53 protein-coding genes (1 of these 53 running past the window's edge) are annotated in these 57,671 nt (G+C 33.0%); 35 read left to right on the top strand and 18 right to left on the bottom strand.

Features of this window, described 5'->3' with window-relative positions:
• The 5 genes from Z054_RS0115380 to Z054_RS0115365 all read left to right on the top strand — a co-directional run.
• Positions 1–427, top strand: partial view of a helix-turn-helix transcriptional regulator gene (locus tag Z054_RS0115380; RefSeq protein ID WP_024770942.1) — the 3' portion only. 425 nt of this gene lie to the left of the window's left edge; the window shows 427 of its 852 coding nt (coding positions 426–852); its start codon lies off the left edge, out of view; the stop codon is at positions 425–427.
• Positions 428–496: 69 nt separating this feature from the next.
• The gene (locus Z054_RS0115375) at positions 497–1,219 is read left to right on the top strand and encodes a metallophosphoesterase family protein (protein WP_024770941.1); all 723 of its coding nucleotides are present in this window, start codon (positions 497–499) and stop codon (positions 1,217–1,219) included.
• A complete protein-coding gene (locus Z054_RS32850) occupies positions 1,209–1,424 on the top strand; it encodes a DUF7220 family protein (protein ID WP_035092188.1) in 216 nt (71 codons plus the stop codon). Before Z054_RS0115375 ends, Z054_RS32850 begins: the two co-directional genes overlap by 11 nt.
• Positions 1,425–1,588: 164 nt before the next feature.
• Positions 1,589–2,380 carry an alpha/beta fold hydrolase gene (locus tag Z054_RS0115370; RefSeq protein ID WP_024770940.1) on the top strand — a complete coding sequence of 264 codons (792 nt, stop codon included), beginning with the start codon at positions 1,589–1,591 and terminating at the stop codon, positions 2,378–2,380.
• 56 nt (positions 2,381–2,436) lie between these two features.
• Complete coding sequence (locus Z054_RS0115365; protein WP_024770939.1) at positions 2,437–2,847, top strand: hypothetical protein; 411 nt, start codon at positions 2,437–2,439, stop codon at positions 2,845–2,847.
• A 53-nt stretch (positions 2,848–2,900) separates the two neighbouring features.
• On the opposite strand, the gene Z054_RS0115360 is transcribed toward Z054_RS0115365, so the two are convergent.
• A complete protein-coding gene (locus Z054_RS0115360; protein WP_035092214.1) occupies positions 2,901–3,605 on the bottom strand; it encodes a DUF4386 domain-containing protein in 705 nt (234 codons plus the stop codon).
• Positions 3,606–3,904: 299 nt separating this feature from the next.
• Between Z054_RS0115360 and Z054_RS0115355 the strand changes: the two genes are divergently transcribed.
• Complete coding sequence (locus tag Z054_RS0115355) at positions 3,905–4,666, top strand: hypothetical protein (RefSeq protein WP_035092185.1); 762 nt, start codon at positions 3,905–3,907, stop codon at positions 4,664–4,666.
• A gap of 52 nt (positions 4,667–4,718) precedes the next feature.
• Here the strand turns inward: Z054_RS0115355 and Z054_RS0115350 are convergent, their stop codons facing one another.
• The 8 genes from Z054_RS0115350 to Z054_RS0115315 all read right to left on the bottom strand — a co-directional run bounded on the left by Z054_RS0115350 (position 4,719) and on the right by Z054_RS0115315 (position 12,671).
• Entirely contained in the window at positions 4,719–5,348 is a 630-nt protein-coding gene (locus tag Z054_RS0115350) for a GyrI-like domain-containing protein (protein WP_024770936.1), read from the bottom strand.
• A 133-nt stretch (positions 5,349–5,481) separates the two neighbouring features.
• Positions 5,482–6,036: a GrpB family protein gene (locus Z054_RS0115345; RefSeq protein ID WP_024770935.1), complete on the bottom strand. Its 555-nt coding sequence runs from the start codon at positions 6,034–6,036 to the stop codon at positions 5,482–5,484.
• A 52-nt stretch (positions 6,037–6,088) separates the two neighbouring features.
• Complete coding sequence (locus tag Z054_RS0115340; RefSeq protein WP_024770934.1) at positions 6,089–7,429, bottom strand: M16 family metallopeptidase; 1,341 nt, start codon at positions 7,427–7,429, stop codon at positions 6,089–6,091.
• Between the two features lie 62 nt (positions 7,430–7,491).
• Positions 7,492–8,097 carry an FMN-dependent NADH-azoreductase gene (locus Z054_RS0115335; protein WP_024770933.1) on the bottom strand — a complete coding sequence of 202 codons (606 nt, stop codon included), beginning with the start codon at positions 8,095–8,097 and terminating at the stop codon, positions 7,492–7,494.
• Between the two features lie 21 nt (positions 8,098–8,118).
• Positions 8,119–8,460, bottom strand: coding sequence for a VOC family protein (locus Z054_RS0115330; protein ID WP_024770932.1), 342 nt, complete (start codon positions 8,458–8,460; stop codon positions 8,119–8,121).
• Between the two features lie 89 nt (positions 8,461–8,549).
• Positions 8,550–9,854, bottom strand: a complete 1,305-nt coding sequence (locus tag Z054_RS0115325) for a hypothetical protein (protein WP_024770931.1) — start codon at positions 9,852–9,854, stop codon at positions 8,550–8,552.
• 147 nt (positions 9,855–10,001) lie between these two features.
• Positions 10,002–10,859, bottom strand: coding sequence for a response regulator transcription factor (locus Z054_RS0115320; protein ID WP_024770930.1), 858 nt, complete (start codon positions 10,857–10,859; stop codon positions 10,002–10,004).
• Positions 10,860–11,033: 174 nt separating this feature from the next.
• Positions 11,034–12,671 carry an ABC-F family ATP-binding cassette domain-containing protein gene (locus Z054_RS0115315; RefSeq protein ID WP_024770929.1) on the bottom strand — a complete coding sequence of 546 codons (1,638 nt, stop codon included), beginning with the start codon at positions 12,669–12,671 and terminating at the stop codon, positions 11,034–11,036.
• Positions 12,672–12,803: 132 nt separating this feature from the next.
• On the opposite strand from Z054_RS0115315, the gene Z054_RS0115310 reads away from it, so the two are divergent.
• The 8 genes from Z054_RS0115310 (at position 12,804) to Z054_RS0115275 (ending at position 26,075) form a co-directional block, all read left to right on the top strand.
• Positions 12,804–13,379: a YdeI/OmpD-associated family protein gene (locus tag Z054_RS0115310; RefSeq protein WP_024770928.1), complete on the top strand. Its 576-nt coding sequence runs from the start codon at positions 12,804–12,806 to the stop codon at positions 13,377–13,379.
• A 176-nt stretch (positions 13,380–13,555) separates the two neighbouring features.
• A complete protein-coding gene (locus Z054_RS0115305) occupies positions 13,556–16,864 on the top strand; it encodes an amidohydrolase family protein (RefSeq protein ID WP_024770927.1) in 3,309 nt (1,102 codons plus the stop codon).
• A 57-nt stretch (positions 16,865–16,921) separates the two neighbouring features.
• On the top strand, positions 16,922–18,298 hold the full coding sequence (locus Z054_RS0115300) for an amidohydrolase family protein (RefSeq protein ID WP_024770926.1): 1,377 nt from the start codon (positions 16,922–16,924) through the stop codon (positions 18,296–18,298).
• Positions 18,299–18,323: 25 nt separating this feature from the next.
• Positions 18,324–19,820 carry a S10 family peptidase gene (locus Z054_RS0115295; protein WP_024770925.1) on the top strand — a complete coding sequence of 499 codons (1,497 nt, stop codon included), beginning with the start codon at positions 18,324–18,326 and terminating at the stop codon, positions 19,818–19,820.
• A 3-nt stretch (positions 19,821–19,823) separates the two neighbouring features.
• The gene (locus Z054_RS0115290; protein ID WP_024770924.1) at positions 19,824–20,834 is read left to right on the top strand and encodes a pirin family protein; all 1,011 of its coding nucleotides are present in this window, start codon (positions 19,824–19,826) and stop codon (positions 20,832–20,834) included.
• A gap of 96 nt (positions 20,835–20,930) precedes the next feature.
• Positions 20,931–23,003: an ATP-binding protein gene (locus Z054_RS0115285; protein WP_024770923.1), complete on the top strand. Its 2,073-nt coding sequence runs from the start codon at positions 20,931–20,933 to the stop codon at positions 23,001–23,003.
• A 161-nt stretch (positions 23,004–23,164) separates the two neighbouring features.
• Positions 23,165–25,243, top strand: a complete 2,079-nt coding sequence (locus tag Z054_RS0115280) for a response regulator (protein WP_024770922.1) — start codon at positions 23,165–23,167, stop codon at positions 25,241–25,243.
• A 7-nt stretch (positions 25,244–25,250) separates the two neighbouring features.
• A complete protein-coding gene (locus tag Z054_RS0115275; protein ID WP_024770921.1) occupies positions 25,251–26,075 on the top strand; it encodes a DUF1853 family protein in 825 nt (274 codons plus the stop codon).
• 32 nt (positions 26,076–26,107) lie between these two features.
• On the opposite strand, the gene Z054_RS0115270 is transcribed toward Z054_RS0115275, so the two are convergent.
• The 4 genes from Z054_RS0115270 to Z054_RS0115255 form a co-directional block, all read right to left on the bottom strand.
• Positions 26,108–27,415: a hypothetical protein gene (locus Z054_RS0115270; RefSeq protein WP_152538573.1), complete on the bottom strand. Its 1,308-nt coding sequence runs from the start codon at positions 27,413–27,415 to the stop codon at positions 26,108–26,110.
• Between the two features lie 165 nt (positions 27,416–27,580).
• Positions 27,581–27,976, bottom strand: coding sequence for an RDD family protein (locus tag Z054_RS0115265; protein WP_024770919.1), 396 nt, complete (start codon positions 27,974–27,976; stop codon positions 27,581–27,583).
• A 132-nt stretch (positions 27,977–28,108) separates the two neighbouring features.
• A complete protein-coding gene (locus Z054_RS0115260) occupies positions 28,109–29,572 on the bottom strand; it encodes a sigma 54-interacting transcriptional regulator (RefSeq protein ID WP_024770918.1) in 1,464 nt (487 codons plus the stop codon).
• Positions 29,573–29,617: 45 nt separating this feature from the next.
• Positions 29,618–30,748: a vWA domain-containing protein gene (locus Z054_RS0115255; protein ID WP_024770917.1), complete on the bottom strand. Its 1,131-nt coding sequence runs from the start codon at positions 30,746–30,748 to the stop codon at positions 29,618–29,620.
• Positions 30,749–30,959: 211 nt separating this feature from the next.
• Between Z054_RS0115255 and Z054_RS0115250 the strand changes: the two genes are divergently transcribed.
• The 3 genes from Z054_RS0115250 (at position 30,960) to Z054_RS0115240 (ending at position 34,724) form a co-directional block, all read left to right on the top strand.
• Positions 30,960–32,429, top strand: coding sequence for a M28 family peptidase (locus tag Z054_RS0115250; RefSeq protein WP_024770916.1), 1,470 nt, complete (start codon positions 30,960–30,962; stop codon positions 32,427–32,429).
• 266 nt (positions 32,430–32,695) lie between these two features.
• On the top strand, positions 32,696–33,058 hold the full coding sequence (locus Z054_RS0115245) for a hypothetical protein (RefSeq protein WP_024770915.1): 363 nt from the start codon (positions 32,696–32,698) through the stop codon (positions 33,056–33,058).
• Between the two features lie 190 nt (positions 33,059–33,248).
• Positions 33,249–34,724 carry an SLC13 family permease gene (locus Z054_RS0115240; RefSeq protein WP_024770914.1) on the top strand — a complete coding sequence of 492 codons (1,476 nt, stop codon included), beginning with the start codon at positions 33,249–33,251 and terminating at the stop codon, positions 34,722–34,724.
• A gap of 7 nt (positions 34,725–34,731) precedes the next feature.
• Here Z054_RS0115240 and Z054_RS0115235 read toward each other — a convergent pair whose 3' ends face one another.
• Complete coding sequence (locus Z054_RS0115235; RefSeq protein WP_024770913.1) at positions 34,732–34,968, bottom strand: hypothetical protein; 237 nt, start codon at positions 34,966–34,968, stop codon at positions 34,732–34,734.
• Between the two features lie 115 nt (positions 34,969–35,083).
• Here Z054_RS0115235 and Z054_RS0115230 point away from each other — a divergent pair, with 115 nt between their 5' ends.
• The 3 genes from Z054_RS0115230 to Z054_RS0115220 are packed head-to-tail and all read left to right on the top strand — an operon-like array spanning position 35,084 to position 41,068.
• Positions 35,084–35,857 carry an MBL fold metallo-hydrolase gene (locus Z054_RS0115230; RefSeq protein WP_024770912.1) on the top strand — a complete coding sequence of 258 codons (774 nt, stop codon included), beginning with the start codon at positions 35,084–35,086 and terminating at the stop codon, positions 35,855–35,857.
• A gap of 19 nt (positions 35,858–35,876) precedes the next feature.
• On the top strand, positions 35,877–39,098 hold the full coding sequence (locus Z054_RS0115225; RefSeq protein WP_024770911.1) for a WD40/YVTN/BNR-like repeat-containing protein: 3,222 nt from the start codon (positions 35,877–35,879) through the stop codon (positions 39,096–39,098).
• A gap of 20 nt (positions 39,099–39,118) precedes the next feature.
• Positions 39,119–41,068, top strand: a complete 1,950-nt coding sequence (locus Z054_RS0115220; RefSeq protein WP_024770910.1) for a S9 family peptidase — start codon at positions 39,119–39,121, stop codon at positions 41,066–41,068.
• A 91-nt stretch (positions 41,069–41,159) separates the two neighbouring features.
• Here the strand turns inward: Z054_RS0115220 and Z054_RS30305 are convergent, their stop codons facing one another.
• The 3 genes from Z054_RS30305 to Z054_RS0115205 form a co-directional block, all read right to left on the bottom strand.
• The gene (locus tag Z054_RS30305) at positions 41,160–43,256 is read right to left on the bottom strand and encodes a carbohydrate-binding protein (protein WP_152538572.1); all 2,097 of its coding nucleotides are present in this window, start codon (positions 43,254–43,256) and stop codon (positions 41,160–41,162) included.
• A gap of 200 nt (positions 43,257–43,456) precedes the next feature.
• Positions 43,457–44,293 (bottom strand): DUF5694 domain-containing protein, encoded by an 837-nt coding sequence (locus Z054_RS0115210; protein ID WP_024770908.1) that lies wholly within the window; start codon positions 44,291–44,293, stop codon positions 43,457–43,459.
• A 184-nt stretch (positions 44,294–44,477) separates the two neighbouring features.
• Entirely contained in the window at positions 44,478–45,767 is a 1,290-nt protein-coding gene (locus tag Z054_RS0115205) for a hypothetical protein (RefSeq protein ID WP_152538571.1), read from the bottom strand.
• A 202-nt stretch (positions 45,768–45,969) separates the two neighbouring features.
• Here Z054_RS0115205 and Z054_RS0115200 point away from each other — a divergent pair, with 202 nt between their 5' ends.
• The 13 genes from Z054_RS0115200 (at position 45,970) to Z054_RS0115145 (ending at position 54,390) form a co-directional block, all read left to right on the top strand.
• Positions 45,970–47,013 (top strand): sensor histidine kinase, encoded by a 1,044-nt coding sequence (locus Z054_RS0115200; RefSeq protein ID WP_035092180.1) that lies wholly within the window; start codon positions 45,970–45,972, stop codon positions 47,011–47,013.
• Complete coding sequence (locus tag Z054_RS0115195) at positions 47,010–47,723, top strand: LytR/AlgR family response regulator transcription factor (RefSeq protein ID WP_024770905.1); 714 nt, start codon at positions 47,010–47,012, stop codon at positions 47,721–47,723. Before Z054_RS0115200 ends, Z054_RS0115195 begins: the two co-directional genes overlap by 4 nt.
• Before the next feature lie 133 nt (positions 47,724–47,856).
• On the top strand, positions 47,857–48,435 hold the full coding sequence (locus Z054_RS0115190) for a cysteine hydrolase family protein (protein ID WP_024770904.1): 579 nt from the start codon (positions 47,857–47,859) through the stop codon (positions 48,433–48,435).
• A gap of 195 nt (positions 48,436–48,630) precedes the next feature.
• Entirely contained in the window at positions 48,631–49,191 is a 561-nt protein-coding gene (locus Z054_RS0115185) for a Crp/Fnr family transcriptional regulator (RefSeq protein ID WP_024770903.1), read from the top strand.
• Positions 49,192–49,268: 77 nt separating this feature from the next.
• Complete coding sequence (locus tag Z054_RS0115180; RefSeq protein ID WP_024770902.1) at positions 49,269–49,910, top strand: hypothetical protein; 642 nt, start codon at positions 49,269–49,271, stop codon at positions 49,908–49,910.
• Positions 49,907–50,455: an AAA family ATPase gene (locus tag Z054_RS0115175; RefSeq protein WP_024770901.1), complete on the top strand. Its 549-nt coding sequence runs from the start codon at positions 49,907–49,909 to the stop codon at positions 50,453–50,455. Before Z054_RS0115180 ends, Z054_RS0115175 begins: the two co-directional genes overlap by 4 nt.
• 74 nt (positions 50,456–50,529) lie before the next feature.
• Positions 50,530–51,255 (top strand): DUF2071 domain-containing protein, encoded by a 726-nt coding sequence (locus tag Z054_RS0115170; protein WP_024770900.1) that lies wholly within the window; start codon positions 50,530–50,532, stop codon positions 51,253–51,255.
• 36 nt (positions 51,256–51,291) lie between these two features.
• Complete coding sequence (locus tag Z054_RS0115165; RefSeq protein WP_024770899.1) at positions 51,292–51,726, top strand: cbb3-type cytochrome c oxidase subunit I; 435 nt, start codon at positions 51,292–51,294, stop codon at positions 51,724–51,726.
• Between the two features lie 72 nt (positions 51,727–51,798).
• Positions 51,799–52,200: a hypothetical protein gene (locus Z054_RS0115160; RefSeq protein WP_024770898.1), complete on the top strand. Its 402-nt coding sequence runs from the start codon at positions 51,799–51,801 to the stop codon at positions 52,198–52,200.
• A gap of 290 nt (positions 52,201–52,490) precedes the next feature.
• Positions 52,491–52,757, top strand: a complete 267-nt coding sequence (locus Z054_RS32475; RefSeq protein ID WP_051473773.1) for a GTP-binding protein — start codon at positions 52,491–52,493, stop codon at positions 52,755–52,757.
• The gene (locus Z054_RS32470; RefSeq protein ID WP_051473771.1) at positions 52,750–53,157 is read left to right on the top strand and encodes a hypothetical protein; all 408 of its coding nucleotides are present in this window, start codon (positions 52,750–52,752) and stop codon (positions 53,155–53,157) included. The genes Z054_RS32475 and Z054_RS32470 overlap by 8 nt, the downstream gene beginning before the upstream one ends.
• 56 nt (positions 53,158–53,213) lie before the next feature.
• Positions 53,214–53,762 (top strand): molybdopterin adenylyltransferase, encoded by a 549-nt coding sequence (gene mog, locus Z054_RS0115150; RefSeq protein ID WP_024770897.1) that lies wholly within the window; start codon positions 53,214–53,216, stop codon positions 53,760–53,762.
• A gap of 133 nt (positions 53,763–53,895) precedes the next feature.
• Entirely contained in the window at positions 53,896–54,390 is a 495-nt protein-coding gene (locus tag Z054_RS0115145; protein ID WP_024770896.1) for a hypothetical protein, read from the top strand.
• A 244-nt stretch (positions 54,391–54,634) separates the two neighbouring features.
• Here the strand turns inward: Z054_RS0115145 and Z054_RS28615 are convergent, their stop codons facing one another.
• The gene (locus Z054_RS28615) at positions 54,635–56,071 is read right to left on the bottom strand and encodes a serine hydrolase domain-containing protein (RefSeq protein ID WP_152538570.1); all 1,437 of its coding nucleotides are present in this window, start codon (positions 56,069–56,071) and stop codon (positions 54,635–54,637) included.
• A gap of 208 nt (positions 56,072–56,279) precedes the next feature.
• Between Z054_RS28615 and Z054_RS30290 the strand changes: the two genes are divergently transcribed.
• Both Z054_RS30290 and Z054_RS0115130 read left to right on the top strand, forming a co-directional pair.
• The gene (locus Z054_RS30290) at positions 56,280–57,356 is read left to right on the top strand and encodes a sensor histidine kinase (protein ID WP_024770894.1); all 1,077 of its coding nucleotides are present in this window, start codon (positions 56,280–56,282) and stop codon (positions 57,354–57,356) included.
• On the top strand, positions 57,353–57,658 hold the full coding sequence (locus Z054_RS0115130) for a LytR/AlgR family response regulator transcription factor (protein ID WP_024770893.1): 306 nt from the start codon (positions 57,353–57,355) through the stop codon (positions 57,656–57,658). The genes Z054_RS30290 and Z054_RS0115130 overlap by 4 nt, the downstream gene beginning before the upstream one ends.
• The last annotated feature ends 13 nt before the right edge of the window (positions 57,659–57,671 follow it).

Raw genomic sequence — 57,671 nt, 5'->3', positions numbered from 1 at the left:
AATGGATAATTTATTCATTCGTATCTCTGAAGCAATTGTTCAAGAGCAGACTAATATTGACACTAAGTTTTCGGCATTAAAAATAGTTAAACACAATACAAAAAAAGAACTGTTTAAATTAATTTCGATGACTAAAGAATATTTAAATGATAATAGTAGTGAAGATATCTCACTTGATATTATTAGTAGAGATATTGGTATCAGTAAATATTATTTACATCGGTTATTTACCGAAATTAACGGAAATACACCACTAGCATATTTAACTTCTATTCGTTTAGTAAAAGCAAAGAACAGATTACGGTATTCTAAAGATTCTGTTTTACAAATTGCCATCGAATGTGGTTTTGATAATACATCTTACTTTTCTAATGTATTTAAGAAACACACAGGTTTCTCTCCTTCACAGTATAGAAAACATTTATAAAATCAGCAAGATTTTATAAACTCATCATACCGCGCATATCTATTTTTGTTCTTATTAAAACACAAGCTTATGTATGAAAAAATAGCTCATATAACAGATTTACATCTGGATGAAGAATACCCATTAAAAAATGGTGTACTAGCAAGAAAACGATTCGACAATATTATAAAAGATATAGAAGATAAGAAGATCACTCGGGTTGTCTGTACTGGAGATATTGGAGAAAACAAAGGGATCTCATATTTCTTTGAACAACTTAAAACTAAAGCCTTGTCAATTACCCTAGGTAACCATGATATGTTTTCTGAAATTTCGAAACATTATAGTAAAGGTGCAGATTATGATTCAGAAAAATTATACAGCAGCACTATAAAAGAGTATTATAAATTCATATACTTAGATTCTTCAGAAGGAGTAATGGATAAGAAACAACTGCTTTGGCTTCAAAAAGAACTTATTTCAGCTAAACCAATTATCATTTTCGTGCATCATCCCATTATTGGTCTAAACCTGAAAGTTGATGAAATTGGAAAACTAAAAAACCGAGAGGATATAATCCCCCTTTTAGAAGATAGCCTCAATGAGATTACTATTTTTTGTGGCCATTATCATATAGAGAGTACTTTAAATCACAAAAACATTACTCAACATATTACTCCCGCAGTTTCTTATCAAATTGAGAAAAACCTAAATACCATAGAAATAAACACTTCTGTCTTTGGGTACAGAATTATTGAAATAGATCAAAACAATATATCTTCAAAAACTCAGCTATTAAGGGATGCAGACTAAAAAACAATCATTTATCGAAAGTTTAGCGAATGTAACTGTTGGTTTTTTTATCACTATGATTTCATTGCATATCATATTTCCAATATTGGGAATAGAAAACAATTCAGGTAAAAATATAATCCTAACCATTTACTTAACTGTTTTAAGTATTTTAAGGAATTATGTCTTGAGAAGATATTTTAATCGAAAACAAACGCGCAATTAGATCTAACCAATTCTTACATCCTCAAAGCACAGCAGAAACCATAACATATAGATACGCAAAGAAATTATATAGGTTTAAATCATAAATTTATAAATATGTTTTACAAATTCACACTATCAAATTACAAAGCCATATATTTATGGCATTAGAATACCCCAATCGCAATGAAAAAACACATCATTTTTATACTCTTTATTTTAATATCAACATCTATTTTTTCACAAGTACCAAAGAAATCAGAATCTGTAGCCGTAAACGGAAAATATATATATTACGAAGTTTATGGTAAAGGCAAACCTTTGTTTCTTTTACACGGCTATACCCTTTCTTCAAAATCATGGCTACCCTATGTTAAAGATTTTGAGAAAGAATATGAAGTATACCTAATTGATTTAACCGGGCATGGAAAATCGGATGCTTTTAAAGAAGATTTATCCATAAAATCGGTTGCCGAAGATCTTAATTCCTTAGTGCAGTATTTGAAACTGAGTAAAATTAAGGCAATTGGATTTAGTTTTGGAGGTGATATTCTTTATCAGCTTGCTTTAACAAACCCACCATTAATAGAGTCAATGATAACAATCGGAGCAGTAGGAACCTGGACGGTCAATGATTTTCCCGAGTATCAGAAAGCTTTTACATTCGAAAACAGAGCCAATTTCCCATGGTTATTAACCAGTCATGGTACAGATGATAAGATAAAAGCCTTAATGAATCAATTTAAGAACTACACGGTCAAGATAACTAATGAAGAATTACAAACCATAAAACCTGAGGTATTAATTATGATTGGCGATGATGATGAAGGTATGGATTTAGAAGAAGTAGCACGTGTTAAGAAAAACCTACCTAAATCTGATCTTTGGATATTGCCAAACGTCGCACATGGTGCTCATGAAGGTGAGACCAAGGGTGAGTTTATAACAAAATCAAAAATCTTTTTATCCAAAAAGTAAAGCTATTATTTAACTCGAATTATTAATGTTACCAAATTTAGATACTACATAAAACTATGGTTTTTCAACAGATTATCAATAAAATGGTAGTACAGCCTAAACGACTTTTTTTAATCGATGGTTTAGGAGCACTACTTTCTGCTTTTTTATTAGGAGTTGTTTTAGTGAGGCTCGAAAGCATTTTTGGAATCCCTGCAAAAGCACTTTACATCCTTGCATTTTTTCCTTGTATTTTTGCGCTTTATGACTTTTATTGCTATCTAAGAGTTAAGAAAAACCAGAAGTATTTCTTAACTGCTATTGCTTTGATGAATCTTATATATTGCTTTATCTCAATAGGAGTAGCGTTTCAACATCATCAAAAAATAACTGCTTTTGGTTGGACATATATTATATTAGAAATCACTATTATAATTATATTGATACGTATTGAATTAAAAACAGCATCTAAACTAGCTTCCAAGTAGTATTCTCAATTTGATTGTAAGAATCGAAAACTCTTTTAGTATCTATATGTTGATCATACAACAGCTTCTGTTTCTACCTTCTTATTTCGTAATCCCATAATCAATAACCATAGACATAGTGACATCTCTCCCAGATCGGCAGGTGTAGTAATGTTCTGTAATAGTACTGATTGGGTATCCGGGAAAAGGAAATATCTAATCACATCGATCTGATCACCAATACATCCAAGCATCAACAACACTCCAATAATCTTTGGAGCAAGACTCGATTTAAAAATCATATACCCAAGTGGTAACAGATACAATCCATAAAATACCTGTGAAATAAAATAACCATTAGTGTGCAGTTTTAGAAAGAATGTAACCAAACCATTTATCTGATCAATAGTAAATCCAACCATATAATCAGCTCCACTAGTTAACAACAATGGTGCTATCATTGCAAGCATTGTAACACATAATATCGCAACAGAGATCATAACCGACAACACCATAAGTTTAGATAGGTTTTTATTAACGTGTTTAAACACTCTTTCCAAGACTAATGGGTAGAAGAAAAAAGCAAGGATCATCACCAAATCACTAACAATTCCTAAACGGTATAGCCAACCATTATTAGCGATATTGGCTGCAGTTGCAACGGGGTCATCGGTCACAAAAATCTTCTGGCGAACAAAAAACTCTGCAAACACGCCAGCTCCAATGATGATAAGAAATACTACCCCTGCAATTCTTCCTATTTTTTGATTTGAATTCATTTCGATTCGTTTTTTGATGTATAATTGTCGACGATCCATTACAGATTTTGTTACAATAGCATCTCGCAATATACTGTGATATAGTGTTTCGATAGGCTCAGAGCAGACTTATCGAAGTACTTTTTTTATATGCTACACTTCAAAAAAAGTACTTGATATAATGATTACACTTATGACAAATGAGATATAAGTTTAAGATATTTTTATAGTTGTTATACATATCGCTTTGCTATAATCTTTATTATTTTTGATTAGCTATAAGAAACCATACCAACATTAACTACAAAACACAAATGATCATGATCCAAAAAACAATATTAGCCGTTTTAGTAACCCTTTTTAGTTATACTGCATTTGCTACTCCTACCAAAGTCATGGTAAGAGCAAAAGATGCCAAATTTATCGGTAACTCTATCGGAGGTGCTTATATAATTATACGTAATCAGCTTACAGGTGAGATTCTTTCTCAAGGTAAAACCAGTGGTGGTACAGGAAATACAGTCCTGATCATGAAAACACCGCGAAAAAGAAATGTAAGGATCACAGACGATAAGACCTCTGGATTTCTAGCAGAATTAGATATATCAGAACCTGTTTTTGTAACCATAGAGGTATTTGCTCCTGTAAATAAAAAGCAAGCTACAGTAAACGCATCAACAGCATTATGGATAATTCCTGGAAAAGATATTTTGGGAGACGGAATTGTAATCGAGATTCCAGGTTTTGTAGTTGACATTTTGACTCCAAGAACACATCAGTTTATCTCATTAAAAACTCTTGACAAAAAAAGTATTGCCGTGCAATCTAATATTGTAATGATGTGTGGTTGTACTATTAGTGATGGTGGCCTTTGGGATGCCAATCTAATAGAAGTAAAAGGAATCCTAAAAAAAGACGGTGCCAAAATTGATGAAATAAATCTTATGGTCAATTCACCCAACCTGTTTGAAGGTACAATCAATATAGATACTACAGGAAGTTATGAGCTTGTCGTATATGCTTATCACCCGACAACCGGAAATACAGGGGTTGATAAAGTAAACTATATTATAACTCCATAATGTATCCCTAGGCTTTTTAATTTTGAATGTGATACTTTGTGTTCTATATAAATTATTTTGAAACTACTTTAAATCGTAAAACTGTTTTTAGTTTTACGATAGGTACTTTTCTAAAATCAGACAGGTAAATTTCTCTATGTACTTTAGATGGCCTATAGAGATTTTCTTTATCGGCAAATTCTTCCATTATCTTAAAACTTTCGGGTTCGTTGTCATAACTTCCCAGATGCATCATTTGAATACACTTACCTTCTGTTATTTTCTCAAATTTTACTTTTTCTAATAACACATGAGGCTTCTTTTTCTTTGTCTGGTCAATCATGTGTCTCGCTAATTCATCATCGATAAAGTCAGGCTGCCTGATCATTAATTTAAAAACCAGGTCATCTTTATTAATAGTACCTTTATATGCTTTCTTTGCTTCTTCAGTAATATCCCAAACACCTTCTAGCGGGTAAACGGTATAATCAAAATATCCTTTGGGTACAGTTCCTTTTTTTAATCCCATTTTTATCCCATATGAAACCGCATACAGTACACCAATATGCTCTGAAAAGAATTCACTATTAGGATTACCCTCTCCTTCGATAGTAAGAAACTTGTATTCGGGAATTTCAATGATTTCGGGTGTGTTTTTGGGTAGATACACTCCTTTTTCTTTTTTTCTCCATTCATGCTTCATAACGTATCCTCTTTTAGTATATCATTTACACTTCGAATTAACCGTAATTGGTAATATCCTATTCTTATAAAACAAAAGTAAAGTGTAATGATGACAACCCTATGTCAACAGTATTTATATACATGATTGTATTTCATGCTTTCTTTTCTATGGCTTTTTCAAGGATTGATTCAATAAACTCCTTTGCCATAGTCTCTTTCAGTTTTGCATATACTTTTTGATCTTGGTTTGCTTTTTTGGCGATTTCGAGTTTAATTTTTTGATACGCTTCTCTTTCGTTTGTATTCTTTATCAAATAATCTCTAAACAGTATATGTCTTTGCAATTCTTTACTATGAATCGGACAAACATAAAGGTGATGTGTGATGAAATCTAATATTTGATGTTTCTTATTCGAATTTTCACGCTTAAAAGCTTCTCTTTCTTTTATCCCCTGGTCTCCATTGTGATAATACCCCAGTTTTTCTAATCCCTCTTTTATTGTTTCAAAAGCCACGTTTTTACCGTAGACAATATCGATATCAATAATAGGTTTTGCAGCTAAGTCCTTAACTGCTGTACTTCCGACATGTTCGATTGTTATTTCTGTATCCCAAAGCGTCTCTTTTATCACTTCTTTGATACTATTAAAATCTTGTGTCCAACCTGGTTGATAGTTTTGTATCAGCATTTCTTTTTTATTGTTCATAATGCACTGCTAAAATACCAGAACAAAATACTATCGAATTCATGAAAAATACTTATTCCTTTTTGTCTGAAACAAATAATACTCTAAACGGTTTTCGCTTTAGCCATTTTTTTGCTCCTTTTTTTACATCTTCTCTGGTTAGTTGCAATTGTTTTTCAAGCCTCTTAACATAAAACCCCGGGTTTCCTGTAAACAAAAAGCTTTCTCCTAACAGTTCTGTCCTACTCCATTGAAAACCTAATCGTTGTTGCATTTCTTTTATGTCATTAACTTCATTTTGTTTGGCATCTTTTAGTTCTGCTTCTGTAACTCCAGTTTCTATAAATTCGTTTACTTTATCCAAAACAAGGTTTTCTATTTGTGTACTATCTTTTACAGCAGCAAAAGTAGTGCGTATTGCGAACTGCCCTGCATACTCATACATATCTGTAGAAACCGAAGTTTTTATAAAGGATTCTGGAAAACGACTTTTGTCTTTAAGACGAATATCGAGTATGCTTGCTATAAGTTTTAAAGTACTATCATCTATGGATCCCCATTTGGGTACTGCCCAGGAGAATACCATTGTTTGTATAGTATTCTTAGGGTGAGGAGCTTTCATTGTTATATTTGCTTCTACATGCTTTGTGGGTTTAATAATCTTGTGATCTTTTTCTTTTGACGGAAGGTTTCTGAAATATGTCTCTATTTGTTTTTTAGCTTCTTCAACATCAAAATTACCGACTAGAAAGAGAACTGTATTATCTGCATATACAATTTTGTTATACCGTTCTTTAAACTCTTTTAGTTTAAAGTTCTTGTTATTTTCGATTAACCCATATCCACTACTACCGTAAGGATGGTTTTTTCCAAAAGTGCCTTTATAAATCGCCATCCCTCCTGGTGCGCTCCATTGTGGATTTTTGGCATTTCTGTCTATTTCAGATAGTACTCTTTTTCTCTGAAATTCTATTCGCTTTTCTGTAATACGATCAGTGCCAGCCATTAATCGTCCGGCTGCCATTTCTAAAGCAGGGCCTACTCCTTTTGGCTTTACTTTTACATAAAACCGGGTATAATCTTTTTTAACCTGTGCATTACTCCCTGTTCTATAGGTTTTCAATTGAGCACGTTTAAGACTATCCATTATACCAAACGGCATCATATGTTCAAAAAAATGGGCAAAACCATACTGACTAGGTTTATCCATGCTAATTCCCTTACGAAGCCAAAATTCTACAGAAACATCTTCGACATTAGAATCGGGTTGTAATATAACATCAAGCCCGTTTTTTAAGGTATACTGTTCATAGTTTAATAACAGTGTATCCGTTTGACCATATGAACTTAAGACAATGACAACATGAAAGAGTAATGAACAAAAAAATACTACTTTAGATCGTTTTTTTGACATAATTGAAAGTTTTATATATAGATTAAAAACTTTCAATTATGTTACACCAGTCAGATAATGGTTTAATACCACTGCCCTACTACTTTCGAAATTTCAGCTTTTGCATTTGAAATAATGGTATCTACTTTTTCTGGGTATTGAGCTACTCCAAAAGCAGAAATTTGCTCAGAAGGAATCCCTATAAATTCAAAATTTCTTTTAATAGTTGGAGAAAAGTATTCATGAGTCGTTTCTTCTGAGTAATCACCCCCAGCCACTGCTAATATTAATGCTTTTTTTTCTTCACAAAGCCCTTTAAAACTACCATCTTCGGTAATTTCAAATGTTTTATCAGTAACTACTATAGTATCTACCCAGGCTTTTACTGTAGCTGGCAAAGAGAAATTATACATAGGAGAAGCCAATACAATATGATCCGCATCTAATACGTGTTGTATTAATTGAAAATGATTAGAAAGTCTTTTCTTTTCTTCGTCTGTGTATTCTGGTTGCCCTCCATATAATATCAAATTTAGATTATCGCCAAGTAATAAATCTGGTGGAGAAGCCACTAAATCTAAAAATGTAATTTCTGTTTTACCATCGGCTAGTTTAATAAATTCATCCACCAATTGCTTTGTATAAGAACCCTTTCTTGGTGCGTAGCTTACTACTAATGTTTTTTTCATTGTATGTTTTTTATATCGTGTTTACTTATCAGTCCAAACTGCTAGTTTATTTCCGCTAGGGTCAATAAATTCAAATCGACTTCCCCCAGGAAAGGAAAATACTTCCTTAGATATTTTTCCACCATTTTTTTGTACATTTTCTAAAGCATGTGATAAGTCATCATGATATAAAACGACTAGAGTACCTCCTGTACTAATTTTTTCTACTTTGGCAAATCCTCCATCAATTCCCGCTTGGTGGAAGTCACAATACTGATCTCCATAATCTGTAAAAGTCCAACCAAAAGTGTTGCCGTAGAATTTTTTGACTTCATTTAAATCTAATGCCTGTAATTCTATAAAGTTGATTTTATTATTTTTCATTTCTACTTCTATTTATTTTGAAGTAAAAATAAAGTGAAGGAATGACAACCCTATGTCAGCATACATTCTGATTTGAAAATTTTATTACGTTACTTAAAAATATTTTTTTTAGATCTTAAAAGTCGTTCAGGATAAAAAACAAGTTGTATTAAATTGTATTCTAATTGGTTGAAATTAAATTTTTTCCCATCTACCTTGAAGGAAGAGAAGGGATACCAACGTAAATTTGTTCTTAAAATTAAAAACTCCTCAGATTTTCCCGGAACGATATCCCATCCGATAGTGATACCGGGTTCAATTTTATTAAATGTTAGTTTTTTGTTTCCTTCATCTGTAATTTCTGAATATTCGATATGATCATAGGCTACATTTAAACCGATAAAGGGGGCAAAACCAGTATAGTCGGTTAAAAATTTGGCTGTTTCTAATGCTACAGAAGTTTTTTTAATAGTTTGCCTGGTTCCATACGCTTGTTGTTCAAATTTTGGATTTCTGAATGATATTGCGGTAAACATATTAGCTGTATTGAATTGATATCCCAAGGCAATATCAAAATAACCGCCAGATGCCTGCTTTTTATTTAGATAAGGATATTCGCTATTGTTGTATTCAGATTCTGCAAGAGAAAAAGAAACAGAGGGCCCGATAGCAGCAAAAAAATCACCAAAACTTGAAGCATTTAAGCCCAGGCTCGAAACTTCTGGATAGCTATTCCATCTTTCATTTATAGTAGGGTCTCCATTACTTTTAGTAAGATCCATAGCATAGAGTAACCCTAGTTGTACACTAAAATTTGGAGTTTTAATTTTTTGGAATTTGGTTTTGGAGATGGGATAATTCCATGTATTATCCGGATAATAATTAACACCAAGTCTAGCTGCAAAATTTTTATACCCATACAATATTCCAGCATCAGCAGTCCATGTAAAGTTTTTCTCAAGTTTAGGCTGATCTTCATCTGGTTTCACAACCTGTTTAAAATCTAACGCAGACCAACCAATACCAACATAAGGTCTGAGTTTCTTTTCTTGATATGCCCAAGGCAAAAAACGTGCTCCCGTAACTGTATAATGTGTAAATTCTACATCTGTTTCGTCATTCGATTTAAGACTAAATTGTTTTAAAGGAAAGGATACATAGAGTTCTGCATGCCCCCAGAAATGAAAACCACCCCAATACAAGGTTGTATTTAAAGTTTCTGGATGTTTAAAGCTAATAAGTTCATTTCCCGAAAGTCGTTTCCCTGTAAATGATGGGAGTAAATTCCCTCCCAATTCAAAATAGGTTTTGGCAAAATCTAATCTTTTTTTATCTGTAGCAGGTAGTGTATCTCTTTGCGCCGATACATTAAGTGAATAGAACAGGACGAAAGCCACTAGAAAAATTTGTCTCATGTTTTAGTATTATGTTTATGAAAATAATACCGCAAAAATGGATAACAAACGAGACGGTGGCAATAGGGAATTTGTATTAAAAAGCGAGTTATTCTAAATATCATACAAAAGTATGATACTTGTTTTAGATATAAAAAATAAGGTTATCTAGCTAGACAGCAACGAAATAAGTTCTATCCTGTTATTTATCTTGCATTTTCTGTAAATATTGGAAACGTGTGTTTTTACAGTAGGAATTGATATAAATAGCTGCTCTGATATTTTTTTATATGTATTTCCCTTAATAAGAAGTAAGGCGATTTCCTTTTCTCTATTGGTCAAGGAATAATTAATTAGGTTTTGCTCTTTCACCGTATTTTTAGGTTTAAAAAGAGACAGTCGTTCTATATCACTCCATAATTTGCTTCCTGCGAGTACAATAAAAATCAATGGAAGTGTAAACCCAATTTTTGTGTTTATACCATTTAGGTCTACAACATAATTGGTTAGTAAAGAAAGTGGAATCAGAATAAGAACGGCAATAGCAATATATCGCTCCATTTTTTCACGATGTACAATGTTTACTTTAGGTTTGGTTATTCTTATCAGAATCATAGACATAACGACCGAAATTCCTAAAAACAGTGCTACTACATATTGTAAAAAATTCAATATTTTAATAAAGTGTCCTGAAATAATGAGTAAGGTTAACATCACCGAAAAAGCTATTAGCAACTTTTTGAAAATAGGTTTTATAGTATGACGCCTCTCTTCTAGAATATGCAAAGGGGTAGTAAGTGCAACCAATATCATCGCTAATAAAATAAAAATATTAGTACTGTCTGAATTAAAAGGTTTAAAAAAATAGGTAATCGTTAACGCTACAATTAGTAAAAGCAATGAAATCGTAAAGTATATAGTTTCAAGCGTTTCAATATTTTTTGTATAGCAAATTACTTCCAAAAATAATGCGATGATAATTAGGGAATATGCCAAAATCAACAATATGATTTCTAATACCTCCATTCACTATATATTTTAGACATAGATACTTTTATCATTCAAAAAAGCTAACCTTCTCTGATTACATTCAGATTATTGGTATACAAATCTAACAGATTTTTTGATAGATCGTATATTATTTATTGCTCCCTGGTGAGTGATGTATTAGTATTCTATATAATGGGGTTATGCCTTCCGTTATGATTTAAGATCAATTTCTTTTAGGTTTTCAATCTTGTTTCTCGAAAGAAAATCATCTATGGTTTCAAAATGCTCAATTACTCTTTTGTCTTTAAACTCAAATACTTTTTGCGACAAACCTTGTAAAAAATCACGATCATGAGAAACCAAAATCAAGGTACCATCAAAATTTAGTAAAGCTTCTTTTAGTACATCTTTTGATTTTAAGTCCAAATGATTGGTAGGCTCATCGAGAATTAAAAGATTAACAGGTTCTAAAAGCAATTTAACCATTGCCAGTCGTGTTCGTTCTCCACCTGAAAGGACACTTACTTTTTTATCGATATCATCGCCACCAAACATAAACTGTCCTAAAATATTTTTGATCTGTGTTCGTACTTCTCCTTCTGCTACCTCATCAACTGTCTGAAATACGGTAAGATTCTGATCCAATAATGCCGCTTGGTTTTGTGCAAAATATCCTACCTTAACATTATGCCCCAGGTCACAAGTTCCCTCATACTCAATCTCTCCTATAATCGCTTTGATCATAGTAGATTTACCTTCGCCATTACGTCCTACAAATGACACTTTTTCTCCTCTGGAAATCGATAAATTTGCATTTTCAAACACTACATGCTCATCATAGTTTTTTGATAAATCTTTTGCTATTACGGGATAATCTCCCGATCGAACTGATGCGGGGAATCTGAGTTTTAAAGATGAAGTATCGATCTCATCAATTTCGATAATCTGTAACTTCTCTAACATGCGTTCCCGCGAATTTACCTGATTGGTTTTTGAGTACGTACCTTTAAATCGTTCGATAAATGTTTTGGTATCTGCAATAAATTTTTGTTGCTCCTGGTATGCTTTTATTTGATTCGCCCTTCTTTCTTCCCGTAGTTGCAGATAATGTGAATAATTTGCCTTATAGTCATAGATTCTTCCCATTGTCACCTCTATAGTCCTATTGGTGATTGTATCGATAAACGTTTTATCATGAGAGATAACGATAACTGCCTTGGCTTTATTAATCAAAAAGTCCTCTAGCCAAATTACAGATTCTATATCTACATGATTGGTTGGCTCATCCAAAAGGATTAGGTCTGGTTTCTGTAATAAGATTTTGGCAAGCTCTATACGCATTCTCCACCCACCGCTAAACTCACTGGTTGGTCGTGTAAAATCTTCTCTCTTAAACCCGAGTCCTTTTAGCGCTTTCTCTACTTCGGCATCATAATTTACCTCTTCTACAGCATAAAACTTCTCTCCCAGATCGGTTACTTTTTCGATAATTGCCATATACTCGCTGGATTCATAATCAGTACGAGTTTCGAGTTCTTTATTTAATCGATCCATCTCTTCCTGCATCCCCAAAATATCGCCAAAAGCTTTTAATGCTTCTTCAAATACAGTACAGTCATCATCTGTTAATAGATGTTGTGGTAAATATGCAATCACTGCTTCTTTGGGACACCTAACATGCCCTCTGTTTGCTTTCTGTGCCCCAGCAATAATCTTCATCATAGTGGATTTACCTGCACCATTCTTACCCATTAAGGCAATTTTATCATTTTCATTAATAACAAAAGAAACATTACTAAATAATGTTTCGCCACTAAACTCTACAGCAATTCCATCTACAGAAATCATATCTTTCTAATTTAAGAATGCAAAACTAAAAAAAAGCAGGTCATCAAAAAGGAATCTGATTATATTTTGAATATATATTGTATTCCAAAAAATTACTACCTTGAAAACATAATTTTATCAAGGTGTTTTTTTATGTCTGACAAACCCGAATTATACTTTAAAAATGATCAGGAATGGCGTTCCTGGCTTCATGAGAATCACAACCAATCTCAAGGAGTATACCTTATACTTTACAAAGTAGAAAGCAAACAACCTAGTATGCGATGGGAAGAAGCTGTAAAAGTAGCATTATGTTACGGTTGGATAGATTCTACCGTAAAAAGGCTAGATGATCAGCGTCGTAGGCAATATTTCTGCCCTCGTAGGTCCAAAAGTGTTTGGAGTAAAGTCAATAAAACTCATATCACAGATCTTATTAAAAATGATCTTATGCATCATAGTGGTTTGATGAGTATCGAAGTAGCTAAAAAGAATGGTTCATGGATTGCTCTTGATGATGTAGAAAATGGGATCATTCCCAAAGATTTACAGCATGCATTTAATCAAAACCCTCTAGCTTTTGAAAACTACCAAAACTTTGCACAAGGTTACCGTAAGAGCTACCTCTACTGGATTTATCAAGCCAAACGACAGGAAACCCGTGATAAACGTATTGTAGAAATCATTAAATTCTGTGAAGCGAATATCAAGTCCCGGGATAATTGGTGAGAAAATTTTATAAATAGTGTAAAAGCACTTCATTAAATAAAAAGAAAAAAACTATTCATAAGTGATAATTTATTTAACATCAATATATTCCAAAATTAACATCTTTCTCCCTTAACACCACTTTAAGATATTTTGTGTGATAAATCCTTATTTTCGGATCATATAAATCACTCATCATGCACAAGCACATTATTACCACTCTGATTATCGGGGTATTCTTAATCTTCAATACTCAAGCTCAAAAAAACAAGAAAGATAAAAAGGAAGAAGAAAAATGGGATGTTTCTAATCCCAAAGGGGAATTTAATTATAAAGATCATACGTTTACAACGGATCAGGGAACCTGGATGAATCTGGATGTTAGCCCTGATGGCAATACTATTGTTTTTGACCTATTGGGAGATATCTATAGTATCCCTGTTTCTGGCGGAAAAGCTAAAGTATTACGGACAGGAATTCCATTTGAGGTACAACCTCGTTTTAGTCCTGATGGTAAAAAAATCTCTTTCACCAGTGATGCCGGTGGAGGTGATAATATTTGGGTAATGAATAGTGATGGTAGTCATCCTAAACAAATTACTAAAGAAAAGTTTAGATTATTAAACAATGCTTCCTGGATGCCTGATGGCAATTATCTGGTTGCAAGAAAACACTTTACCTCTCAGCGTTCTCTGGGTGCTGGTGAAATGTGGCAGTATCATATCACAGGAGGCTCTGGGTTACAGTTAACCAAAAGAAAAAATGACCAACAGGATGTTAATGAACCTAATATTTCTCCAGATGGTAAATATATGTACTATGCCGAAGATATGTATCCCGGTGGTTTTTTTCAGTATAATAAAGATCCAAACAAACAGATCTATGCCATTAAAAGATATGAATTCGAAACCGGAAAAACAGTTACTGTTACTGGTGGACCAGGAGGAGCAGCACGACCACAAGTATCCAGAGATGGTAAAAAACTTGCTTTTGTAAAAAGGGTTCGTACCAAAACGGTATTGTATATTCATAATCTGGAAACTGGTGAAGAATGGCCAATCCATGATAAATTAAATAAAGATCAGCAAGAAGCCTGGGCTATTTTTGGGATATATCCCAATTTTAGCTGGATGCCTAATAACAACGAAGTTATATTCTGGGCTGGTGGAAAAATCAATAAAATTAATGTAGAGAATCAACAAGTAACCAATATTCCGTTTACAGTAGATGCTACCATCAAAATTGCAGAAACCTTGCATTTTAATACTCCTGTTTCTCCCGAAAAGTTTACATCCAAAGTAATTCGCAATGTAGTTACTTCTCCAGATGGTAAAACAGTAGTATTTAGTGCTCTTGGACATTTATGGAGTAAAAGTCTACCCAAAGGGAAACCACAACGCCTTACTACTCAATCTGTCGATTTTGAGTTTGAGCCTAGTTTCTCTAGAGATGGCCAACATATCGTATATGTCACCTGGAATGATGAAAACCTGGGAGCAATACATAAAATTCCTGCTTCAGGCGGTACTTCTACCAAGCTAACCACAAAAAAAGGAATTTATAGAACTCCGGTATTTAATACTGCAAATAATCTGATTACTTTCAGAAAAGAAGATGGAAACAGTGATCAAGGTCTAAGTTTCACCAAAAATACTGGTATTTATACCATGTCATCTTCTGGTAGCAATACTAAACTACTAACAGAAGAAGGAGAGTACCCTATATTTTCTAAAGACGGAAAGCGTATCTTTTATCAAACCGGAGGTACATATTTTGGAAATCTGACTAAAGAGTTAAAATCTGTAGACCTTAATGGAAAAGATAAAAAAACACATATAAAATCTAAATATGCCAACCGATTAGTACCTAGTCCCGATAATAAATGGATTGCTTTTACCAATCTGCACAAAGCATTTATTGCTCCGCTGTTACTTAATGGTAAAGAAATAGACTTGGATAACAACTCTAAAGCTGTACCGGTATCTCAGATTTCTAAAGACGCGGGGATCAATCTTCATTGGTCCAGAGATAGTAAAAAAGTAATATGGACTCTTGGGGATGAGTACTTCTCTAATGAGGTTAAAGATCGCTTTACATTTTTGCCTAACTCTCCAGAAAAAGTAGGAGAAGTAACGGCAACAGGAATCAAAATTGGTTTAGAAGTAAAAACAGATGTGCCGCAAGGTAGAATTGCATTTACCAATGCCAGAATAATTACGATGGAAGGCGATCAGGTTATCGAAGAAGGAACTATCATTATTAAAGATAACCGTATTGAAAAAATTGGAACTACTTCTGAAGTACCTGTACCTGGCGATGCTAAAGTATATGATATAAAAGGTAAGACAATTATGCCTGGTATTGTAGATGCACACGCACATGTGGGAGGATTTAGATACGGTCTAACGACTCAAAAACATTGGCAATTATATGCCAATCTAGCTTTTGGAGTGACCACATCTCACGACCCTTCTGCTAATACTGAATCTATTTTTACCATGTCTGAAATGATTAAAAGTGGTGAGATGGTAGGGCCTCGCCTCTACTCTACGGGAATTATCCTATACGGAGCAGATGGAGACTTTAAAGCAGTAGTCAATAAGCTGGAAGATGCTCGATCTTCTATCAGAAGAACCAAAGCATTTGGTGCTAAATCCGTTAAGAGTTATAATCAACCTCGTAGAGATCAGCGTCAGCAAGTGATACAGGCAGCAAGAGAACTTCAAATCAACGTAGTTCCCGAAGGAGGATCAACTTTTTATCATAATATGAGTATGATCATGGATGGTCATACAGGAGTTGAACATAATATTCCCGTTGCTCCTGTGTATAAAGATGTAAATGAACTTTGGAAAACCAGTAATTCAGGATATACTCCTACACTAATTGTAAATTACGGTGGGATGAATGGAGAATACTATTTCTACCAAAAAGATAAGGTCTGGGAAAATGAAAAATTGCTTAAATATACCCCGAGAGCTATAATCGATGCTCGCGCAAGACATAGAACTATGGTTCCTGAAGAAGAATATGAAAATGGACATATTCTGGTTTCAAAAACATGTAAAGCACTAACCGATGCAGGAGTTAAAGTAAACCTGGGAGCGCATGGACAATTACAAGGTCTGGGAGCACATTGGGAGTTATGGTTGCTTCAACAAGGAGGAATGACCAATATGGAAGCATTAAGAGCAGCAACACTAAATGGTGCAGAATATATTGGTGCAGGAAATGATATTGGTTCATTAAAAGAAGGAAAACTAGCCGATCTTATCATTCTCGATAAAAATCCTTTAGAAAATATCAGAAACACAGAAACTGTAAAATATACTATGGTAAACGGACGATTATATGATACCGATACCATGAATGAGATTGGTAATACAACCAAAACACGAACTAAATTCTGGTGGGAGAATGCTAATTATAGCCAAGCTTTCCCATGGCATAAAGAAGCACAAAGTTTTATGAAACCAGGATGTGGATGTCATTTAGGACATAATTAGATCTATGGTTCTTGCAAGGACTAAAAAGATCAACAACTAAATTTTAAAACTCATGTGATGAGAACATATCTTTTCATACTACTTACAGCACTGGTAACATCTTGTGCTCAACCCCAAAAACAAGTTAGTAAAACTGCTATCTTGATTACAGATGCTAATATTGTAGATGTAAGTAACGGTACTATTATCGAAAAACAACAAATTGTAATCGATTCTGGAAAAATAAAAAGGCTTACTAATACTATAGAAAACCCAGAAGGATATACTACAAAGATCAATGCAGAAGGAAAATACATCATTCCTGGATTAGCAGAAATGCATGCTCATATACCACAACCTTCGACATCAAAAGAACGTATCGAGGAGGTTTTGTTTTTATATCTTTCTAATGGGATAACAACAATACGTGGTATGCTTGGTAATCCTTCTCACTTAAAATTAAGACAACGTGCGGAGACAGGTGACATCTTAAGCCCTAGAATTTTTACCTCTAGCCCATCTCTTAATGGAAATTCGGTAAAAACAAAAGAAGAAGTCATTGCCAAAGTAACAGCTTACCAAAAAGAAGGCTATGATTTCTTAAAAATCCATCCCGGTATTACAATAGAAGTATTTGATCAATTGGTAAAAACTGCCAACGAAGTAGGTATTCCTTTTTCTGGGCATGTTCCTGTTGATGTTGGTATACGACATGCTATAGAAAGTAAATACGCCTCTATTGATCATATCGATGGATTTTTAGAAGGACTGGTTCCCGAATCCGAAAACGTAAACCCGGGAGATAACGGCTTCTTTGGATACAATTTCACTCCGCTGGCAGATAAATCCAAAATTGATGAATTAGTACAGCTTGCAAAAGACAATAATATCTGGATCGTTCCTACTCAAAGCTTATTTGAAAGATGGTTTGCTCCTGTAACTGCTGATGAATTATTGAAAGGTCATGAAATGAAATATATGCCCGCTTCTACATTGCAAAACTGGAAACAAAGAAAAAGTCAATATACCGAAGAGAATCCTAGTTTTAATAAAGAACAATGGCAACAATTTAATACTATAAGAAGAACGCTACTTAAAAAACTACACGATAATGGACATCAAATATTATTAGGTTCGGATGCTCCGCAATTATTTAATGTTCCCGGATTCTCAATTCATCACGAAATCGACGGAATGATAACAGCAGGGTTAACACCGCTAGATGTGCTGCAATCGGGGACAATTAATCCTGCTCTCTTTTTTGGTAAGGAAGATACATTTGGACAAATAAAAGAAGGATTAGATGCCGATATTGTTATACTGGATACAAATCCACTAGAAAATAGTAAAGCCTTAAAACAAGTTTCTGGTGTACTGATTAGAGGGCAATGGTTGCCCAAAGAAACCATAGATCAAAAATTGCAGGAAATTGCTCAGAATGCTAGTAAAAATTAAAAATACTAATTACTATACCTTAAAAATGAAAAATATATTTTCTTTATTCATTACAATGTTTGTTATTTCGCTTTACGCGGAAGCACAAAACGTTAAAGTTCCTATCGATACCACTATAGTAACAAATCATACAACTACAATAAAAGGAAAGGCTGTTGCATACAAAGCAACAGTGGGATTTCAACCGATTTGGGATGAAACAGGAGCGCCTATAGCTTCTTTATGTTATACCTATTACAAAAGATCTGACATCAAAAATGATGAAAACCGACCTTTACTCATTTCATTTAATGGTGGTCCCGGATCGGCTTCAGTTTGGATGCATATTGCCTATACAGGTCCCCGTATTCTTAAGATCGATAATGAAGGGTTTCCTGTACAACCTTATGGAATCAAAGCCAATCCTAATTCGGTATTGGATGTAGCAGATATTGTTTTTGTAAATCCTGTAAACACAGGGTATTCTAGAATGATCCCAGGAAAAGATGAAAAAATGCCTGATAAAAAGTTATTCTTTGGGGTAAAAGCAGATGTAAAATACTTAGCCGATTGGATCAATACGTTTGTAACCCGAAATAATCGTTGGCGATCTCCAAAATACCTTATCGGAGAAAGCTATGGAACAACACGAGTTTCTGGGCTGGCTCTTGAGTTACAAAATCGCCAGTGGATGTATCTTAATGGAGTGATATTAGTCTCTCCTACAGAAATAGGTTTTAAATTTGATGGCCCTGTAGAAGTAGCAAACCGATTACCCTATTTTGCAGCAGCAGCATGGTATCATAAAATGTTACCTCCAGAGCTTCAGAACAAAGATTTACTCGAAGTACTTCTTGAAGTAGAAAACTATACGATCAATGAACTGCTTCCGGCAATTGTAAAAAGCGGATATCTGGATACTACCAAAAAAGAAGAAGTTATCAATAAGATGGCTTATTACTCTGGACTTTCTAAGAAAACAATACGACAGCATAATCTTGAAGTACCAAAATCATATTTCTGGAAAGATCTTTTACGAGATAAAGAAGGATATACGATTGGCCGATTGGATTCTCGATACAAAGGAATGGATATAAAGGATGCTGGAGATAATCCTGATTATAATAGTGAGCTAACTTCATGGCTTCATTCATTTACACCAGCTATCAACTATTACTATAGCCAGGAATTAAAATTTAAAACCGACTTAAAATACAATATGTTTGGCCCGGTAAGACCTTGGGATAGAACCAAAGGTAATAATACCGGTGAAAACTTAAGAAAAGCCATGGCAATGAACGCCAACTTGCACACTATGATTCAATCGGGTTATTATGATGGTGCTACTACTTATTTTAATGCTAAATATGTAATGTGGCAACTCAACGCGAATGGAAAACTTAAAGATCGTCTAAGTTTTAAAGGATATCGAAGTGGTCATATGATGTACCTTCGTAATGAAGATCTTATTAAGGCCAATGATGATATCAGAACATTTATTACCAAATCATCAGTCAATATAAATAAAGGATCAAAATATTAAATTATGGCTGCTATTATTAAAATCAAACCTTTAGGTTTTCCATGGGAAACCAGCGATCCATTTTTATTCTGTGCTTATCATGAGGATCAATATCCAAAAGGAAACGGAAAATTAGGCCCCGATGCATCACTAGAAGGCCGTAATATCGGTCAGGATTTTACTCTTAAAGATGGGTGGCGAATGTATCATGGAACCAAAATACCTGGTTTCCCTGCACATCCTCATCGTGGTTTTGAAACGGTTACAATTGCCCAAAAAGGATTGGTGGATCATTCTGATTCACTTGGAGCTGCAGGACGTTTTGGTAATGGTGATGTACAATGGATGACCGCTGGTAAAGGCGTACAACATTCTGAAATGTTTCCTTTGCTACATACCCAAAAAGAAAATCCGTTTTTGTTATTTCAGATTTGGCTTAACCTTCCGAGAGACAAAAAAATGGTAGAGCCACATTTTAAAATGCTCTGGAGTGAAGAGGTTCCTAAAATAAAGAAACAAGATGAGCATGGGTATGCAACTGAGGTTACTTTAATTGCAGGAAAATTAGATGATATAACAGCTCCCTCTCCAGCCCCTGATTCCTGGGCAGCAGATCCAAATAATGAAATCGCTATATGGACTATCAAAATAGATCCTAATGCAACGTTTATCTTCCCTACGGCTTCTAAAGGGATAAACAGATCGTTATATTTCTTTAAGGGAACCGAAGTTACGAGTGAAGGATATACTATTCCTGTACATCATGAAATCATTCTAAATGCAGATCAGGAATTCATCTTAAAAAATGGTAATACAGAAGCCCATGTATTATTATTGCAAGGTAAACCAATGAATGAACCTGTAGTGAAACATGGACCATTTGTTATGAATAGCCAGATAGAAATTAGAGAGGCTATACAAGAGTATCAACAAACAGAATTTGGAGGCTGGCCCTGGGACAGTTATGATCATGTTCATTCTCCTTCTAAAGGTAGGTTTGCTTTATATCCTGATGGTACAGAAATAAAAAAGTAATATATCCGATCTTAATAGTTGAATAAATAATGCTTATCTTTAATTCTAACATGTATTAACAATATCATTATCATCACCTTAGAAGATTTGATTTAAATGCGTAATCGAAAAACGTTTCTTTTACTCCTCCCGTTTTTTCTGTGTTCAATTCTATTTTTTTCTTGCTCAAAAGAAAAAATATTAACGAACGCTGAAGCGGATTGGTTAAAACAAAATGATTCTATTACAATAGCTTTATTTCCGTATTACCCACCATATCAATTCATAAATGACCATACTACTATTGAAGGTATTTTTATTGAATATTTTAACCTGATTGAGGATAAAATAGATCATAAATTTAAAAGAAGGTATTATTCTGATTGGTCCGAACTGGTTAAGGATGCCAAAAGTAAAAAGATTGATATGATTCTGGAAGCTCAACAAACCTGGGATCGTAGTCAATATCTAAACTTTTATACCGAATTCTTTGACACTCCTTTTGTTCTTGTAGCTTCAAAAGATACTCCCGATGGACTTACTTTAAAAGATTTTAGTACCAAAACCATAACTGTTCCCCTTGGGTACTCCTCAGAAGAATACTTAAGAAAAAAACATCCCGAAATTAAACTTAAAACCTACCTCAACGAAAGTATCGCTCTACAAAAGGTGCAGATAGGAGAGCACAATGCATATTTTGGCCCAAAAACCGTGGCAAATTTTTTAATAAAATCCAAAAACTTCGACAATCTTAAAATCATAGCCGAAACTAAATATTCTTACATTCCTAGTATTGCTGTTGATAAAGACAATACTGTTTTAAATAAAATCATTCAAAAAACTATTAGCAATATTTCTGATAGCGAAAAACAAAATATTGTAGAAAACTGGCTTTACATTAAAACAATACCATTTTATAAAAATCCCAATTTTTTGATTCCTTTAGTCCTTTTTATATTATTGGGCCTGCTCATTGTTTTAGGAATCAACTTTTATTTAGGATACATCGTAAAACACAAGACAAAAGCACTAAGAATAGCAAAGGATAATGCCGAAAAGGATAATCAATTAAAAACAGCATTTATCCATAATATATCACATGAAATCCGAACACCAATGAATGGTATCATTGGTTTTTCTAGACTTCTTAAAGAATCGAATACAACAGATAATCAAAAAGCAAAATACACCAAAATTATAGTTAAAAGCAGTAAACAATTAATTGATAGTATGGATAACATACTTGAAATTTCGAAACTACAAACTGGGCAAGTTATTCTTATCCAGGAAGAAACCGATCTTTACGAAGTTTTTGACATTGTTTTTTCGACTTTCGAAATAAAAGCAAAGAAAAAAGGAATCTCACTTATACTTAATAATAACCTGTTAGATGATCAACGCTATGTGCTTATTGATAGATCTAAACTTATCAAAATTATAAATAGTCTCGTTAAAAATGCGGTAAAATATACCAAAAGAGGAGCTGTACTTATTTCGGTTATGGTACAAACAGATCATTTGATTATTAATGTACGAGACTCGGGAATTGGAATTAACCCCAAGAATCAACAGCTTATATTTAAAAGGTTTTCTCAATCAGAAAATCAAATTTCAAGAAAATATGGAGGATTAGGGTTAGGACTTACCATAGCCAAAGAGTATACAAACTTAATGAAAGGTGAGTTATCTTTTTCCTCTATTCCTGACAAAGGATCTACATTTAGAATCGTATTACCTTATCATCCTATTCTGGTAACCAATCCTCTTAATGCAATATCGACTACATTATCTAAAGAAGCAAAAACCAACCAGCATTCTATCCTGATTGCAGAAGATGGTGACGTTAATTTTTTGGTTCTTAAAACAATTTTACTAAAAATAGAAAACTATCACTTTACCATTCACCGCGCTAAAGATGGAAAAGAAGCAGTAACATTTATTAAAGAAAACAATTCTATTAGTCTGGTATTTATGGATATGAAGATGCCCGAAATGGATGGATATGATGCTACAGTACTTATAAAGAAATTACATCCAGAACTACCTGTGATTGCACAAACAGCGTATGCTAACAAAGAAGATATACTAAATGTTTTTGCCGCTGGATGCGATGATTTTATTGCAAAACCAGTTGATCCAGAAATTTTGAAAAAAGTAATTCACAAGTATTTATCCGTATACTCTTTTTAAAATAAATACAATTCTTTGGGATATAAAAATTTATGAATTATGAATTTATATTAATTCACTTTGTTCTATAAATAAGACAGGTGTTTCTTGAAAGTGTTACTATTAAATAGTATCTTTATTAATAAGGAGCAAGAAAAGTAAGGGATAACTAGTAAAAAGCTATGGCAAAAAAATTACTATATATTTTCTGTTCTTTTAGTATATGGATAGGATCTTTTTCTTGTTCAAAATCTACAATTCTAAGTGACAAAGAGAAAGATTGGTTACAAAACAATGATAGTATATCTGTCGGGCTTTTTCCATATTATGCTCCATATCAATTCATTAATGAAAATGAAGAAATAGATGGTATCTTAATTGATTACCTCTCTCTTATCGAAAAGAAAATAGGTCATAAATTTCAACGAAAACTATATACCAATTGGGAACAACTTCTAAATGATGCAAAAAATAACAAAATTGAAATCATTTTAGAAATTCAACAAACTAATAAAAGGGATGCTTATCTTAATTTCTACTCACAACTCTTTGAATCTAGTCATACTATTGTAACTCAAAAAAACATCGATTACGGAACAGATCTAAAAGACTATAATGATAAAATAATTACGGTTCCAAAAGATTATGCTATATATGAAATTTTGAAAGAATATGAGAAAGACCTCAACATTTCTACAGAAATAGACGATTTAAGTTGTTTGAAAAAAGTTAGTTCTGGAAAATACCATGCTTATATAGGACCAAAAGCAGTAGCTAATTACCTCATAAAAACAGAAAAACTAGATAATCTCAAAATTGTTTCAGAAACTCAATATACATATTCTCCTAGTCTCGCGGTGCAAAAAAGTAATACTATGCTTAGCGAAATTATTTCTAAGACTACTGGTAATATTACTGATCGCGAAAAGGAAATCATTTTTGATAATTGGTTATATCATACCGTTATTCCTTTTTATAAAAAGGCAAGCTTCTGGATTACTCTTACCGGGATTATTCTACTGTCGCTAGTTGTCATTCTTCTTCTTAACAGATATCTTAAATACTTAATCAAACAAAAAACAAAAGAATTAAAAATTGCTAAAGAACGGGCTGAAGAGAGTAATAAATTAAAAACTGCATTTATTCACAATATTTCTCATGAAGTACGTACTCCTATGAATGGTATTATTGGCTTTTCTGAATTACTTAATGATCCACAAATCACACCGGATCAACAAAAAGAATATTCAAAAATTATTATAAATAGTAGCAATCAATTAATCAATATTATCGATGATATCATCGAAATCTCAAAATTAGAGACGAATCAGGTCGAAGTTCGTTTTGAAGAAATAAATATTAACGAAACATTAAAAACACTATTTTCCGATTTTCAGAGTAAAGCGATTAGCAAAAATATTGCAATATACCTCAATAATAAATTGACCGATGATCAGGGCATCATACTTATGGATAAGTTAAAAATCCATAAGATTCTACAAAATCTTATTGATAATGCAATCAAATTTACAGCCAAAGGTATGATCGAAATTTCTAGTGAAATTGAAAATAGTTCTCTGGTAATTACGATAATAGATACAGGAATAGGTATCAAACCCGAAGATCAGGAGTTAATATTTAGAAACTTCTCACAGTCTGAGAAAGAAGTTACAAAAAGCTATGATGGCCTTGGGTTGGGCTTATCAATTGCTCAGAAAAATGCCAAATTAATTGGAGGTAATGTTACTTTTGTTTCAATGGTTAATAAAGGTTCTATATTTACATTAACAGTACCATACCATCCTATTGTTAATCCTCTTACACCTGATATTCCCTCGAATAAAGAAAAGGCTCCAGACATTCCCATAAAACAGGTTATTTTAATTGTAGAAGACGGTGATGTGAATTTTTTATTCCTTAAAACGATATTATTAAAAATGAAAGGATATAAATTTGTAATTCATCGTGCAGAAAATGGAAAGAAAGCAGTAGAGATTTGCAAAAAAAATGACCATATCGATTTAATTCTCATGGATATAAGAATGCCCGTAATGGATGGTTACACAGCTACAAGAAAGATAAAAAAGATGAGACCCGGATTACCCATAGTAGCACAAACAGCATACTCTACAGAAGAAGATATCCAAAAAGCATTAGATGCAGGTTGTGATGATTTTGTTTCTAAACCTGTAGATAGAAAAATACTGAAACCTATTATCAATAAATACTTTTCAGTATTTTCAAAATCAAAATTTACTTAAAATTTAAATGTCAATCAAGAATGAATATTTAGGGTTTCTAAATAGTAAGCCCTTATGGAATGATAAAGCTTTTTTGGACCTATCGCCTTTTGGTATCGAAGAGGTACTAGAAAACAACGTTTTACCCGATGCAACAGAAATTAATATTCGGGATAACGAAGTATTAGGCAAGCGTATAGAATACTTTTTTGAATATTGTATTACCAATTCTGATCGTTATGAGGTTATAGCAAAGAATATTCAAGTATATCACGATAAAATTACAATCGGAGAATTAGATTTTCTAATAAAAGATCATAGAGATAATAAGACTTTACATATTGAAATTGTATACAAATTTTATCTGTATGATTCATTAATTGACGGTGAGCTGCAACAATGGATTGGTCCAAACCGTAAAGATACCTTACTTCAAAAAATAGAAAAATTAAAAACAAAACAATTGCCTTTACTCTATAGAGACGAAACTCTGCCTATTCTGGAAGATTTACAAATAGATCCAAAAAGCATTCATCAACAGGTATGTTATATGGCGAATCTTTTTGTTCCTTTTTCTATGAAGAATGAGCTGCTCCCTATTGTAAACAATCAATGTATTGTTGGTTTTTGGCTAAGATCAGGAGCTTTTACCTTAGAACAATATGGTAATTGTTATTTTGATATTCCGAAGAAAAAAGATTGGGTTACCGATCCAAAACATGGTGACACCTGGTTTTCTTTTGATGATATAAAAGAACAGGTACAGGTATCATTGTCACAAAAAAAATCTCCATTACTCTGGATGAGAAGTAATGAAGATTCTTATGAACGTTTTTTTATAGTTTGGTGGTGATTTATTGTATTTGAATTAGATTAAATGGTAAATCAATGTATTCTAATATTTTCAACTTTTAAATCTGGATTAGTACCCTCTAACCAATTTGTTTCTGAATTAATAACTTGAATGTTTGAAATGATACCACTAGCTCCACTAACATTAAAAGCCTTATAAACGCCTGAAAGTATTACTTCAGAAATTGTAATATTATGAATTTTTTGAATAGAACCTCCAGAAGAAATCCTAAAAGCCGCTTCTCTAGCACTATTATTTGGGTCAGCTTTATGACCTCGAATATCATGTCCAACAACATTAGAAACAATAACATTAGATGTGTTACTATTTGAGTTAATATCTATATTGAAAAGGTTAGTCCCTCCTTGTTGAATAACGTCCCTAACAATTATATGATCTGTTCTTGTAGGAACATTCCAATTCGTGTGGGGTTGGAGAGCAATTCCCCTTTGTCCATTATAGCAGTTTATGGTTACATTTAAAATTTTTATATTCTTGGCATTCAATATTCCTAGTGCATTGTCGTATTTACTTTTAGGTATATAAATACCTCCATATAAAGTTACATTTACAACCGAATAAGGAGACGTTTCGGTTAAGTCTCTAAGTTTCCCTATGTTAATTAAACCTCCAGTATCAGTTGCTGGAAATGTTTGTGGCAACCCATGAGGTGCAGGTGTATTATACCATAATAGGTAACTATCCTTAAAAGCTTGACATACGTCCCTATCTTCATTGACTCCGATAAAAGTAGCGCCACTAAAATCATAATAGTGGTTGTTTTGATTTAAATGTAAAGTCTTTTCAAGTAGAAATTTTCCATTTGCTACAAATTTTTGAACACTTGGAAATGATTCAATTGCTTTTTGAAAATTTTGACCACACGGAATAACACCAGTATCATCAATATCCCACCACTGTGGTATTACATAATTGTTTTTTAAATTGCCTCTAACTTTGCCATCATCTAAGGTAAAATCCCACCTATCCCAAAAACAATCTTCGACAGTTCCATTATCATCTAAATCGAAAATTTGATATTGACCTGCATTAATACTACCATTTATGGTTAGTGTAGTATTACCCTTTATTATAAATTTATTCCCTTTAAAAAATTTCAGCTCGATACCTTTTGGAATATTGAAATCAACACGAACTTCTATATCTCCTTTTATTGTAATAGTACCATTTCCATTAAGACTTGTAACTGCATCTGATAAAACATTATTAATATTTGGGTCATTATCCTGTATTCCTCCAGAAATAATAAATTCTGTTGTTTGCTGCCCCAATGAAATAAATGATGACAACATTAATAGTGATGTGAATATTTTAATCATTTGAATTAAGTTTTTGTGTGTATCTATATATGTCTTAATGATTAAAAATGTTACTTAGCTTTTATATTTTTTGTAATTCTGAATAATGTTTTTTAGAAATGGAAGGAACTACTTATAACAATAAAGCATAATTAGTATATCATTTCTAACTTGAATTGATATTAATTATTTTGTTTCTATAACAATAGAGCCAGCGGCAAAATCATGAATTGCTTTTCTTTTTTCATTCCCAGTTACTGTTACCAAAGAAATCCATCCTAGCGAGAATTTTATTAAGAATCGTATAAGCGCTTTAAGGAAGGTAATATTTTTATTATGATCTTCCTCTCTTTTCACTACAATATTACTAAAAGAATGCCCTACAGTGCCTCCATACCTAGCCGTCAATATTGGATCATAAAGGACAAAAATGAAAATAAAAGCTATAATTCTAAAAAAAACAGGAACCTCGTTAAACAAAGCGAAGATTTCTGTTATAACAAACATTAGTGCAATTAAAACTATTCCATCTACCACAACAGCTTTTATTCTGTCTGGTAAAAATGCATATTTCTTTTCCATAATTTTAGTGATATTTGCTAATACTGTTAAGTATATGTCATAATCAACTAATATGTTACCTAACTATCTCAAATGCGTATTTGTTTCTATACTATCATTCTAAAACCTTTGCATTAATCATTATATTTACTACTATAATCCGCTTATATAACTTCCATAAAGATCGTTAAAACGAAATCCTTCAGATAATCTATATTTACTTAGTTTTTTATATTCTACTAATCCCCACAATAAGAATTCCATCATAAAATAGCTGTCTTCTATACTAGTTTCAGATTGATATTCATTAATGAGACTCTTGAGAGGAGTAATAGCATCTAGTTTTTCTTTATACTCTTTGTCTGATATATCATCTAACAATTCGAATCCACTCTGTTCAAAAAACCAATTTATCAGATTCTGATATGGGCTTTCATAGCCTTCTTTTTCTAGTTTTTCGATTTTCGGAAAGTATTCGGAAAACAAAGTCTTAATAGCATCAGAAATTAAGGAATGGGCTACAGAGGCAGCTCCCTCCTGTTCTCCTTCATATACCAATTCTACTTTACCCGTAATAGCAGGAATAATACCTATAAAATCACTTAATCGTAATAGTGTTTGATCATCATCAGATCGCAATGCTCGGTATTCTGCCATACTTAACAAATTTTCATAGGCAGTAATACTCATTCTGGCACTAATACCACTTTTATGATCAATGAACTCACTTTCTCTAGCCTGAAAACTAATTTGTTCTAATAAGTCCTTTGCAATATCTGGTACATAAACCAAATCAGCCTGCCTTGAATCTAATTTAGCTTCTTGTTGGGTAATGGTTTTTGCTATTTCTATAGTCTTGGGATAGTGGGTAAGAATCTGTGAACCTATTCTATCTTTTAAAGGGGTTACAATGCTTCCGCGATTAGTATAATCCTCTGGATTTGCTGTAAACACAAATTGTATATCTAATGGTAGTCGAAGTTTAAACCCTCTAATCTGGATATCGCCTTCCTGTAAAATATTAAATAGTGCCACCTGGATACGAGCCTGTAAATCTGGTAATTCATTAATTACAAAAATACTTCGGTTTGCTCTTGGAATCATCCCAAAATGAATCACACGATCATCTGCGTAACTTAATTTTAGATTAGCAGCTTTAATTGGATCTACATCTCCTATTATATCAGCCACAGTAACATCTGGAGTTGCTAATTTTTCTGCAAAACGTTCTGATCGATGCAACCAACTAATGGGAGTATCATCACCTTTCTCTTCTATTAAATTAGTAGCATATCTCGAAATAGGGTGAAACGGATCATCACTAATTTCTGAACCTTCTACTGCAGGAACCCACTCATCCAGAAGATTAATCATTTGTCGTGCTAAACGAGTTTTTGCCTGGCCACGTAATCCTAATAAGTTAATATTATGCCTGGAAAGAATTGCTCTTTCTAATTCGGGAATCACCGTATTTTCATACCCATGAATTCCTGTAAAGGTTTCTTCATTATTACTAATCTTAGTTCTTAGATTATTTCTTAATTCATCTTTTATCGATATACTTTTATATCCAGATTTTTTTAATTGGCCTAATGTCTTTATTTCTAAAATTTTCATCTTTTCTTTTTCGTTCTAACAAGTACTTCTAAATTCAAAACAAATTTATCCTCGTATTCTTTTTTTTCTATTCGTTTCATAGTCTTCAAAAATCATTTCACCTAGTCCATTAAGGCCTGTATAAAATGCTTTCCCTTGATTCGCATGGGTAAACTCTCTTACAAACTGCATTAAGTAAGGATCTTGTGCAATCATGAAAGTAGTTATGGGTATATGCAATTTTCTGGCCTGTTGAGCCATCATATAGCATTTGCTTACAATATACCGGTCTAATCCATTACTATTCTTATAGTATTGCCCATCTGGCATTCTTAAACAACTTGGTTTACCATCGGTAATCATAAAAACCTGCTTATTTGTATTACGTTTTCTTCGTAACATATCCATAGCCAACTGTAAACCTGCTACGGTATTCGTATGATATGGTCCTACCTGTAAATATGGTAAATCTTTGATCGCGATTGGCCATGCATCATTACCAAAAACTAATATATCCAATGTATCTTTAGGATATTTGGTAATGATAAGTTCTGCTAGTGCCATTGCAACTTTCTTGGCAGGAGTAATACGATCCTCTCCATACAAAATCATACTGTGACTAATATCAATCATCAATACCGTACTCATTTGTGCCTTAAACTGGGTTTCTTCGACTACAAGATCATCTTCTGTTAGATTTAAATCACCAATACCATGATTGATTTGCGCATTTTTAAGGCTTTCTGTTATTGATATTTGTTCTAACGAATCTCCATACTGATAATTACGAAACTCTCCAGAATGTTCATCTCCTTTGCCAATATAATTTGTTCTGTGATTACCTGCTCCACTTCGTTTTAGCTTTCCGAAAATTTGATCCAATGCTCTTTTTCGAATTGCCTGCTCGGTTTTGGCGGTAATAGACATTCCTCCTTTTCCATCTGGTTTTATCTCTTCTCGAATGTACCCTTTCTTCTTTAAATCCTCTACAAAATCATCTAGTGTGTAATTCTCATCGGTAAGTTGATATTCTTTATCTAATTCTTTCATCCAGTCTAAAGCTTCATCAAGATCTCCCGAAGTATGGGTGATAACTTCCTGAAAAATATCAAAAAGCTTATCAAACGGAGATTGTTCTGGTGCCTCAAATATTTTGAATGCAAAGCCTTTCCTAAATACTTTTTTTTCTTTTTTCATTAGATAAAGTTAGTATAATTTATAAAAGATAAGAACTTATTACCTATCGAAGAAATGAGAATTAACATTTGTTTTTGAGAACTTTTATTAGAAAACAACTTATTGCATTGTAACGAAGTACAAACAATTGTTATCTTTGAAAAGAAGGTAGCTGTTTTTTAGTTACATGCTATACCATTAATTTGATCACACAATTATATCATTCTCACTCATGAAAAAATCTATTGTACTCACGTTACTTTTTCTTTTTACAATCTCAATTTCGGCACAGGATGATGCTGAAAAAGTAAAATCTACTGTTTCTAAAAGTGAAATCGAAGGGCATATTTATTTTCTGGCTTCAGATGAACTAAAAGGTAGACAAACCGGAAGTCCCGAAAACAAAATTGCTGCGCAATATCTGGCAAATATGTTACGAGGGTATGGGGTAAAACCAATTCCTGAGACAACTAGTTATTTTCAAAATGTAGAACTGGAGAAAACATCTGGAGCTACAAAGACAGAATTTAAAACAGGAGCTTTAGTGCTTAATAAAATAGCTACAATAACATCTGGAAATGCCAATTATAAAGGAAAAGCTATTTTCTTAAATCACGGTCTTGAAGAAGATTATAATACTATTGATGTAAAAGGGAAATATGTAATTGTTAGTATAGGAACTAAAGACAATAAAAATATCAGACCTGCCTTTTCTAAATCTAAAGAAAAAAATGAGCTCGCTAAACAAAAAGGTGCTATTGGTATTATAGAGGTTGCTAATTTTGATGACCCTACATGGATGAGATTAGATCATTATCTCAATGGTGAAAAAATGATTGTTGCTGATCAAAATAAAGATTCTGACAGCTTTTCGCATACATGGATAAATGACCAAAATGAAGATATCAGTAAACTCTTTGTAAAGAATAAGGAGATTGATATTGAATTCACTGTTGAAGGAATTAAAAAAAGTGCTGTTGCCTCACAAAACGTAGTTGGTTATGTAGAAGGTACTGATCCCAAACTTAAAAATGAATATATCATTTATTCTGCTCACTACGATCACGTGGGTATTGGTAAGGCAGTTGAAAATGATTCGATTTACAATGGAGCCAGAGATAATGCTGTAGGTACTGTTACTGTACTTTCTGCTGCAGAAAACATTGCAAAATATCCAACCAAAAGATCAGCGCTCTTTATTCTATTCACTGGAGAAGAAAAAGGTCTTTTAGGAAGTAGTTGGTATGTAAATCACCCGGTAATTCCTTTACATCAAATGGTATATTGCTTTAATAGTGATAATGGAGGCTATAATGATACAACACTGGCAACTATTATTGGTTTAAGCAGAACAACCGCACAAAAAGATATTGAAGATGCTGCTACCAAATTTGGACTAAAAGCCATTGATGATCCCGCTCCCGAGCAAGGGTTATTTGACCGATCCGATAATGTAAACTTTGCCGCAAAAGGAATTCCTGCACCTACTTTTAGTATGGGATTCACTGCTTTTGACGAAGAAATCACAAAATATTACCACCAGGTTACCGATAATCCTGACACCTTAGATTATGATTATTTATTGAAGTTTTTTCAGTCTTATGTTTTAGCGTGTAGAAACATAGCTAATAATGCTACAACTCCTTTTTGGGTAGAAGGAGATAAATACTATGAAGCTGGTAAAAAACTATATAAGAAATAAGAATAAAGTAATTACCATATAAAACACTATGGTATATTTAGTTATTTGATAATAAAATGAGGTGAAAACTTAGAATTTTAAGAGAATTTACCATTTTTTTAACATAATAATATCATAAAAAGGGGATTTAAGTACTAATTTTACAATACCCCCTTTTAAGATAATTGTTAAAGCACTATAACAAATACATATGACAATAAACGTAAACCCAATGTAATTGCATATTATTCAGTGATGTAGTATGTAGTTCACAAAATCGTTAGATTATGAAAAATTACATACCCCTTCTATTCCTGTTTTTCTCATTTTTAATATTTCCTAATAATAGTATTGAAGCATATTCATACGAAATTACTATTGATCAAAGTCAAACCCCTCGTGATCGTAAACTTTCTACGGAAGAAGTAAAAGAAAGAGGTCTTGATCTTTTGGCGAATCAAATTGTCGAAAATATTGATGAAATTGATTTACGCAAAACAGCAAGATCTGCGATTTTTGAAACATCTTATGGTTTTAGATGGAAAATGGTTAATTTACATACCGGTAAAGTAATCATTGTAAAAGTTGATAAAAACTTTCATCTTATTTCTGCACGAAATAGAGACAAATCAAAGGTTATGATACCTTAACAAAAAACAGATAACAAATAAATATTTTTTCTTTCTACCATTTCTTTTATTGGACACATTGAAACTACTTCAAGTATTACCTAATACTCTTGAAGCAATATTTCTGCGCTTTGGGGTAACTATTTAATTCTTTTATCTATACTTTTATCAATCATTTACTAAACTTATGATTTCTTAATAACGCCATCGTATGAATGTAAGTATTAAAAAAATAGGAGCCATATCCGGCCCTGCAATTTTTTTTCTTGTATTATTTTTTTTTCATCCCGATGGTTTAAGTAAAGAAGCCAATGCTATATTGGCTAGTACATTATGGGTTGCTATATGGTGGATTACAGAAGCTATTCCTATTGCAGCCACTTCGCTATTGCCCATTATTTTATTTCCGTTATCTGGTGGTTTGGATATCAAAACGACAACTGCAGCATTCGGTAATCATAATATTTTCCTATATGCTGGTGGGTTTATATTAGCCATTGGAATTGAAAGATGGAATTTACATAAACGTATAGCGTTAAGCATTATAAATGTTATTGGCACTAATGTTAAAACGATGATTCTTGGTTTCATGATTGCTACGGCATTTTTATCTATGTGGATTTCTAACACCGCAACATCTGTAATGATGTTACCTATTGGCATTGCTATAATCACTCAACTTACCGATAATCCAAATACTATCGAAGATGAAAATAAAATCTTCGGAAAAGCATTAATGCTTGCCATAGCATATAGCGCATCTATAGGAGGTGTTGCCTCACTTATTGGAACTCCTACTAATCTTATTCTAGCAGGAATTGTTAAAGAAATCTATGGTTTCGAAATAACGTTTACTAATTGGATTGTCATAGGTTTGCCCATTTCTGTAGTGATGTTGTTTATCTGTTGGCGTTATTTGGTTCAAATAGCTTTTTCTTTTAAACAAAAAGAATTTCCGGGAGGGAAAAATGAGGTAAAAAGACAATTAAAAGAATTAGGTAAAATATCTTTTGAAGAAAAACTGGTACTTGCAGTATTTATATTCACCGCTTTTGCCTGGATTACAAGGTCCTTTTTATTACAACCTATTTTTTCGGCTATAGATGATACTATAATTGCTATTATTGCAGCATTACTTCTTTTTCTTCTACCCAGTCGGGAAAAAGGAAAACCATTAATGAACTGGACATCTGCGATAAAATTACCATGGGGTGTACTTTTACTTTTTGGCGGTGGTCTTGCTTTGGCTTCGGGTTTTAAAGAATCGGGATTAGCACTGTGGATAGGTACGCAAATGACATTACTACAAGGAGTTTATTTGATTACTCTTTTAGCCTTTATCGTTACTGCTGTAAATTTCTTAACCGAAATCACATCAAATGTTGCCACTACGTCAATGTTATTGCCTGTTTTAGCGTCATTGGCGCTATCACTTGATGTACATCCTTTTATTCTCATGGTAGGTGCAACAATCGCGGCATCATGTGCATTTATGCTTCCGGTAGCTACTCCGCCTAACGCAGTAGTATTTGGCTCGGGTTATTTAACCATTCCTGATATGATGAAAAAAGGATTTTGGCTAAATATCATATCCATTATCCTAATTATAGTAATCACTTACTATCTGCTCCCCTACTTCTGGGATTTTGATCCTTCATCTTTTCCACAGGAATTTAAAAAAGTATAATTGCAATCTATTTTATAAGCATCTTTTTTATAGTCTCATAATCCTCCATGTATTCCCAGTATATAATTCTATCGTACGCATATTTTATTAAAATAAACTTTTCGCTAATCGATAGAATTCGACTAACCGCTACTATTTTTTTTGAAGCCTCTTCTACTTCTACTTCTTCTGTAACTTCTCGATTTCGAACATCAAAGCCGTGAAGGATTGTATGATTCTTAAGTGTAAGCTCTATAAATTTCATTATAAATATGATTTTTAATCTTTCAAATTTACCTCATTTTACCTTAACACGCCTTTAAGACTTTAGCGTATTCATTTTATTTACTTTAGGCTTTTCAAAGTCAATCTATTAGAGCGTGTTAAAAATACTCTTCCTTATCATCAGTCTTCTTTACAGTATTTCTGGTATTTCGCAAGAAAATATAACACTTACCTATACAGGTAATATGGGTGTTCTTATATCTGATGATCAATCTTCTGTACTAATTGATGGTTTGCATACAAAATATGGAGACGATTATCTATTTCCTTCGGAGGAGGTAGTACATAAAATCAATACCAAGTTTAAACCTAATGCAATTTTATTCACCCATTATCATGGGGATCATTTTAGTGCTTCATTATCCCGAGAATATTTAGACTTAAACAAAAAAGCTGTCCTTTTAGGAGCCAATCAAATCACTAAGAATTTCTCTAAGTTTAAAAATCGAGTATTTACAATTGCAACAAAAGACTATACTAAACAAACTATAGATATTGGTAAGGTTAAGATTACTGGAGTTAAAATAAATCATGCTGGCAAGAGGCATCTAGCTGTAGAAAATGTAGGTTACATAATCCATATCAACAACAAGAAGTTTCTTCATGTAGGAGATACCAGCTGGCTCGAAGAAATTGATTTATTTAATGAATTACAACTACGTGATGAAAATATCGACATTGCTATCCTTCCATATTGGATGCTTATGCAGGATGATGCTTTAATATTGATCAAAAAATATATCAACCCGAAAAAGGTAATTGCTACCCATATTTCACCAAAAATAAAAAAGAAAGATCTTTTAGATTTAAAAAACAGATATCCCGAGATACATTTTCTCACAACATTAGAACAACAAATACAACTATAATTAATTCACAGCCAAAAAAATGAAAAAACAAATATTTTTACTTTTACTACTAGGTGTGATTTCTACGTTATCCGCTCAGAAATTCACCATGGATCTTATTAAAGATAATACTCCGCGTAATATAGGTCCTGGAGGAATGAGTGGTCGTGTTACTGCTATAGATGTGGTAACTACTAATCCTGATATTATATATGCGGGTACCGCTTCTGGTGGACTCTGGAAATCTACTTCTGGAGGAATCAAATGGGCTCCCATTTTTAATAAAGAAGCAACTGCTTCTATTGGGGCCGTTGCAATCCAACAATCAAATCCATCAGTAATCTGGGTAGGCACAGGAGAAGGAAATCCTAGAAATAGTCTTAATGGCGGATATGGTATCTATAGATCTCTGGATGGCGGTAAAAACTGGAAACTTATGGGGCTAGAGAAAACCCGTCACATACATAAGGTGATCATAGATCCTACTAATCCAGATATTGTTTATGTTGCAGCAATCGGATCTCCCTGGGGTGAACATCCTGAAAGAGGAGTTTTTAAAACTACCGATGGAGGCGCTACCTGGACCAAAATCCTATTCAATAATAATAAAACCGGAGCTGCAGATCTAGTCATGGATCCTACAAATCCGAACAAATTGATAGTTGCCATGTGGGAACATAAACGTGATCCATGGTTTTTTAATTCGGGAGGAGAAGGTTCTGGTCTTTATATTACTCATGATGGAGGAAAAAATTGGGAAGAACGTACTGATAAAGACGGGCTTCCAAAAGGTAATTTAGGTAGAATAGGATTAGCAATAGCTGCTAATAAGCCTAATATTGTTTATGCATTGGTTGAGGCCAAAAAGAATGCGCTATACAAATCTACAGATGGAGGATTTAAATGGAAAAAAATTAATGATAAAAAAGATATCGGTAATCGCCCTTTTTATTACTCTGATATATTTGTAGACCCGCAAAATGAGAATAGAGTATATTCTGTATTTACCTATGTAAATGTTTCTGAAGATGGTGGTAAAAACTTTACTCAATTAATGCCTGCTTATGGTGTTGATAATGGTGTACACCCAGATCATCATGCATGGTGGATTCATCCTAATGATGGTAGTTATATGATTGATGGTAATGATGGCGGACTAAACATCACGCGAGATGGAGGTAAATCATGGCGTTTTATAGGAAATCTTCCTGTCGCACAATTTTATCATATTAATGTGGATAATGAATTTCCCTATAATGTATATGGAGGTATGCAGGATAATGGTAGCTGGAGAGGCCCTGCTTATGTATGGAAAGCCCAAGGAATCAGAAACTCATACTGGCAGGAAATATCATTTGGTGATGGATTCGATGTTGTACCGGATAAAGATGACTCACGATATGGATGGACCATGAGTCAGCAAGGATATGTAAGCCGATATGATTGGATGACGGGTAACAACTATACTGTACGCCCTACTCACCCGGATCCAAAAGTAAAATTACGTTTTAACTGGAATGCTGCAATCAATATTGATCCATTTGATAATAATACAATCTATTTCGGAAGTCAGTTTGTACATAAGAGTACAGATAAAGGACTTACCTGGAAAGTGATATCTCCAGATCTTTCGACAAACAATCCCGAGAAGTTAAAACAAGCAGAAAGCGGTGGATTAACGATGGACGCTACAGGTGCAGAAAATCATTGTACAGTTTTGGTTGTTGAACCATCGCCACTAGAGCAAAATATGCTTTGGGCAAGTACCGATGACGGTCGAGTACATATCACTCAAAACGGAGGAACAAATTGGACCGATGTATCTAATAATATAAAAGAATTGCCAAAAGGAAGTTGGATTGTGCAAATCAAAGCCTCAAACAAAAAGAAAGGAGAAGCACTTTTGGTAGCTAATGACTATAGAAGGTTTAACTATACTCCGTATGTATTTAGAACTACGGATTACGGTAAAACATGGAAACGCATTGTTGATCAAGGCGACGTAAAAAGCTATGCCCTTAGTATCGTTGAAGATCCTATAGAAAAAAACCTATTATTTCTAGGTACAGATGATGGGTTATACATCTCTCTTAATGCAGGAAACAGTTGGACAAAATGGACCAAAGGTTTTCCTACGGTATCTGTAAAGGATTTGGTTATACAGCCTAGAGAACATGATCTGGTTATTGGTACTTTTGGTAGAGCTGCCTGGGTATTAGATGATATACGACCATTAAGAGCATTAGCAAAAAACAGTGCCATTTTAAGTCAAAAACTACAGATTTTCGAACCTCCGATAGCATACCAAGCTGCTTACCAACAACCTACTGGTAGTCGTTTTGGAGGAGATGCCCTATATAATGGTGAGAATCGCGACTATGGAGCTCTTATTTCATATTACATTAAAGTAGAAGAAAAGAAAAAAGAAGAACTAAACAAAGAAGAGGATAAAAAAGAAAGTGATGAAGATGAGGCTGATAGTGAGAAAGAAGAAGCTAAAGTGAAATGGGATTCTATTCATCTCAAAATTTATGACGGAGATCGTTTGATTAGAACCTTAAAAGAAAAAACTCCGGATTCTACAGGGTTTCATAAAACAAAATGGTTTATGAATGAAAAAGGTGTAGATCGACCTTCACGAAAAATCCAAAAGCAAGATAGAGAACCTGGTGGTGTTGGTGTAAAACCAGGGAAATATAAACTGGTATTAGAATATGGAGATCAAAAATCTGAAACTATGATCGAGGTCAAATCTGATCCCAGATTGCAAATATCTCAGAAAAATATCAATGAAATTTATGCCGCTTCAAAAAACATGGAAAAAATGAGGCAATCAGCAGCAGATGCTGTAAAACAATTGGTAGAGAGTAAAGATATAGCTTCAAAATACCAGAAAGAGCTTAACAAATTAGATAAAAAGAAATATAAGGATCAGATTAAATTATCTAAAGACATTTCTAAAAAAATCGATAGTGTAATTGCTATCTATCTTGGTAAGGAAGATAAACGTCAAGGAATCACTCGTAATCCAGAAGTAACTGTGATGCAACGTATGGGTACAGCAGGATGGTATACAGGTAGTCGTCAAAACGGATTAACTTCGACAGAGAATACCTTAATAAAACAAGCCAAAGATGCATTACAAGATGCACTGGTAAAGACTAATGAATTCTTTATAAACGATTGGAAACCATATCGCGAAACTATTGAGAAGTTAGATGCCTCTCCTTTTAAAGAAATTAAGAATTTTAGTTTAGAATAATAACAACAAATCAAATACTCATGAAAAAACTACTCACACTTAGTATGGGTTTGCTCCTCTTCTATTCTTGTAAGCAAGAAAAAAAAGAAGAAATAGCTCAGCCTATTAAAATCGACCAGTATTCCATAGAACAATTTATGGATAACGAAAATGCAATTTCAAATGGATTTTCTGCAGATAAATCCAAGGTGCTTATGACTAGCAACCGTTCAGGGATTTATAATATGTATACTGTTGCTACCGATGGTGGCGAACTTATGCCTGTAACCAAATCTGATAGTGCTTCGGTTTTTGGGATATCTTATTTTCCCGAGGATGATAGAATCTTATTCAGAATGGATGGTAATGGTGATGAAATTCATAAAATCTTTATCAAAGACAGCTCTGGTATCAAACGCCTGACTCCCGAAAAGAATGTAAGAGCCTCATTTAGAGGATGGGCCAAAGATGGTAAAAGTTTCTTTTATGGTACTAACGAACGAGATCCAAAATATATGGATCACTATGAGATGGATATTGCTGATTTTACATCTAAGTTGATTTATCAAAATACCGATGGGATGGATTTTGGCGGAATGTCTGAAGATAGAAAGTATATAGCACTATCTAAGTCTATCAATACTAATGATAATGATCTTTATCTATTGAATACCGAAACCAAAGAAAAAGTTAAGATTAATGATAACTTAAGTGGAAACTCACCAGAGGATTTTTCTCCAGATGGTAAATCATTCTATTATACTACCGATGATAATGCAGAATTTAGTTACCTAATGAAGTATAATCTTGAAGATGGTAGTAAAGAAAAGGTTTTAGAAAAAAACTGGGATATTTCTGGTTTTTATTTTACCCGAAACGGAAAATACCAGGTAATGTTTACCAATGAAGATGCTAAGACGGTTATGGAGGTAAAAGAAGTAGCCACAGGTACTATTGTTGATTTCCCTTCTATTGAAAATCAACAAATTAATAGGGCACGTTTTTCGAGAGATGAATCTATGGCTTTACTTAGCGTTGGAGGGTCAAATACGCCTACCAATTCATACTCTTATGATCTTGCAACCAAAAAATACCATAAGCTAACAGATGTTTTAAATAAAGATATCAATGCAGATCATCTTGTTACTTCAGAAGTAGTTCGTTATAAATCTTTTGATGGGTTAGATATTCCTGCTATATATTATAAACCCAAACAAGCTACTGTAGATCATAAAGTTCCTGCACTGGTATGGGTTCATGGTGGTCCCGGAGGACAATCCAGACAAGGGTTTAGTTCTGTAATTCAATACCTGGTAAATCATGGATATGCTGTACTGGCTGTAAACAACAGAGGAAGTAGTGGATATGGAAAAACTTTTTACAAAATGGATGATCAAAATCATGGAGATAAAGATCTAAAGGATTGTGTTGCTGGAAAAGACTGGCTGGCAAAACAAGATATCGTAGACGCTGATAAAATAGGAATCATTGGTGGCTCTTATGGAGGATATATGACTATGGCAGCACTCACCTATACTCCAGAAGAGTTTAAGGTTGGAGTAAACATTTTTGGAGTTACAAATTGGTTAAGAACACTAAAAAGTATTCCGCCATGGTGGGAATCTTTTAAAGAAGCGTTGTATACAGAAATGGGAGATCCAAATACTGCTGATTCTGTTCGCTTACGACAAATTTCTCCTCTTTTTCATACCGAAAAAGTCACAAAACCATTGATTGTACTTCAAGGAGCCAAAGATCCCAGAGTTTTAAAAGTAGAATCCGATGAAATTGTAGAAGGAGTTAAGAAAAGTGGTGTTCCTGTAGAATATGTATTATTTGAAGATGAAGGACATGGATTTGTAAAAAAAGAAAATCAAATCGAAGCCTATGGTAGAATTTTGAAATTCTTAGATAAATATTTAAAAAGTGCAGGTACCGAAATGATTAATGACGGTAAAACTGAATCTACTAAGATTGATTCGGAGTCCTAAAAAAAGATTTTAAATTTTCCATAGAAAAATAAAAAAGGCTGCCCGTATAGGCAGCCTTTAATTAGGGTCAATTTTTATTATTATTTATAAATTATTTTACAAAAATCTTTTGAGTAAGCGTTCTACTACTAGTAGTAACTTGTACAAAATAGATACCGGTAGATAACTTACTAATATCTACTGTTTTTCTCACTACATTTCCTCCCGGAGGTGTTTTAAGATTTATGACCTCTAATGTTCTTCCGTTCATATCTTTGATACTGATTTGAGAAGAAGAAGATTTCGCATTACTAATTTCTAGGTTTAAAAGATCTTTTGCTGGATTAGGGAATGCCTTAAATTGCAACCCTCCTGCTGGTCCATCTCCTTTGAAAGCAGTACCAAATGCTCCTCCACAGGTGCCTAAATTAGTCCATCCTGTAGCAGTTCTTTCATACAAAGATCCGTTATACGTTACACGGTCACCCACATTATATACAGTACCAGAAGAATATGGTGCTACTCCTGCACATGGATCGGTTGTTGTAGTACATGGTCCTAAATTAGTCCATCCTGTAGCTGTTCTTTCATACAAAGATCCATTATAGGTTACTCTATCTCCTACATTATAAACTGTACCAGAAGACCAAGGTGCTACACCATCACAGTTACCGCCACCACTACTACAATTTCCTGAAGAATTATAGGTCGTTTGACCACAAGCAATAGTAAAGTTATCTACTACATCTCCCGAAGCTTTTTTGGCTTGCCATGCGCTTCCTATAGTAGTATTTGCATTATACGAGCCTCCTGCATTGGCAGATCCCTGTAAAGAATTGTTCTGGAAATACTCTAAAGTACAATCTGTATTATTAGTAAATGTAACAGCTGCTGCATCTCCTGTATTACATCCGCCACCGTCACAAGTCTGTAAACAACTTGATCCTGCAATATAATTACGGATCACATTAGCGGGTTGCGAACCAAATCCTTTGTTGAAATTTACTCCAACACTAGTATTAGGGCAATAGCTCATAATGGTTCCTCCTCCCGAAGGGTTTCCTGGTATCGAGCAACTTCCTTCTGTAAAACCTGCACAACCATCTATTGCGGTATTATTACCATTCCATACACATGCATGTGTATGTCGTGATCCTACATTATGTCCTGTCTCATGAGATATTAAGAATACATCAAAAGAATAGGTAGGTATATTTTGATAGCTACCTTTGATACCAGAAACTGCAGCTTTTCTTGATGAGTTACACAGTGTTCCGATTCCTCCTGCTAGTCCGCCTCCAAAACTATAATTCACCATATGTGCTAAATCTCCATTAATACCGTTTTGATTTTTATAGCTGATATAGCTATCAAGACTATTGTTGGTAAATGGTTGATTAGAAGTCCAAGCTTTGGTACCCGATAATTTAATAGATATCTGATCATTGGCATATAGCGCAGCTACTTGATTAAATACAGCTTCGATATAATTAGAAGCTGCCTGAGCTCCTCCCTTATCACTTACAATATCTGTACATATATCAAAGAATATTTTCACACACTTTGCAGCTGCTTTACTTTGTGGGTTATCAGCCAATTCTTCAATAGTGTATCCTCCTTTTTCTATATCGTCCTCTACCTGGCAGGAATAATCATATAAATAACTAATTTCCTTATCCTTATAGAGGATATGACTCTTACTATTATTTACAGGTCCTACTACCATATTACCGTCCTGACCATCGATACTAATAAAACCAGATACTTTATCTTCATAAAAACTAATAGCCACCAGAGAGTTAATCTGGCCTTTTACTACACCTCTGTAGTGTGCTATGTTATCACGAGAAAGCACCTTCCCCGAAGGCATATCTATAGCCGAGAAATCGTCTGTTCTAATGCTCACTTTAACAAGGTCTAGTGACATTGCTGATTTCTGCCCCGGAATACTTAAGTTCATCGTACTCGGGAAATTGCCTTGTAAAGACTTCATTTTACTTTGATCTAAAGAAAGTAACACATAATCCTTAAGTTCTTTCGGAATTTGTAAATTACTTTTTTTAGTAATTGCGGTAAAAAGTTCGGTGTTTTCAAAATTTGAGCCCGAGGACTTTTGCTGGGCTACTAGTTCACTGGGTATTTGTGGTTGAGTTTGCGCAAAGCTCATTACCGTAAAAAAGGCAATGGCGATTGTTAATATACGTTTCATTTTTTTGGTTTTAAGATTTGAATCTTTAATTGATAATGGCTGACCCCGAACCACTATTATAAAAACTCAAAACAGTTTGTGTATCATAAAGTTACAAACTTAACACGTACCCAAAAAGGTTACTAAGCATTATTTGCAAATTGTACTAATTATTATAATTTATACCTTCTTTGTGTATGGTAAACCCTTTGCGAAGCTTGTTATTTTTTGTGATGTAGTAATTTATTGACATCATAATACTCCCAATCTGCTCTATCTTTAATAAGGTCAACCAGGATATCTTTATGCCCAGCACCATAAATGACCAAAACTCTATCTGTTGGTTCAACAATTCTGTTAAGGTTAGTGAAGATCTTTAAATTTCTATAATACCATTTTGAAACCACATCGGTACCTATATAATTACCCTCCTTGCCAAAAGAGACCAGATGCTTCAGATAAAACGTTTGATTGTAATTTTTATCAAATTCATCAGAATTGGCAAACTTTATAATATCTAAAACAGAGCCTTCGGATATGGATTTCATATCATTTTGCATACTACTAATCAACTCTTTAAACTCTGCTAATTGTACATCCTGATTATTTTGTTCTGCGTAAGCATAAACAGGGGCTGTATCAAATTCTGTATGTGCATCTATGGGGTATAGTTTATCATGTCCCATTTGTTTTGCCAAAGGGTAAGATACCTGAACAGTTTCGCCAGACATCCTCCATTTATCTTCTTCGTTCATTTCTTTTTCTAGTACATCATTTAGATAATTAGTATAATATGTCTGACTCCACAAAGTATCACCCAATGTTGCTTCGATAGCAATTTTGGTTGGTTTAAACCTGACCACTAAATCAATGAGTTGTTTTAATTCTGCTTGTCTTTTATCAGAATGTATATTCCCTACATCCATATTTACTTCATCTGCTCCCGGGTTATGTAAATGTATCATACCCAAAATACTAATAACTGGTTTTTGATCCTGAGCTTTACAGGATAAACATATAGTGAATACAGTACTTAAAATTAAAATGAGGTTACGCATAATTGTATTATTTTAAAATTATTGAATAGATGTGTTGTAACCAGAGTTCGACATAATAAAATAACTATTCTCTATAGTCCTGCTCAGCTTGCCGAAGTACAATCTTCTAGCCTGTACTGAGCTATATCGAAGTATCAGATCACTCGAATTGACGTCATTTCCTTACGTCGAACTTTGGTTTGTATTAATTTTTATTTGGTGTAACCCTTTTATCCAAGGGTAGGATGAGTTGATAATCATATCCATCAATCAGGCTCTTAATCTTATGATAATCACCATTTACGGGTAAAGCTATTCGTCTTTCCTGGATATCACTACGTATTGCTTCTAGATCAATGATGGTCCATTGATCCCGTTTTGCCAGGGTCATAAAATCTCGAAGACGTTTATAGTAAGAAGCGTATTTTTCTAAGTAATCTTGTTCTTCTCCTTTTTCGTTACTATAATAACGGTGCCATGTATTTATGATAGTAGCTTTGCTGCCTTGCTCTTTAGCAAGTTGAGTAACTAAATCTCCCAGGTCATAACAACCATTAGTTAAAATTTTTGAGGCATGTAGATTTCCAAATTTTAGAAACACTTTAGGATTTAATTCTGTTTGTAATGCTTCTTTATAATTCGTTAAAAAGTTATTACGCATATAGCTTATTCGATCTGCATGTGAATCTTCTCGCCAACGCGTATAAATATCCCAGCTAATTTCTAAATCTTCAACTATCTTTTTGGTATTTTCGTTTCCACGAAAGTGGCTTAAATACTGCTGTACAACAGGCTCTTTTTGGATTTCGTCAAAAAGCCTAATTTTAGAATCTGGTATATTATCTTTTACATACCAGGAGGCAATTATTTTTGATGCTTGTTCTTTTTCTGATTTGATGGTTTCATAGTCTGGACTATCGGTAACAAAAGTGAGTAGTTCATCCATAAAAAATAATGTAGACGAGTAGTATTCTTGATCAAGTCCCCAGATATTCATATCACGTTCTCGGATAGCCTGAAGGAAATAGGCATCCTCAAGACCATCAAAGAAAGGAATCGGAATCTCATGATCTTCTTCGAGAGCATATTGTGTAGTAAACTGTTTGAGATTCTCTACTGTCGTTGATGGTGGCGTACTAAGTGCTACCAGTTTTTTTGCCGAGTAAGGGCCTACTTCAAAAGCAGTGTGATTAAATCCTGCTTTATGTAACATGGGGATGAGTCTTGTAATCAATTGCGAAGTGGCTTTTGAGCCATGGCGTTCACCAAACATCACAAACTGTGATTTAGAAATAATACGTTCCAGCATTGCACGGCCTTCTCCAACAATAGCCGTATCTGTAATTGTAAAATATCTAGTTTTTGTGGCGATATACGATGCATCTATAATAGGTGCCGGATTCGTTTTCTCAACTTTGACCGCAACACTATCCATGGGTTTCTCTTTACAAGAAAAGAATAGGACTATGATACTAAGTGTGATAAATGATTTCATTATTATTCGATTTTAAAACAAATTAAAACGATACCGGTATAACAAATAGCAGATTTACACCTATCCCGATATTTACCGGACAAAAGGCAGATAAAAGAACTATTTGATATTTGGTTGTACAGTTTACCGAGTTTGTATAAAGAAAAAGAGCATTGTAACCAGAAACGTATAAATTGAATATTCAAAATACTATTTTTGAATTATGATCGTATTTAAATACCGTTGGAGATATCACATACTGCTTGGCATATTAATTATTATAATGGATTTATATGGAGATTATATCTACAAGCAAAAAAGTAGTTGGGCAGAATATTTTGATTACCCTATATACTTGTTTGGAATAACAATGTATATCACTTTCTTTAGTATTTATGTGATTAATTATAAGGTATTATGCCCACTGATGCTTTCGCGAAAGCGTATTATGCAATATATCATTGGTGTAATCATATTGGTGTTTTTATTTGCAGGTATCCGTTATCTTCTTGAAGAAGTACTACTATATTCTATTACTGGGTTGCATAATTATGGAGATAACTTTCGCCATTTTGGGTACTATGTATTTGATAACTCATACTATGCTTCAAAATGCTTGTTGTTTAGTACCGCCATATATCTTTTCTTTCGATTTGTAGATCATAAAGAAGCGATTCATCAATTAAAAATTGAAAATAAAAAAGCAGAGTTAAGCTTGCTTAAATCACAATTAGGACCTCATTTCCTTTTTAATACACTTAACAGTTTTTACTCAGAATTACTTATAGAGAGTCAGCCTAAAATCGCGGCAGACATTCATAGGCTTTCGGATTTGTTACGATTTGTGACTTATGAAACCCAACAGGATAAAATACTACTAAAAAAGGATCTTAAGTTTATTGCCGATTATATTTACTTTTTTCAAAAACGTTATGAGGATAATCTGGCAGTAGACTACCAGGTAAATGGAAGTGTTACAAATCAGGAGGTGCCCGCCATGCTATTGATTCATTTTATAGAAAATGTGTTTAAACATGGGATCGTTAATGACAAATCTGCTAAGGCAAATATTACAATAACCATCCTTCCAAATGCTATTGAAATCAGCACTAAAAACAAAATTTCTACTTCAGAAAAGTATGTAGAGCAAGGAGTAGGATATTCAAGTATCCAAAAAAGGTTAACCGCTCTTTTTAAAAATGATTTCATACTATACCGTAAAGAAGAAAAACCTTATTTTGAGGCTTATTTAAAAATACCACTATGAATACATCATCATTACGTTGTCTTATTGTAGATGATGAACCGCCAGCAATACGTTTGTTAGAAAATTATGTAGGAAAAGTATCGTTTTTAGAACATATCGCCAGTACTACAAAAGCTCTGGAAGCTCTAAAGTATATCGAAAACGATGCTATTGATTTAGTTTTTTTGGATATTCAGATGCCGGATTTATCCGGTATTCAATTATCAAAAATCATCAAAGATAAAGTACAGATTATTTTTACTACAGCGTATCCACAATTTGCTATAGAAGGATATGATCTAAATGCCGTAGATTATTTATTAAAACCTTTTGAATTCGATCGTTTTTACCAAGCTGTTCTTAAGGTAAAGCAAAAAGAAGAGTTCTCTCCTAATAATGTATCTACAAAAGAATACGTATTTATAAAAACCGATGGTAAAAACAATTATGAAAAAGTATATCTAAATGATATCTTATATATAGAAGGCCTAAAAAATTATGTAGCTATTCATTTATCGAATAATCAAATTATTACATATAGTACCTTAAAACATATAGAAAGCACTCTCCCTTCTACTACCTTTATTAAGGTTCATAAATCATATATTGTTTCAATCAATCACATTATCAAGACAGATTCTTTACATGTTCATATTCACAATAAGACATTACCCATAAGTGATACGTATCGTAAACCTTTTTTTGAAATGATTAGTAAAAGAAAATTATAATCTAATCATTCTTAACCCATAAAATTTATCTTTGTAAATACCGTAGTATAACTCTAAAAAAACAAGGCATACCTATACTATTTAGGGTAAAACTGAGATATCTTTTTTAGAAAGCACACGTAATAAATTAACTATGAAACTATCAAAAAGTGGTAACCCGGCATTATTATTAATAGATATTCAAAAAGGTTTTGAAAACATAGCACATTGGGGTGGAGAACGTAACAATCCTGATGCAGAAACCAATATGGAGAAGCTCCTGGTATTTTGGAGGGCACATCATCTTCCTGTATTTCATATCAAACACTGTTCTACTTCCCCAGCTTCTCCCCTGGCTAAAGGTAATATAGGTAATGAATTTATGGATTTTAATACTCCGCTAGCACATGAACCCGTTATCGAAAAAGATGTGAATAGTGCTTTTATAGGGACCAATCTTAAAGAACAATTAGAACAAAAAAACATAGACACTCTGGTTATTATAGGATTAACCACAGATCATTGTGTATCTACTACGACCAGAATGGCTGGTAATTTTGGATTTAAGACCTATTTGATAGAAGATGCTGTTGCCACTTTTAATAAAGTAGGTGCTAATGGTCAAAACTACGATGCGCAATTAATCCATGATACTGCAATAGCAAGTCTAAAAGATGAATTTGCTACAATTTTATCGACACAAAAACTTTTAGATCAAGTATCTCATACTTAGATCAAAATTGTATCTAAACTTGATCTTGAAAATAAGCATGCCACTAGTAATCTGATCAGCAGATACAGAAAAGGTTTAAGCCATAAAAGATTTATTAATTTAGCTACTCTTATAAAGGAAATGTAATTACTATGGTAACTATTTTTAGTTATTACCTGTAATATAAAAAATCAACTTCGAGAAATAATTGAACTAATGGATGAATCAATTTTGGAACTTCTTAAAAAAGCTGGAGAATTTTCAGAAAAAGAATCTTCACTTCTCAGGCAAGAGCTTCAATATAGGAAACTTGAAAAAGATAGTTTTTTATTAAAAAAAGGCGATACTTGTTCATCAGTTTACTTTGTGATTTCTGGTAGTCTTTATCAATATAATACTGACTCAAACCTCGATAAAAATTTTATTGACCTTTACATTTCTAATGATTGGGTAATAAGCCATAAAAGTTTTACTTCCAGAACACCATCCAAGTATTCGATTCAAGCATTCGAAGACAGTTCTGTCTATGAACTTTCAATAGAATCAATGCACAAATTAATTGGATTATCACAAAGCTTTCTTCAAATGGGTAAAATATTAGAAGAGTCCACATCACGAATCGATTTTTTTGATAACAACAATACGCCTGATGAAAAATATAATCATCTGCTTAAAAGTAAACCTAAGCTTATTCATAAGTTCCCACAAAAAATAATAGCATCTTACTTAAAAATTACACCAGAAACGTTAAGTAGAGTAAGAAAAAGAATTAAGTGATTTATTTCTTGATTTCAATCAAGTGATAATTTTCTTTGAACCTTTGATATTTGTTTTTCATACTAAATATCAATTCAATGAAAAATCATTTTTACAAGAGTACTGGCATCTCACTTATTTCTGGAACACTATTAATTATTATAACAATGGTGTTACATCCAAGTGGTGGTGGTATTGAGCATATTATTAAAATTTCTAAAACAATTATGATTGCTCATTCATTAGCTATATTTAGTTTACCTATTATTTTATTTGGTTTTTACGGACTTACAATTTGTATTTTAGATAAATGGAGACTTTCTATTCTGGCATTTATCATCATCTCATTTGGACTAATTGCTGCAATGCTTGCAGCTTTATTTAACGGGCTCGTTTTACCCTATTTCCTAAATCAATATTCAAATAGATTAGATGACAATTTGGAAATGTTGAAGCCAATTACCAACTTCAGTTTTTCGATTAATATTCCGCTAGATTATATCTTCATTATCGCTTGCTGTATTGCAATACTTATATATTCCGTTATAGTATTAATTGAAGATAAATTCCCGAAATGGATTGGGTTTTTGGGTATTTTCATTACACTCTTCGCAATCATTGGAGGATTAACGGGATTTGTATTTACGAGTCTAACAGGCTTTAGAATTTTCACTTTTAGTATTGCTGCTTGGGTTTTATCTAGCGGTCTACATTTAATAAAACACAAACCTAACAAATGAAATTATTAATATTCGGAGCATCAGGTTCTGGGACAACAACTTTGGGAAAAGAGGTTGAAAGAAGGTCTAATTTTAAGCATTTGGATGTTGACGATTATTACTGGAAAAAAACAAAATTACTTTTTCAAGAAAAAATACCCTTAACCGAACGGAATAAAAAACTAAAAGCAGATTTTAACAAATTTGAGAATGTAATCGTAAGTGGCTCAATGGTAAGTTGGGGAAAAGAATGGGAGATAGCATTTGATTTAGCGGTTTTTATCCGATTGGAAAACAAAGAGAGAATGAAGCGACTAAAAAAACGAGAAACCGAACGCTACGGAGACAAGCTTTTAACAGACGAAAAAATTCAGAGAAATTCAAATGCATTCTTAGAATGGGCAAACCAATATGAAAACTCCAGTTTTAACGGAAGAACATTAAAAATTCACAATAATTGGATTAAATTGCTAGACTGTAAAGTTTTGAGAATAAACGGAGAAGTTGAATTGAAGTACAATGTGGAAAAAGTATTAACTGAAATAAAACTACTAGCAACAACGTAAAAAAAGTTAATGACTTGATAACATTTTGCTCTGCTACGACACATATATTAAACATTAGTAATGATTACCAAAAGATGAAAATACCGAAAATAAAAGGAATAATTGACAGACGAATTCTTATCAACTATCAAGTTGACAAAGAAGTTTTGGAAAACTATTTACCAAAACCATTTAAACCTAAGCTAGTTAATGGAAAAGGTATTGCTGGAATATGTTTAATAAGACTAAAAGAAATTAGACCTAAAGGATTACCAAAACAAATCGGAATTTCTTCTGAAAACGGAGCTCACAGAATTGCGGTTGAATGGACAGAAAACGGAGTATTAAAAGAAGGTGTATATATTCCAAGAAGAGATACCTCTTCGAAACTAAACTCTTTGGCAGGAGGAACTATCTTTCCTGGAATTCATCACATTGCAGAATTTACTGTTAGTGAATCCGACGGAAATTATAATGTGGCGTTTATTAGTGATGACAAAACCTCTTTATCAATTGTAGCAGGAGAAACTAACAACTGGAATAAAGAAAGTGTATTTGAAAACCTGAAATGTGTTTCTGATTTTTTCGAGAATGGTTCAATTGGATATTCTCCAGACAAAAATGACTTTGACGGATTAGAACTCAAAGCGTATAACTGGGAAGTATCTCTATTAGATGTAAAAGAGGTTCGATCGAGTTTTTTTGAGAATGAAAACATTTTCCCAAAAGGTTCTGTGAAATTTGATAATGCACTTTTGATGAAGGATATTGAACACGAATGGATTGGCTTGAAAAAAATAAAAACCACTAACAAAACATAATCTGCTATATGTTAATCCTAAGCCGTAAGTTAAGAAATGAACCAACTATTTAAAAAACCACATCTGATTTTTTTACTTACAATTCCGATAATAATGTTAATTGGATTTTTGAGTAGAGGCGCAGTATTGGATATAAATATTCACGATACTTATTATATAATTGACTATTTTTATTTAGCTACGCTGATTTCTATTCTTTTTGGAATAATAGGACTTGGATATTGGATAATGCAAAAAGTTAATAGAAAACTTTCAAAATGGCTGAATTGGGCTCACATTGTACTCACTTTTGGTGGAGTCATATTAGTGCCTATTTTGAATCAACTTTATCGGAAAGAAATAATAGAATATAAATTCAATAATAATCTCACTTTAGTCATAACAGTAATAATACTTCTCATGATTTTAGGGCAACTCATTTTTCCGATTAATATAATTTATGGACTAATAAAGAATCGCAAAAACCAGTAGCTAACAATAGCTATGATACATTTAAACACACGCAACCTTTTCTTAAAAAAGGAATCTATATAAAAAACGAAAATGGGAAAATACTTTTTACTATCAATTTTTGGAGTATTGCTTTTAAGCTGTTCAAATGATGATGATTCCCAGAAGATTGAATTTATCGGAAAAACTTTTGACTATCTTTTTTTTGAAACCGAACAAGAATGTATAGATGCACAAACTGATCCTAATTTTTTTATAAACTGTCATCAAGAATTAAGTTTTATTGATACTGAAAATGTAGAAATAGTGTTTACCGACATAAAATATTCTTCTAATTATAAAATCGAGAATAATAAAGTAGTGATATACTCATCATCAAACACATTGGGGTTTCAAAATAATATTGTTTTTGAAATCCTAAACAACTCTTCTCTAAAACTCGTAGACAATAATACAATATGGAAACTACGGACAGGAAATTCTATATGGGATTAGAAAAATGTATGCTATCATAGCAGCTGAGTGATATTAGAACCTAGCATTTAACATAGTAATCCTGATAGCGCGGATTTGTAATCCGTGAAACATGCCAAAATATCAAAACAGTCACTTATATGTAATTGTTTTTTGTTAAAATACATTCATAATAACCAGTTATAGATGCGATTGTTTTAAATTTATTTTGAAATTTTAAAAGCACGGATTTAAAGTGCAAATCCGCACTATCGGATAGAAATATTTGTGTGGTGTATACGAAAAATAGTAAAAACACGTACTGAAAAGATATGGAAGTTATTATTACAGTTGTTGGTTTTTTGGGAGCAGGAAAAACCACATTATTAAAACACTTGATGATCGGCTATATTGAAAAAGGTTGGAAACCTTTTATTATTCTTAATGATTATGAAAATGCAAATCTTGATGCCCAACAATTTATCGAGCAAATAGAATCTAAACAAGTCAGGGCACTTAGTGGCAGTTGTATTTGTTGTAGTGGCATAAATGAACTTAGAGATTTTGTCAATAGAATTCCTAAGCGAACTAATGGATAAAATTGATGTTTCACTTATTCCTAAACTCTCCCCATCTAAAAACAATCCTCAAAAGTTTGAACACCTTAAAACTCATTGGTCTTCCTGCTCTACTGATCTACCAAGTTTACCGAATTCAAATTGCATTTATGATATTTGTAATGCACTTCCAAAGAGTATCCTACGTGTAAAAGGCTGTACTCAAATTGGAAATGAAGAAGAGTATACTTATTTTGAACGAACTCCAAATGGTGAAGTACTTATTAGACCGTTTAATGGAGTACCAGTAACAGGATCAAAACTTCTAACTATAGGCCCTGGGAGTGAACCTAAACTACTTGAAAAAGCGATCAAAATGAGCCTATTACAACAGAATAAAAATGAATTTAAACACGCTACAACAAAGTATAAACCCTATTAAAACAGGGTTTATACTTTAAGCCAATAATTATAAACAAAGAAGCTTATATTAAAGATATGTCAAAAATCAAAATAGGAATTATAACAGTTAGCGATAGAGCTAGCGCTGGGGTTTATGAAGATGAGAGTGGAAAAGCAATCATAGATACTCTAAATGAATATTTGAATTCTGAATGGACAGATTTACACGAAATTATTCCAGATGAACAAGATTTGATAGAAAAAACAATCATTGATATGGTTGATAATCAAAATTGCTGTTTAGTAATTACGACAGGAGGTACAGGTCCTTCTAAAAGAGATGTGACACCAGAAGCTACTGAAGCCGTATGTGATCGCATGATGCCTGGATTTGGAGAGCTTATGAGATCAGAATCATTAAAATATGTACCTACTGCTATCCTCTCAAGACAAACTGCCGGCCTAAGAAAATCAAGTTTAATAGTTAATCTTCCTGGAAAACCAAAATCGATAAGAGAGTGTTTGAGTGCCGTTTTTCCAGCTATTCCATATTGTATAGATTTAATGGATGGACCATTTTTAGAATGTAATGAAGATATTATAAAGCCATTTAGACCAAAGAATAAGATAAAAGCCAACAGCTAACACTATGTAAACGCAATGCCTTTTTAGTGTTTTGAGGAAAGATTATGACAACAGACATAAGTGTGTATGGATAATAAATATGATGAAGTGATTCAAAAGTTGACAAAATAAACTGAAGTTAAACCTAAAAAAAATGTCAAAGTATTTACTTAATTGCTTTTTACTTGTATTGCCCTTATTTATATGGAATATAGCTCTTTATAAATATTTACCCAAAGGCTATACATCTAAAAATATTTGGGATGATATTCCATTTTGGCTAAATATAACTGAAAATATTCTAAGAATAATTGTCTTCCTTCTCCCACTATTAATGATACTTTCTTTTCAAACTAAAACTCAAAAAATAGGGTTAGTAGTTTACTTAGGTGCTCTTCTAATTTATTTTTTATCTTGGATTTTACAGATTTACTTTAGTGATAGTTTATGGAGTAGAAGTTTAATAGGATTTATGGCTCCTGCATATACAACCATCTTTATTTTTATTGGAATTGCAATGATTGGTATACAATCAATTATCCCTATTCCAAGGATAAGTTTGATTTATATTTTAGCATCTATACTTTTTGCTTCAATTCATACGTACCATTCATATTTAGCATACATGAATCTACAACAGCATATTTAGAGATTGATTAAATAAGAAGAAAACCTAACAATGCCCCCCGATGGTGTGGATTTGCACCTTAAATCCTGATAGCTCGGATTTGTAATCCGTGAAATATAAGTAATATCAAAACAGTCACTTATAATGTGACTGTTTTTTTTGTTATCGTAAATTATTAATAATTGTTCAGGCCCGAAAAATGAAATTTTATTATATCTACAGAATACAAAGCAACAATGCCAGATGTTGGTTATTAGATTATATTTTATCGTATCCCTTCTATTCTTAATTTTCCTTTAGCATTAGGAATAACATCAAATAGAATCTGTTCTACCTCATTGTTGGTTTCAACACCAAGAATTACTTCATTTTCTTTTACCATGATTTGTACGATCTTTCCTCCTTTAAGGTCTTCATGCAATTGTTTAAACATTGCTATATGTTTCTCTATAGAAAAAGAATTTTTAAAAGTAGGTGTCATTCTATTATCTATAAAAGATTTCCAGGCATTTTGGTCATTTTGATTCATTGTCTTCATAAATTCATCTACTAATTGATCTGCCATTTCTCCGATTATTGTTCCCTTTGATTGTTCACTAACAATAGGGTTGAAATCAGGTTTTAAAAGTATCCCTGCTACCTGAGAAGCAATATTTTCGAATTTGCGTTGTACTGCATTGGTCATCATAATAATAGTAATATCCTCATCGAGATAGCGCCACATATCGGCAAAGAAAATCCCATTACCTCCATTATGAGCAATTAATTCGGTATTGCGAGGTGTAGGAAAAATAGCCCATCCATACCCGTAATATGATCCAGCTCCTTCTCCTTCTTCTATATGTTTACTGTAGTATTTAGATTTTGCTGTAGCATTCAAAATTTTATCTCCCAGCAACGCCCGGTGCCATTTATACATATCTTGTGTTGTAGATAGTACTCCCCCATTTGCTTTTAAGTGCCAATATGGGCCATCAACATCCCATTTTTTATCAGTTGGTTTTCCCCAATGTTTATTTTTGCGATATCCAACCGCTATATCTTTAAATGAAGGTTTTTTATATCCGGTTTGGTCCATTCCAGAAGGTTTCCACAAGTGTTTCATTAAATACTCTTCGTAAGACATTCCCGAAACTTTCTCAATGATAATTCCTAAGAAACTATATCCCACATTAGAGTATGTAAACTTGGTTCCTGGTTCAAATAGTAATTTTCTTTTAAAAGCTTCTTCAATAAATTCTTGAGTAGAAATACGTTCATAATCATCACCTATTCCTGATTGAAATCCAGAAGAATGTGTAAGTAACTGGTGTAATGTGATATCTTTTTTATCAACGGGTATATTAGAGATATATTTAGAGAGTTTGTCTTCTACAGATAGTTTTCCCTGCATTTCTAATCTTAAAATAGCAGCCCCCGTAAATTGTTTGGTAATCGAACCTATATCGAAAACAGTTTCAGAAGTACTTTTGATTTTGTTTTCGCGATTAGAATATCCATATCCCTTTTCCAACAGGATTTTTCCCTTTTGGGCTACCAAAACACTTCCAGAAAACCCTGATTTTTCTAGTTCATTTAGATAGTCTGATAATTTCTCTTTATTGGTTACAGTAGTATTACTAACTACTTGTGTTACTGTTGGTTCTTGTTTACAAGATAGTAGAAGGCTTACCAGTACTATTATTTTAAATACATGTTTCATCTGTTCTTTTTTAATGGTTTTGAGAAACAATATTAAAATGGTTATCAATAGTTTACAACAAAATGTTACCTAGGTAAAAACTAAGTTACCTACTTCAAAATCCAAGGTGTCAAATGTATTCCTACCATAGTCATTTCGTTTTGTACCAAAAATCAAGAGTACAGCACTTTTACAAAAACGATTCAACAATTATCTATACTTTTGAATTGTGAGCATACCACAAATAACTTTACAACGATGGATCGAGGTCTTCCTGAATATTCTATTCTGGATTGCCGCTGTTGCTATTTTACTATTAACCACAGAGGTAGGAATAGTTGAAAATACAGTAGAAGATGTAGATGGAGTTGTTATACAGGAAACCATAGAAATGGGTATTTTTATTCTCCCCAATTTTATAGGAATGATAAGTATTATTCCTTTCTTTTATATCGTCACTTTTTACTTAACTCCAAGATACTATTCGTCTAAAAAGTACCTGGTTTTTTCTAGTTTACTCCTTTTAGGTTTAGCCGATCTTCTGTTAATTGAGTTGGGAGTTGTATATCTTCAGAATACGACGTTTCATACTATGATGATACGATTTTTTATATTTTATAATCTCTTTTTTGTTGTTGTGGCAGTTGTCTATGGAATGATCAGACATCAATTAAAAATGGAAACACATCAACAAACTTTAGAAAAAGAAAAGATAAGCGCCGAATTACAATTGATGCAATCGCAGATCAATCCACACTTTATGTTTAATGCATTAAACAACTTATTAGCGATATCAGAACGTTCAGAAAATGCTGAGACTTCTTCGGGAATCACTAAGTTATCTGATCTACTACGATTCATGATTTATGATACTCAAGCAGAACAAGTATTACTTTCTAAAGAAATTGAATTTATAGAAAACTATATTGCTCTTCAAAAATTAAAATATAGTACCGAAGATCCTTTTGAAATTTCATTTAGTACAGAAACAAATGATGAAGATCCAAAAATTGCGCCTACACTATTAATTCCATTTGTCGAAAATGCTTTTAAACATGGCCTTGATATCCAGTCCGACTCTTTTATTCATATCAAACTTGGGCTTAAAGATAACCTACTATATTTGGAAGTTAAAAACTCAAAACATCACCTTAAAAAGACCGAATTCGAAAAAAAATACTCTGGTATCGGTTTAGAAAATGTAAAAAAACGCCTGCATTTGATCTATCCAAATCAATATAATTTGGATATCAAAGAAGATGAGCATATCTTTTATGTACTATTAAAAATTAATCTTACCACATGATCACCGCTGTAATTATAGACGATGAACCTAACGCTATAGAGTTATTGCAGGGCTATATCAAAAAATTATCTTTTGTAGAATGCATTCATAGCTTTAGAAATCCTATTGAAGCATTAGTGTTTTTAAAAGAGTACGATGTAGATTTAATATTTCTGGATATCAACATGCCTCAATTATCGGGGATTTCTTTTATAAAAACACTAGAAAATCCTCCTAAAATTATATTGACAACAGCGTATTCTGAGTATGCCGTAGAAAGTTATGAATATCAGGTTACTGATTATTTACGCTCTAGTTTATAATTGCTATTATTCG

This window comes from Aquimarina macrocephali JAMB N27 (assembly GCF_000520995.1).
GTDB classification, from domain to species: domain Bacteria; phylum Bacteroidota; class Bacteroidia; order Flavobacteriales; family Flavobacteriaceae; genus Aquimarina; species Aquimarina macrocephali.
The sequence above is the reverse complement of the archived record's forward strand: the minus strand, read 5'-3'. Positions and strand labels throughout refer to the sequence as shown.

What these genes read in the sequence shown, in the direction of transcription:
- Z054_RS0115375 (WP_024770941.1), top strand. Translation starts at nt 497, where the DNA reads ATGTATGAAAAAATAGCTCATATAACAGATTTACATCTGGATGAAGAA.
- Z054_RS32850 (WP_035092188.1), top strand. Translation starts at nt 1,209, where the DNA reads ATGCAGACTAAAAAACAATCATTTATCGAAAGTTTAGCGAATGTAACT.
- Z054_RS0115370 (WP_024770940.1), top strand. Translation starts at nt 1,589, where the DNA reads ATGAAAAAACACATCATTTTTATACTCTTTATTTTAATATCAACATCT.
- Z054_RS0115365 (WP_024770939.1), top strand. Translation starts at nt 2,437, where the DNA reads ATGGTTTTTCAACAGATTATCAATAAAATGGTAGTACAGCCTAAACGA.
- Z054_RS0115360 (WP_035092214.1), bottom strand. Translation starts at nt 3,605, where the DNA reads ATGAATTCAAATCAAAAAATAGGAAGAATTGCAGGGGTAGTATTTCTT.
- Z054_RS0115355 (WP_035092185.1), top strand. Translation starts at nt 3,905, where the DNA reads ATGATCCAAAAAACAATATTAGCCGTTTTAGTAACCCTTTTTAGTTAT.
- Z054_RS0115350 (WP_024770936.1), bottom strand. Translation starts at nt 5,348, where the DNA reads ATGAAGCATGAATGGAGAAAAAAAGAAAAAGGAGTGTATCTACCCAAA.
- Z054_RS0115345 (WP_024770935.1), bottom strand. Translation starts at nt 6,036, where the DNA reads ATGAACAATAAAAAAGAAATGCTGATACAAAACTATCAACCAGGTTGG.
- Z054_RS0115340 (WP_024770934.1), bottom strand. Translation starts at nt 7,429, where the DNA reads ATGTCAAAAAAACGATCTAAAGTAGTATTTTTTTGTTCATTACTCTTT.
- Z054_RS0115335 (WP_024770933.1), bottom strand. Translation starts at nt 8,097, where the DNA reads ATGAAAAAAACATTAGTAGTAAGCTACGCACCAAGAAAGGGTTCTTAT.
- Z054_RS0115330 (WP_024770932.1), bottom strand. Translation starts at nt 8,460, where the DNA reads ATGAAAAATAATAAAATCAACTTTATAGAATTACAGGCATTAGATTTA.
- Z054_RS0115325 (WP_024770931.1), bottom strand. Translation starts at nt 9,854, where the DNA reads ATGAGACAAATTTTTCTAGTGGCTTTCGTCCTGTTCTATTCACTTAAT.
- Z054_RS0115320 (WP_024770930.1), bottom strand. Translation starts at nt 10,859, where the DNA reads ATGGAGGTATTAGAAATCATATTGTTGATTTTGGCATATTCCCTAATT.
- Z054_RS0115315 (WP_024770929.1), bottom strand. Translation starts at nt 12,671, where the DNA reads ATGATTTCTGTAGATGGAATTGCTGTAGAGTTTAGTGGCGAAACATTA.
- Z054_RS0115310 (WP_024770928.1), top strand. Translation starts at nt 12,804, where the DNA reads ATGTCTGACAAACCCGAATTATACTTTAAAAATGATCAGGAATGGCGT.
- Z054_RS0115305 (WP_024770927.1), top strand. Translation starts at nt 13,556, where the DNA reads ATGCACAAGCACATTATTACCACTCTGATTATCGGGGTATTCTTAATC.
- Z054_RS0115300 (WP_024770926.1), top strand. Translation starts at nt 16,922, where the DNA reads ATGAGAACATATCTTTTCATACTACTTACAGCACTGGTAACATCTTGT.
- Z054_RS0115295 (WP_024770925.1), top strand. Translation starts at nt 18,324, where the DNA reads ATGAAAAATATATTTTCTTTATTCATTACAATGTTTGTTATTTCGCTT.
- Z054_RS0115290 (WP_024770924.1), top strand. Translation starts at nt 19,824, where the DNA reads ATGGCTGCTATTATTAAAATCAAACCTTTAGGTTTTCCATGGGAAACC.
- Z054_RS0115285 (WP_024770923.1), top strand. Translation starts at nt 20,931, where the DNA reads ATGCGTAATCGAAAAACGTTTCTTTTACTCCTCCCGTTTTTTCTGTGT.
- Z054_RS0115280 (WP_024770922.1), top strand. Translation starts at nt 23,165, where the DNA reads ATGGCAAAAAAATTACTATATATTTTCTGTTCTTTTAGTATATGGATA.
- Z054_RS0115275 (WP_024770921.1), top strand. Translation starts at nt 25,251, where the DNA reads ATGTCAATCAAGAATGAATATTTAGGGTTTCTAAATAGTAAGCCCTTA.
- Z054_RS0115270 (WP_152538573.1), bottom strand. Translation starts at nt 27,415, where the DNA reads ATGATTAAAATATTCACATCACTATTAATGTTGTCATCATTTATTTCA.
- Z054_RS0115265 (WP_024770919.1), bottom strand. Translation starts at nt 27,976, where the DNA reads ATGGAAAAGAAATATGCATTTTTACCAGACAGAATAAAAGCTGTTGTG.
- Z054_RS0115260 (WP_024770918.1), bottom strand. Translation starts at nt 29,572, where the DNA reads ATGAAAATTTTAGAAATAAAGACATTAGGCCAATTAAAAAAATCTGGA.
- Z054_RS0115255 (WP_024770917.1), bottom strand. Translation starts at nt 30,748, where the DNA reads ATGAAAAAAGAAAAAAAAGTATTTAGGAAAGGCTTTGCATTCAAAATA.
- Z054_RS0115250 (WP_024770916.1), top strand. Translation starts at nt 30,960, where the DNA reads ATGAAAAAATCTATTGTACTCACGTTACTTTTTCTTTTTACAATCTCA.
- Z054_RS0115245 (WP_024770915.1), top strand. Translation starts at nt 32,696, where the DNA reads ATGAAAAATTACATACCCCTTCTATTCCTGTTTTTCTCATTTTTAATA.
- Z054_RS0115240 (WP_024770914.1), top strand. Translation starts at nt 33,249, where the DNA reads ATGAATGTAAGTATTAAAAAAATAGGAGCCATATCCGGCCCTGCAATT.
- Z054_RS0115235 (WP_024770913.1), bottom strand. Translation starts at nt 34,968, where the DNA reads ATGAAATTTATAGAGCTTACACTTAAGAATCATACAATCCTTCACGGC.
- Z054_RS0115225 (WP_024770911.1), top strand. Translation starts at nt 35,877, where the DNA reads ATGAAAAAACAAATATTTTTACTTTTACTACTAGGTGTGATTTCTACG.
- Z054_RS0115220 (WP_024770910.1), top strand. Translation starts at nt 39,119, where the DNA reads ATGAAAAAACTACTCACACTTAGTATGGGTTTGCTCCTCTTCTATTCT.
- Z054_RS30305 (WP_152538572.1), bottom strand. Translation starts at nt 43,256, where the DNA reads ATGAAACGTATATTAACAATCGCCATTGCCTTTTTTACGGTAATGAGC.
- Z054_RS0115210 (WP_024770908.1), bottom strand. Translation starts at nt 44,293, where the DNA reads ATGCGTAACCTCATTTTAATTTTAAGTACTGTATTCACTATATGTTTA.
- Z054_RS0115205 (WP_152538571.1), bottom strand. Translation starts at nt 45,767, where the DNA reads ATGAAATCATTTATCACACTTAGTATCATAGTCCTATTCTTTTCTTGT.
- Z054_RS0115200 (WP_035092180.1), top strand. Translation starts at nt 45,970, where the DNA reads ATGATCGTATTTAAATACCGTTGGAGATATCACATACTGCTTGGCATA.
- Z054_RS0115195 (WP_024770905.1), top strand. Translation starts at nt 47,010, where the DNA reads ATGAATACATCATCATTACGTTGTCTTATTGTAGATGATGAACCGCCA.
- Z054_RS0115190 (WP_024770904.1), top strand. Translation starts at nt 47,857, where the DNA reads ATGAAACTATCAAAAAGTGGTAACCCGGCATTATTATTAATAGATATT.
- Z054_RS0115185 (WP_024770903.1), top strand. Translation starts at nt 48,631, where the DNA reads ATGGATGAATCAATTTTGGAACTTCTTAAAAAAGCTGGAGAATTTTCA.
- Z054_RS0115180 (WP_024770902.1), top strand. Translation starts at nt 49,269, where the DNA reads ATGAAAAATCATTTTTACAAGAGTACTGGCATCTCACTTATTTCTGGA.
- Z054_RS0115175 (WP_024770901.1), top strand. Translation starts at nt 49,907, where the DNA reads ATGAAATTATTAATATTCGGAGCATCAGGTTCTGGGACAACAACTTTG.
- Z054_RS0115170 (WP_024770900.1), top strand. Translation starts at nt 50,530, where the DNA reads ATGAAAATACCGAAAATAAAAGGAATAATTGACAGACGAATTCTTATC.
- Z054_RS0115165 (WP_024770899.1), top strand. Translation starts at nt 51,292, where the DNA reads ATGAACCAACTATTTAAAAAACCACATCTGATTTTTTTACTTACAATT.
- Z054_RS0115160 (WP_024770898.1), top strand. Translation starts at nt 51,799, where the DNA reads ATGGGAAAATACTTTTTACTATCAATTTTTGGAGTATTGCTTTTAAGC.
- Z054_RS32475 (WP_051473773.1), top strand. Translation starts at nt 52,491, where the DNA reads ATGGAAGTTATTATTACAGTTGTTGGTTTTTTGGGAGCAGGAAAAACC.
- Z054_RS32470 (WP_051473771.1), top strand. Translation starts at nt 52,750, where the DNA reads ATGGATAAAATTGATGTTTCACTTATTCCTAAACTCTCCCCATCTAAA.
- mog (WP_024770897.1), top strand. Translation starts at nt 53,214, where the DNA reads ATGTCAAAAATCAAAATAGGAATTATAACAGTTAGCGATAGAGCTAGC.
- Z054_RS0115145 (WP_024770896.1), top strand. Translation starts at nt 53,896, where the DNA reads ATGTCAAAGTATTTACTTAATTGCTTTTTACTTGTATTGCCCTTATTT.
- Z054_RS28615 (WP_152538570.1), bottom strand. Translation starts at nt 56,071, where the DNA reads ATGAAACATGTATTTAAAATAATAGTACTGGTAAGCCTTCTACTATCT.
- Z054_RS0115130 (WP_024770893.1), top strand. Translation starts at nt 57,353, where the DNA reads ATGATCACCGCTGTAATTATAGACGATGAACCTAACGCTATAGAGTTA.